Raw genomic sequence first — 45,227 nt, 5'->3', positions numbered from 1 at the left:
CGATGGACACCCTTGCATTCAGCTAACACTTCCCACTGTAAAGGTGTGTTCGGGACTTACACCCTAGAGTTATCGCCCATGCTGGGCACACAAGCAGGGAAAGGATACTTGAATAAGTATCCTTTCCCTTTTTTTGTCTATTTCTTTGATAATCAACAATGAGATTTTTAAATACCTTTTTTTTAAAAAGCGAAATAAAAACAAAAAACCGGTTATTAATTTACTTCATATCCCCCAAATTAAATTTAGAATTTTGGGATCCTTTCTCTCCTAAAATGACTTACCCTTTACCCTTCTTTTTTAATCTTAATTTTTATGATTATTTAATTTTCAAAATTCTGAATATCATCTAAAAAACCATCCTTTTTCTGGTCAATTTTTAGGAGGTTTCGTATTAATGAAAATTAAGCTTAACAATCCCTTTAATAAAATCTGATAAAGGTCATTTTACTGCCAAATAAACCTATAAGAAAAACCTTTTAATTATGAATCATTCAATTCTATAGTTGCGAAATTCATAATGTTTTACATAAAATTCAATTACAATAAAACCAAATAACAATTTAGCATAAAAAAACCTCAAATCCAGAAGGTCTTTTATTTCTAAAATATTCTAAACGAATCGTACGATTTTAAGTCAAAAAAAACGTTTTACATAATTTTATGTGCTCGAGAACATTAATTTTGTGTGTTCGAGCACATTTTTATTGTTTTTTCTTGTTTAATAAAAATATAATCGATAGTTTCGTCAGGTATTAATCTTAAAACTAAGTTAATTAAGAAATTTTTAAGGAGGATTTTGCACTTCGAAAACAAATAAAAACAGAAAAAATAACCAACAATTAGATTCAGAAAACGAAGTCGCAATTTTATAAGAAGGAACAATTTTATTAAAAACCAAATAACACACAAAATGAATTTTCCAGTAAAAAAAGAAATCTAAAACTTACAAACAAAAAGAACAAATTAATCATTAACCAAAACCATTTAAAGTATGAAATTATTAACCCAAAAAAAACCTAGAGATTTTCGGATTAACAATCTGGCTGGTAAAGAAATCAAACTCACACTTCTTTCCTTATTAGCTTTTACATTTCAAGCTTCAGCGGCTACATCAATAAATACATCATACAAAAACAGTACTTCGATATTTTTTGAAAAAACCGTAAAAGGAAAAGTAACGGATCAAAACGGATTACCTATTGCCGGTGCAAACGTTATTGTAAAAGGCAGCGCCAATGGTGTGCAAACAGATGTTGACGGAAGCTTTGCCATTACGGTTGCTGATAATGTGACTAAACTGATCGTAACATACATTGGTATGGAAGATCAGGAAGTAACCATTGGAAGCGCTCCTCTAAAAGTTGTACTAAAAGAAGTGGGACAAAAATTAGAAGAAGTTGTCGTAGGTTACGGTAAAGCAAAGAAAAAAGATTTAACAGGTTCTGTAAGTTCTATTGGTAAAGACAATTTAAACTTAGGCGGAACAATTTCTAATGTTGGTCAGGCTTTGCAAGGTCGTGCCTCTGGAGTTCAGGTACAACAAAACAGTTATGCTCCGGGAAGCAGCCCGTCGATTGTGATTAGAGGAGGAAACTCACTGAATACTTCTAATGCGCCATTGTATGTTGTTGACGGATTTATTACAAGTACAGGTGCACAAATTAGTCCAAATGATATTGAAAACATCCAGATCTTAAAAGATGCTTCGTCTACCGCTATTTATGGTGCACGAGGTGGAAATGGGGTAATTTTAATTACAACTAAAAAAGGAAAATCAGGTAAAATGCAGGTTGAAGCGGAAATTTCAGATGGTTTTCAGAGTATAATCAAGGAACCCTCTTTATTAAACGGACAACAATATGCCGATATCCAGAATGCAATTGCAGTTGAAAACGGCAGACCTCCGGTTTTTCCATCAAGTTTTCCTGTTGCAAATACCAACTGGTTTAAGGCGGCAACCCGTCCGGGAGAAGTAATCAACAGAACGATTACTTTTAGCGGAAGCGATAAAACTTCTAAATTTTTTCTTTCCGGAAATTATTTAAAACAAACAGGTGCTTTAGAGAATACAGATTTTACCCGATATACTGTGAGAATGGGTAGCGAGAAAAGATTTAACGAAAAATTAAATATGGGGGTCAATGTATATGGCGCTTCAAGTGAAGGTCATAATAGTGACTTTGGGGACAATATTTTATCTCCAATGTATTCTATCCAAACTGCTGCTCCTAATCTTCCTATTTATAATGCCGACGGATCGTACTATAAATATCAGGGAAAAGACAATGCATTAGCACTTTTATTGGAACCAACAGATCATACTATCAACAGATTGGTGAACGGAAATATGTTTTTGGATTACGAAATCATTAAAGGTCTAACGTATCATTTTGGAGCAGGTGCTGAATGGCAGGAAAACATTCAGGGAAAATATACTCCCAGAACACTGGTTGCCGGAGCTGCTCTAAACGGAACCGGATCTGAGGAGAACAAAACCTATTTTAGATGGAGTACTGAACAATATTTAACCTATAAATTCAATATAAAAGAGCAACATTCTTTCTCTGCAATGATAGGAACATCAAACCAAAAAGATACTTATGAGCGAATGAAAGCTTCGGGTTCCGGTTTTTCTAACGATTTGTTGACGTACTATAACCTTCAGGGTGCAGCGGTTTATTTGAAACCTGAAACTGAAAAAACAGAGACTAAACTTACTTCATACTTTAGTAGATTAAATTATGCTTTTGATGATAAGTATTTACTTTCGTTTACGATTAGAAAAGATGGATCTTCCCGTTTTGGTCCAAACAATAAATTCGGAATTTTCCCTTCAGGAGCCATTGCCTGGAAAATGACAAATGAATCGTTTATTCAAAAATTAAATACTTTCTCTGAGCTTAAGTTAAGAGCCAGTTATGGTATTACAGGAAATGACGGTATTGGAGATTATGCTTATATGAACAGACTAACCTCTTGGGGAGTAACAATTGGTCCGGGCAATTTTGTTGGTGGTACAGAACCAAATAACCTGGCAAACCCGGATTTGAAATGGGAACAAACTGCTCAAACCAACTTTGGTCTGGATATGGGATTCTTCAACGACAAACTTACCGCAACAATAGATGTTTACGAAAAAAGAACGACTGATGCCCTTTTAAATGTTCCTGTTGGAGGATGGTGGGGATTTGATGTTCAAAGAGTCAACTCAGGAACAATACAAAACCGAGGAATCGAATTGGGTATTAGCAGTACAAATTTCAGAAATGATAAATTTACCTGGACAACATCCTTAAATGTTGCCTATAATAAGCAGGAAATTATATCGCTTGCTGACAATGTTAAAATTATTAGTGCCAATACTTCTAACCCAAGCGGTACTGTTTCCGGTCAGGAATTTACAAGATTGGTACCCGGAAAAGAAATGGGTGAACTATACGGCTATAAATATGCGGGAGTAATCAAAACCGGAGAAACTTATGCCGCTCAGCCTCTTTCTGTAGCTGGAGATCCAAAATATGTAGATGTTAATGGCGACGGAGTTATAAATGCGGATGACAGAACATATTTGGGAAATTCTACGCCACATTACACTGCCGGATTAAACAATGATTTTAGATTTGGAAACTTTGATTTGAATATTTTCTTTCAGGGAGCTTTCGATTATTCTGTTTATAATATGACTAAAATGGTAGGTGAATCCTCTACAAGTACAGATGCTTTGAATCGTTGGGTTGCCGGTACAAATGAAAACACAGACATTCCGAGAGATGGTTACTACAAAAGTAAATACGGAAGTTATGTGAATTCAAAATTTGTTGAAGATGCTTCTTATATCCGTCTGAAAAATGTTTCTATTGGATATTCTATTCCGGAAAGTGTACTAAAACAAGCGAAGTTTATAGATAGTATAAGATTGTATGCTATAGGTCAGAATTTACTAACGATTACTAAGTATTCTGGAAATGATCCTGAGGTAAATGGGCATTTTTCTGCTACTGATATTACAAAACAAAACTTAGGCGGAGGAATCGATTTTAACTCATTCCCGGCTTCAAGAACGTTTATTTTAGGAATAAAAGTCGCAATTCACTAGTCTAAAAAGCTTTTTTAGTAACATTAAATTTATTAAAATGAAAAAATATACAATACTATTGCTTTTACTTACCGCCGGTGCACAATTTTCGTGCAATCAGGATCTTGAGCCTACGGTGTATAGTAATTTGACCAATACCAATGGTTTTCAAACTAAATCAGATGCCATTGCGTCGATCAATTCTATTTATGGCAGATTAAAAGGACCATCTGTGGGAGATAACTTTTCGTATTGGGCTACAAGACACTTCGCTTTGACAGATATTGCAACAGATTTAGGACATTGTCAATTTGGTGGAGATCCGGGACAATTGTCTTTAGGTACATGGAGTTCGACAAACGGCTTACTTCTGGAAGATTGGAAATCAATGTATAAGTTGATTGCCAATGCCAACTTTGCGATCTTCAACATTACAAAAATGAGTGGAATTACAGCCGCCGAAAAAGCTCAATTTATAGCCGAAGCAAAGTTCTTAAGAGCATCAGCTTATATGGATTTAACGGATGCATGGGGTCCGGTAATTCTAATCACCGAAGCTAATTTGGGAAATCCTAATTATTTAGATCAAACACCTCCAACATCTGTAGAAGAAATTGATACTTTTATTATAAAAGAATTGACTGAAGCTGCCGATGTATTACCTGTTAACTACAAAGAAAATGCTATTTATGGAACTAATGATGTAGGACGCGCTACAAAAGGTGCATCTCTTACCTTATTGGCAAAACTATATCTGCGCAGTCATGATTGGCCTAAAGTAGCTACTTTGACACAACAAGTAATGAATCTAAACGAGTACAGCCTTTTCCCTACTTATTTAGGTTTGTTTAAAGAAAGTAATAAATGGTGCAGCGAAAACATATTTTCTTCATTGAGTGATGCCAATACAAACGGAACGGAATTGTTGAATCACTTTGGGCCAACGGATCATCCGGTTGTTCAAAACAGATGGCAATATTATACTGTAAACTGGGATTTCTTCAACACGTTTGGTAATGAAGACGAAAGAAAAGAATGCTTTTTTCCTGAGTTTATGGGCAGCGATGGTTTACTGCACAAACAAGCACCTACGTTAGGCGCTCAACCACCAAAAGGCGAACTTTATATGCCGGATGTATCAACCAGAAAATACGCAGATGATGAAACTACTACTTATTATGATGGTCATAGTGTAAACATATTGCGTTATGCTGATGTATTATTAAGCAGAGCCGAAGCTTTGAACGAAATTAGCGGACCAACAACAGAAGCGATAGATCTTATCAATAAAGTAAAAGCAAGATCACATGCTAAACTTTTAGTTCTATCAGATTACACGCAATCATCATTAAGAGATGCTATTTTACAAGAAAGAGGATGGGAATTTTTCTTTGAAGGAAAACGCCGTCAGGATTTAATCAGAATGAACAAATATGATGTTCTTGTCAATGCGTATCACCTAAGAGTGGGTGAAGCAGCACAAGTCAAAATGCCGCAAAATAAGTATTATACTTATCCGCAAAGTCAGGTCGATCTTAATCCTAAATTAAGTAACGCCGACAGACAATAAAAAAAGTCCAATCAGGAATAGGCAGACTTTTAAAGCTGTCTATTCTTGATTATTTATAAAAAAAAGTACTTTTCTTTTTCATAAAGATGCCTTTCAGATGATCAAAAAATTTATAATAAAGTGGAGTTTTATTTTGGTACTGCTTGCATTTGTAAGCTGTTCTAAGAATCAGGGCAATCTTATCAAAAATATTACGATTGGAACTCATAGCAACAACGAATTGAAGATTCAGATTGATGTTACTACGAATGACAATGTTCAGGTATTTGCAGAATATTGGTCTGATCAAGAAGGAATAAAAAATAAGATAACAAGTCCGGTTTCAAAAACAGGTCTCTTCCACTCTTTGGTACTTTGTAATATTAGACCGGAAACAAATTATAGTTATCAATTGATTACTATCGAGAACCAAGAGAAAAATACAAGTAAAGTATACACTTTTAAGTCTCGAAAATTACCAGAATGGTTGCAAAAACAATTCAAGGCAAATTGCCCTAAACCCAAATTATTACCTGAGAATTTCAAAAAAGGCTTTATGCTTTTGGCGAAAAGAGAAACTCCGGGAGTTGCTTACATTGTAGATTATAAAGGAAATTTAAGATGGTACCATACTGTCGAAGGAACAGGATTTAAAGTTACTCATTTTACAAAAGAGCAAAGCATTATTGCCATTTTAGGAAAAAATGATGAACCAACAAGTTACGGAAGCGAGATTCTTGAAATCAATTTGCAAGGTGATACGTTAACCCATATTAAAAAAGGACAAGGTGATTTTAAACAAGTGATTCATCATGAAATCATAAAAAAATCAGCTAACGAAATTGTTACGATAACCGTAGATCAAAAGATAATGGATTTAAGTTCTATTGGAGGAAAAAAGAACGATACGATCAACGGCGACGGAATTTTAATTTTGGATAAAAAAGGAAAACAACTCTGGAAATGGAGCGTTTTTGATGATTTAGATCCAATGAAAGATAAAAATTTACTAAAAACAAAAAAGGACTGGACGCATGCGAACAGCCTGAATTATGATAAAGACGGAAATTTTCTGATCTCTTTTTATAACAACGGTCAAATTTGGAAAGTCGATTCTAAAACCGGAAAAGTTCTTTGGAAATTAGGTAAAGGAGGAAATATGAAAATGTCTGACGATAGTAATTTTTCTCAGGCACATGCCGCACACATAGATCCCGAAGGAAGTTTGCTGTTTTTTGATAATGGCGTCGATAAAAAACAATCCTCTGTCTTTGCCTTAAAAGTAGATGAAAAAGAAAAATCAGTAAAGCTCGATTTCCAGATAAAACTACCAAAAGATATTTACAATGACAGAATGGGAAGTGCTTATATGATTGACAAAGAAACCATTTTAGTTTGTTGTTCAAAACGACATATTACTGTTTTGACTAATAAACAAGGTGTTTTAATCTGGGCCTTAGAATCTGAAATTCCGCCATATCGCGTAGAGTTTATTCCGGAAGAAAAGATGAAACCATTTCTTTTCAATTAGATAAATATGTGCCGTTAGGCACTAAGTGTTGGTAGAAAATATGAATTGAATAATTTTAAGCGTGCCGCAGGTACACAACAAAATGATAGGTATTGCGTACCTAAAGGCACATTTTACTTTTGATTTGCATAAATACCTTTTACGTTTCAAAAAATTGTGGGTATAACAATATAAAAAAATACCTAACAGGTTTTGAAAACCTCTTAGGATACAACATAGATTAAAAATAGTAAACATGAAAAAAATAATTCTTATTGGTCTATTTTCAGCATTGCCAATTGTTGTTTTCAATTCCTGCCATACTTCAAATTCACAAACATTGGCGGCAAAAACTGCCGATGATGATTCGTATATCACTATTGATACATCGAAAATTTCGAATGACGAATTTGGAGAATCAGTACGTTACGGAAAAGAATTGATGCTAAAAACAGCTTATTATATTGGTCCAAATGGCATAAAAGGAAAATATTTAGGCAATAAAATGAATTGTACCAATTGTCATCAGGATGCGGGTACAAAACCCTATGCTTTCAATTTAATGTCGTCTCACGATAATTATCCGCAATATCGCGGACGTGAAAATAAGGTTCTCACACTTGCAGAACGCGTTAACAATTGCATTATGCGTCCGCACTCCGGAAAACCACTTCCGCTTGACGGAAAAGAAATGGTCGCTTTTTTATCTTATTTTAAATGGATCAGCAAATTTGTTCCAAAAGATGGTGATTTTAAAGGGGCTAAAAACTTAGAAATAGAATTTCCTGATGTAGCCGCAAGTCCCGAAAGAGGAAAAGCTTTGTTTGTTGAAAATTGTGCCCGCTGCCACGGAAATAATGGCGAAGGACAATATAATGCTGACAAATCAGGCTATACTTATCCTCCGCTTTGGGGCGAATATGGATACCAGCCGGGTTCGAGCATGCACAGAGTAATCAAACAGGCACAGTGGCTGAAAAGCAATATGCCTTATGATAAAGTAACACCAGGAAAACCATACCTTACAGATATTGAAGCACTTGATATTGCTGCTTATGTAAATGATGATGCGATACACTCAAGGCCAAATCCCAAAACATTTGACTATCCTAATAAAATGGGTAAACCAATTGATTATGCACACAGCCCTTTTAATGATAATTTTTCTGAAGAGCAACATAAATACGGTCCATACAAACCTATTATCGCCTATTGGAAAAAAAATGGATGGAAAGCCGTTTACTAAATTTTTTAAAAATAAGCATACACTTAACTTGAACATTATATAAAATGAAAGCAAATCTAAAAAACACGCCAATTTTAAGTAGACTTTTGATTATGTGCCTTTGCATTGTCAGTATTCCATTGGCTGCACAAATCAAATACACGGATGGCAATGACAGCTGGAATCCTAATATGTTAGGAAATCATCGTGTTGTAGTCGCATTTTCCGGTACAGGAAATGTTGCCAAAACTACAATCGAATGGCGCAGAAGGGATGAAAATCCGGAACTCAAAAAAATTATTGTTCAGGATGCTACAGGTAAAGAAATCCTTAATACAAAAACAGAGAATATCAATCGAGAAAACGGAACGATTTTCTTTGAACCTGTTTCAGGAAAAGGAACTTATTACGTGTATTATATGCCCTATATTGACGAAGGTGATGCTAATTATCCTAAAGGAGTTTATGCCAAACCAGAAAATAAAGCAGATGCACAATGGTTGTCTAAAATAAAATCAAATGCAGCTGATAATTGTACCGTTACAGAAATTCAGAGTATAAATGCTTTCAATAGTTTTTATCCTATGGAAGTAATTGCAACTGCGGCTGAAACTAAAGATCTTATTGCTAAAAACAGCAGCAACACATTTCTTGTTTTTCCGGAAGACAGATTGTTTTCTATCCGAATGAAAAATGATTTACCACAAAGATGGATTCAAAAAGGAGTTCAAAGCACTTTTTCAGATACGGCATTAAAAGGCGAATATCTGGCATTTCAATTAGGTGTTTATGCTTTGCAGGATTTAAAAGATGTAAAAGTTACTTTTTCGGATTTAAAAAGTAGTAACGGAGAAACCATTTCATCAAAAAATATCAATTGTATTAATACAGATGGAGTAAAATATGATGGAAATCTTTTTGCTGCAAACGTTGCCGTTTCAAAAGGAAAAGTACAGGCATTGTGGTGCGGAATCGATGTTCCCCAAACTGCTGCTGCAGGAAATTATACAGGAAAAGCGACCGTTACCGCTGATGGAAAATCTACCGCAATTACACTTAAGATAACTGTAAAAAATGAGGTTACTAAAAACGGAGGAATCGATTCTCCGGAAAAAATGACACGCCTTAAATGGTTAAACTCAACTTTAGCCCAGGAAAATACAGTAATTGCACCTTATACCCCATTAATCGTAAAAGATAGCGAAATATCTTTATTAGGCAGAAAATTGATTTTAGGAACGAATGGTTTTCCAACCCAGATTCAAACTTTCTTTACTCCTGAAATGACTACTACAAGTACAAAAGCAAATGATATTTTGAGTGCGCCAATAGTATTTCATTTTATAGATGCTGCAGGAAAAGAAACTTTAAAATGGAAAAATACAGGAATCAAATTCACTAAAAAAGAAGCAGGAACTGTTTCGTGGGAAAGTACTTCTACCTCTCAATCACTTCAAATGGATGTAAATGCTTCAATTGAATTTGATGGTTTTTTACATTATACAGTAAAAATTACAGCTCTTGAAGATGCAGCTTTTAATGATATTAATTTTCAAATGCCATTTCAGCCTTCCTCTGCAAAATACATGATGGGACTAGGTCAAAAAGGAGGCGATCGTCCTGCAGCTTTTGACTGGAAATGGGATGTAGCACACAAGAATCAAGATGGTGCATGGATTGGAAATGTAAACTCAGGATTGCAATTTTCTTTAAGAGACGAAAAATACAGCCGTCCGTTAAACACCAATTTCTATTTGCAAAAACCTTTATTATTACCAACTTCCTGGGGTAACGATAACAAAGGCGGAATCACGATTACACCCAACCAAAAATCAGTTTTGGTAAATGCGTATAGTGGAGCCCGAAGCATGAAAAAAGGAGATATTTTGTATTACAACTTTACATTGCTAATTACACCATTCCATACTATAAACACAGATTTTCAATGGGATACTAAATTCTATCACAAATACAGCCCAATCGATTCTATTGCTCAAACTGGTGCAACCGTAATCAATATACACCATGCAAACGCGATTAATCCTTATATTAATTATCCTTTTATTGAATTTAAAAAGATGAAAAGTTATATCGATGAAGCACATGAAAAAGGATTAAAAGTTAAGATTTACAATACCGTTAGAGAAGTTTCTAATAAAGCTTATGAAACTTTTGCTTTAAGAAGTTTAGGTCATGAAATTTATTCTCCTGGAAAAGGCGGCGGATTCTCATGGTTACAGGAACATGTTGGCGATGATTATATCGCAGCCTGGTTTGTTCCCGAAATAAAAGATGCAGCAATCGTAAATAGCGGTATGAACCGTTGGCACAATTATTATGTTGAAGGAATGAACTGGCTGACTCAAAACGTTGGTATTGACGGTATTTATCTTGATGATGTTGCTTTTGACAGGATCACAATGAAACGTGTAAAAAGAGTATTAACAAAAGACGGACATCCGGGAATTATCGATTTACACAGTGCAAATCAGTACAACAAAAGTGACGGATTTAATAATAGTGCCAATTTATATATGGAACACTTTCCTTATGTAAATAAACTATGGTTTGGAGAATATTTTGATTATGAAAAAGGCCAACCTGACTTTTTCTTAACGGAAGTAAGCGGAATCCCGTTTGGGTTAATGGGCGAAATGCTGCAAGACGGAGGAAATCCCTGGAGAGGAATGGTTTACGGAATGACAAACAGATTACCATGGAGCGGTAACGCAGATCCAAGAGCCATCTGGAAATTATGGGACACTTTTGGAATCAAAGGTTCTGAAATGATTGGTTATTGGAGTGAAAATTGTCCTGTAAAAACTTCTAATGATAAAGTATTAGCAACAGTTTACAGAAAGAACGGAACGGCTTTAATTTCTATTGCAAGCTGGGCAGATACTGATGTAAAAGTAAAACTGAATATCGATTGGAAAAAACTAGGTATCAATCCTGCAAAAGCAACAATCATAGCTCCTGAAATTACAAAGTTCCAACCTGCTCAAACATTTACTGCAACGGACGAAATACCGGTAACAAAAGGAAAAGGGTGGTTATTGATTGTTAAGTAATGAAGAATTGAATGTATATTTTTTGTGCCGTTAGGCACTAAATGTTGGTAGAAAAAATTCGATTCGAATACGTAGGCGTGTCGTAGGTACGCGACAAAACGATAATCATTTCGTACCTACGGCACGCTAAATTTATCTCAATTCATTTTTTCTACCAAAATTTAGTACCTAAAGGCACATTTCAAATCTTGATTCATATTAATAATAAATCATTAGTGGAATTTAATAACACAAATTCCGCTAATTAGCACAAATTATTTTTTTTATTAGCTCCGGCGGAGCGTAATATTTATAGCCAAATTTATACGGTTGAGTCAAAAGCTCCAGCGCAGCGATATATAGGCTTTTATTATAATTGCCAAAAATATGTCACCCCCGATGGGGGTTTAACTGAAATAAATTTTTATTTCTATAAATATAACGTCCCGCTGGGACTTCATACTATCTAAAAAACCAAAAATAGCTCCATATGAAACTAAAACCATTTATATCCATTTTGCTCTTTGGAAGCCTGTTTGTCAACGCACAAAATAAACCAACCATAAAGGAATACAAAAAAGTATTCACCACCTATCCATTTTCAGATCCGGATCCAATTCCTAAACCAGATACCAAAACCTATCCGTATTTCCGTTTTGATGGTTTTACAGATAAACCGGTTCAGAAGGAATGGAAAGTAATCGAATTAGAAAACGATTATATCAAATTAACGATTCTTCCTGAAATTGGTGGAAAAGTCTGGTCGGCGATAGAAAAGTCTACCGGAAAAGATTTTGTCTACAACAATCATGTCATCAAATTTAGGGATATCGCAATGCGAGGTCCGTGGACAAGCGGTGGTGTTGAAGGCAATTATGGTATTATTGGACACACGCCTAATTGCGCTACTCCGGTAGATTATACCACCATCACCAGAGAAGACGGAAGTGTAAGTTGCGTGATTGGAGTGTTAGATTTATTGACCCGAACTTCGTGGAAACTAGACATCAATTTACCAAAAGACAAAGCTTATTTTACTACAAATTCATTTTGGTTCAACTCAACAGAAGCAGAACAGCCTTATTATACCTGGATGAACACAGGAATTAAAGCTTCAAACGATTTACAATTTATTTATCCAGGTCAAAGTTATATTGGTCATAACGGCGAGCATAAGCCTTGGCCAATTGATAAAGAAAATGGCAAAGATTTGTCATTTTATAAAAACAATGATTTTGGCGGTTACAAATCCTATCACGTATTTGCTAAGTATGATGATTTCTTTGGCGGATATTATCACGACGAAGATTTTGGGATGGGACGATATGGCAATCACGATGACAAACCCGGTAAAAAAATATGGATCTGGGGATTGTCACAACAAGGCATGATTTGGGAAAAATTATTAACTGATACTGATGGTCAATATGTAGAAGTACAAAGCGGAAGATTGTTCAATCAGGCGAGCGAAAACAGCATTTACACCCCATTCAAACAACGCTCTTTCGCCCCTTATCAAACGGATTCCTGGACTGAATATTGGTTTCCGGTAAAACAAACTAAGGGTTTTGTAAAAGCCAATAATTATGGTGCCGTAAACGTAAAAAATGAAAATGGCTGGTTGAAAATTTATTTTTCTCCACTTCAGAAACTAAATGAAAAACTGGAAATTTTTGATGACGGAAAGAAAATTTATTCTAAAGATATTTCGGTTAATACCCTGCAATTATTCAAAGATTCGATTCAGGTTACGGTTGACGAGAATAAATTAAGATTAACACTTGGCGAAAATAAACTGGTTTGGAATTCAGCTCCCGAAGATGGAAACCTGAATCGTCCGGTAGAAATCCCTAAAGATTTTGACAACAATTCGGTTTATGGATTATACCTTCAGGGAAAAAATTATATTGCCTTTAAAGACTATATAAAAGCAGAAGAAAAGTTAAACGAATGTCTTAAAAAAGATTCAAACTATGCTCCTGCTCTGTCAGATCTTGCCTCTTTACAAATTCGCAAATTGCAATATAAAGAAGCAGTTGTTTCGGCAAGCAAAGCTTTGGCAATAAATACTTACGATCCTGCCGCCAATTATTATTATGGTCTTGCAAATTTACATTTAGGAAACAGCATCGATGCAAAAGATGGTTTTGATATTGCTGCCTCAAGTGTTGAATTTCGCAGTCCGGCTTTTACGGCTTTAAGTAAAATTTATTTTAGTGAAAATGATCAGACAAAAGCTCTTGAATATGCGGAGAAAAGTCTGTTGAGCAATCAATATAATTTAGAAAGTTTGCAATTATTAGCCGTAATCTATCGCCTGCAAAATAACACATCAAAAGCAACCGAAACTCTAAATAAGATTAATACTGTTGATCCTCTAAATCATTTTGTTGGTTTTGAAAAGTTTCTTTGGGACAAATCAGATGCATCAAAAGAACATTTCGCTTCTTTAATAAAAAATGAAATGCCGGAACAAACCTATCTTGAATTAGGAATTTGGTACGAGCAATTAGGACGTAAAGAGGAAGCTTTAAAAGTTTTTTCTCTTGCAGCTCCAAATCCTGAAATCATATATTGGAAAGCATTTCTGGAAAATAAAGCAGTTGATTTGAGCAAAATTCAACCCGGAATTAGTTTTCCTTTCCGAGGAGAAACGGCTGTTATTCTTGAAGACTTAATTACAAAAAATAAGCAATGGCAATTAAAATACCATCTGGGATTGATCGAATGGAATCGTAATAATATTGTAAAGGCGAAAGATTTGTTTTTACAATGCGCTAATCAGCCAAACGATCCTGCATTTTATGCTGCGAAAGCTTCCTTGTTCAAAGATGATTCTCAATTGGTAATTTCCAGTCTTCAGCAAGCCATTAAACTAGACAATCAAGGTTGGAGGTATTATAAATTATTGGCAGAACATTATATTATCCAAAAACAATATGATAAAGCATTGGCTGTTACGGAACCATTTTACAAAAAACATAAAGAGAATTATTTACTGGGAATGTTGTATGCTAAAACATTGTTATTGAATAAAAAATATGCTGCTGCAGATGCTTTCCTTACCAAACTGGAAATTCTCCCATTTGAAGGAGCCACAGCAGGAAGACAATTATATCATGAAGCGAAATTAATGCAGGCTTTGGCAGAAATGAAAAACAAGCAATACAAAAAAGCTTTGCAATTTATTGCTGATGCGAAGTTGTGGCCTCAAAACTTAGGGGTAGGAAAACCATATGAGCAGGATATCGACGAAAGAATGGAAAACTGGATGGATTATCTCTGTTATACAAGTCTTGGTAATAATAACAAGGCAACGGAATCATTACAAAAAATTGTTTCTTTTGAGCCAAAACTAGACAACACTGTATTGAATTTTTTACCGGCAAATCAATTGGTTTCTGCCTGGGCGATCGAGAAAACTTCGTCAGCACAAAAAGCAAAAGAATGGCTCCAAAATCAGGCTAAATTATATCCGGACAATAAAATTGTTCAATGGAGTTTATTGGTTTACACGAAACAACCATCAGATATTTTAACTGCGGATGAAAAAGATGGTGAAGTACGAATTATCGAAAAACTTTAAGCGCTGTTGAGCATACTATTTAAACGCATAGAAACATAGTTTATAGCATTTTAAAAAGATGTTTCACTCAAAATAAATCACATATAGCTATGTGTTTAAAAAATACACTTACCGAAAAAATAAACTTTACAAAAAAATAAAATGAACAAGCTATTTATAAAATATTCCTTTTTTAGCCTTATCTGCCTGATAGGTCAAAAAACAATGGCTCAAAGTGCAGACCAAATCAAAGATCCATTATCTATTTATAGAGTTACGGCATTAAAAGTGAATGATTTAGTTCACACCAAACTAGAAGTCTCTTTTGATTATGGCAAACGCTATTTGTACGGAAAAGAGTGGCTGACGCTAAAACCTCACTTTTACGAAACCGATTCTCTTACTTTAGACGCCAAAGGAATGGACTTTAAAGAAATTGCTATTATCGATGGAAAAAAAACTATTCCGTTAAAATATACGTATGATAACGAACAGCTTTTTATCACTTTAAACAGAAAATACAAAAGCACAGAAAAGTATACACTTTTCATTAATTATACCGCAAAACCAGAGGAACTAAAAACAAAAGGCGGTGAATCTATCACGGATTCAAAAGGATTGTATTTTGTAAATCCTGACGGAAAAGGCGATAAACCGGTACAAATCTGGACGCAAGGCGAAACTGAAGCTTCTTCGTGCTGGTTTCCTACGATTGACAAACCGAACCAGAAAACAACATCTGAGATTGCAATGACAGTCCAATCTAAATACACGACTTTATCTAACGGTAAATTGGCTTCGCAAAAAGACAATAAAAACGGAACCAGAACGGATATCTGGAAAATGGAACAACCCAACGCTCCGTACTTATTTATGATGGCTGTTGGAGATTTCAAAATCTACAAAGACTCTTATAATGGTAAAGAAGTAAATTATTATCTGGAGCCAAAATATGCGCCTTACGCCAAACAGATCTTCGGAAAAACTCCAGATATGATGAACTTCTATAGCAAAATGTTAGACGTAGAATATCCTTGGGCAAAATACGCACAAATTGTTTGCAGAGATTATTTCTCGGGTGCAATGGAAAATACTTCTGCCACTTTACACGGGGAATATGTACAGAAAACTGAAAGGGAATTATTGGATGATAATCAGGAAAGTACTGTTGCACATGAACTTTTTCACCAATGGTTTGGAGATTATGTAACCGCTGAATCCTGGTCGAACTTGACCATGAACGAATCGTTTGCCACTTTTGGAGAAGTACTTTGGCATGGTCATGATGCAGGACAAGATGCAGAAGACCGATCTCGTTATGAAAAACTACAAAACTGTTTGCGTTCATCCAAAGATGGAATAAGTCCGCCTTTAGCTCGTTTTCATTATAAAAACAGAGATGATATGTTTGATAATATCAGCTACTCAAAAGGTTCTATCATATTATATGCAGCAAAAAACCAAATGGGCGATGCAGCGTTTTTCAAATCACTTAATCATTATTTGACCACTAACGCTTATAAATCAGGAGAAACACATCAATTGCGTTTATCAATGGAAGAAATAACCGGAAAAGACTGGAGTCCTTATTTTAACCAATGGTATTATCAGGGAGGAAATCCAATCCTGAATATTGAATACGGATATGCCAACGGAAAAGCTACAATTGCGGTAAAACAAGTTCAGGATAATTCGGTTCAGACCTTTACACTTCCTCTTAAAGTTGATTTTTATGTAAACGGAACTAAAATCAGAAAAGATATTTTGATTGAAAAACGCGAACAAAATTTCAGTTATGACATTCCGTCACAACCGGATTTTATAGATCTTGATCCTGACAAAATTTTGGTTGGTCAGGTTATCGATAACAAAAAAGTAGCCGATTATTGGTATCAATACAAAAAGGTCCCATCGTATTATAATCGAATTGAAGCTATAAAATTTGCTTCAAAAGATAAAAGCCATGAAGCACAATTGATAGTATTGGCAGGTTTAGAAGATCAACAAGATGATTTGAGAGTACTTAGTATTAAAGCAATTGACTTAGGGGATAATCAAATAAAAGATGCTGCAATAAAAACCTTGCTGAACATTGCTAAAAACGATAAAAAGACAATTGCACGAGCAGCTGCAATTATAAAATTAGCTTCGACAAATGATAATTCATATAAAACATTAATAATTGAAAGTACCAAAAATCAATCGTATAATGTAATTGCTGCCGGAATCTGCGGATTATCAAAATTCTCAACTGACGAAGCTGACAAAGCTTTAGCGGCATTAGATGAGGATACAAAAAATCATGTAAATCCAATCATTAAAAAATTTAACAACCAAAAATATTAGGCAACTTTAGAGTCAAGTAAGGTTGTCTTGCAATTAGTATTTTTTAAATATTGTTTGTTTTTTGAAGCCCTCTCTTATCTGGTTCATTAGAGAGGTACTTTCAAAAAAAGAATAATTCCTTACAACTTTCAACCTAAACACAAAAAACTAAACGCAAAAATTAGAGTTTTCAGAGTAAATATTTATTGGTTAGTTAGTAGCACTAAGAGAGCGCAATTCTGAGCGCTCTCTTCTTTAGTTATACAAATTGCCCAAGTAATACTTAAAATAATAAAAAATGAAAAAAGTTTACCTTGCCTTCCTTTTTACTTTCTTTCTTTTATTCGCTGTATCGGCACAGCAAAAGCAAACTTTTGCTATAAAAGATGGAAATTTTTTACTGGATGGAAAACCGGTTCAAATTCATTCCGGTGAAATGCATTATTCAAGAATTCCTCAGCCTTACTGGCGTCATCGCTTAAAAATGATGAAAGCAATGGGGTTAAATGCCGTTGCAACCTATGTTTTCTGGAATTATCACGAAATAGCTCCGGGAGTTTGGGATTTTAAAACCGGAAATAAAAACTTAGCTGAATATATCAAAACAGCGCAGGAAGAAGGTTTATTTGTCATTCTTCGTCCGGGTCCGTATGTATGTGCCGAATGGGAATTTGGCGGTTATCCGTGGTTTTTACAAAATGTGCCCAACATGGTTATTCGCGGCAACAATGCAGCATATTTAGCCGCTACAAAAGCCTATTTTACCGAACTATATAATCAGGTCGCAGCTTTACAAATTACCAAAGGCGGACCTATTATTATGGTGCAGGGCGAAAATGAATTTGGTTCTTATGTTGCGCAACGTAAAGATATTGCGTTGGCTGACCACAAAAAATACAGCGCAGCCGTTTTTCAGCAGTTAAAAGATATTGGTTTTGAAGTTCCTTTCTTTACTTCAGACGGAAGTTGGTTGTTTGAAGGCGGGGCTCTTCCCGGTGCTTTACCAACTGCCAATGGCGAAAGTGATATCACCAAACTAAAAGAAGTTGTCAATAAATTCAATAATGGTCAGGGACCCTATATGGTTGCTGAATTTTATCCGGGCTGGCTGGATCATTGGGCAGAACCTTTCCCAACACAAACTCCAGAAGAAACAGTGCGCCAGACAAAGAAATATTTAGACAATCAGGTTTCTTTTAATTATTATATGGTGCACGGAGGAACAAACTTTGGCTTTACATCAGGTGCAAACTATGATAAAGAACACGACATTCAGCCTGACATGACTTCTTACGATTATGATGCTCCAATTAGTGAGGCCGGATGGGCAACTCCTAAATACAATGCTTTAAGAGAAATCTTAAAAACAGATAAAACGCCAAATGTTCCCGCAAAAATACCCGTAATTACAATTCCGAATATTACATTAACAAGTGCCGTTGATTTAGCTGATTTAAAATCAAAAATAACTCCGGTAATTGAGGCCAACCTACTAACATTTGAACAATTAAATCAAGGTGACGGTTATGTTTGGTATAGTAAAAAATTCACACAGCCTATTAGCGGAAAATTAGAATTAAAAGGATTACGTGATTATGCCATCGTTTATGTTAACGGAAAAAAAGTGGCTGAATTGAATCGTTACTATAAAAAGTACGATTGTGAAATTGAGGTTCCCTTTAATGCTACTCTGGATATTGTAGTTGAAAATATGGGCCGTATTAATTATGGTTCACAAATTAATGACAACAATAAAGGAATTATCAGCCCTGTAATTATTAACGGAGAAACAATTACCGGAGACTGGAAGATGTATAAATTACCTATGACTGACGCGCCTGATCTAACGTCTTATAAAAACTCTGCGAAACCCAACCGTCCCACTTTATACCAAGGCTCATTTAATCTTGCTAAAACCGGAGATACATTTCTGGACATGCGGGATTGGGGCAAAGGAATTGTTTTTATAAACGGAATAAACATTGGCAGATATTGGAGTGTTGGTCCTCAGCAAACATTATACTTACCGGGATGCTGGCTTAAAAAAGGCAAAAACACTATTGTGATTTTTGAACAAAAAAATGAAACCATTCAGAAAATTGTAAAGTCGATCCTTACTCCTATCCTGGAAGATCTAAAACCTGAAAAAGGTTTATAAATTAAATCAAAAAGCCATTCGATGTCGAATGGCTTTTTGATATATTTAATTCTTAAAACTACTTCCAGTTAAAAGTAATTTTCTTTTCAATTTCTGAGCTTAAACTTAAAAACACCGGACAAGTCATTGCTGCTCTTTCTAAGATAGTTTTGTTTTTTTCATCGTCAACACCCTGCATGTCAAAAACAATTTCGATTGCCCCAATTCTTCTTGGTTCAGCATTCATTATTTTCGTTACTTCGGCAGTCGAACCAATAAAATCTACATTTAAATCACGAGCTTTAATTCCCATGATCGTCATCATGCAACTTGCTAAAGCATTTGCAACTGTATCTGTTGGCGAAAAAGCTTCTCCTTTTCCGTTATTATCTAATGGTGCATCAGAGATGATTTCGCTTCCTGATTGCACATGAATTGATTTTGTTCTTAAATCTCCTAAATAGGTTACTTTTGATGTCATTAATTTGCTACTTTTAAAGTTAAGTCGGTATCGTAATATAAAATGTATACTCCTTTATTGGCGTGTCCGCCATCTTCTTTTTTATAAAATTGAAATTTATTGTCAACCTGTTCCGTTGTCATTAAATCTGCTGTTTCCTGATATGTTTTTCCTTGTACCAAACGCATCATCGTATCAAAAGTCACATCAAATCCGCGTGTTGCATATGTATTAGGGTTCACTTTATTTTTTAATCTGTATTCTTTATCAAAAATTAAAACTCCTGGCTCATCACTTTCGCGGGTTACAGAAGGATACATTAATTTTAGTTGTACTAAATTATCAAAACTAATTTCATCCGTATCAAGCGTACTGTTTGGCTCTAAAATAACCAGTTGTACCTGACATGTTTTTTTAGCATCAATCAGCGCTTTTATAGTCGCTTTTACCATAGCAGTATTTCCTGTTTCCATTACTACATAGTTCATTCTGTTTGGTAACAGCAAACTTTTTAGATTGGCTACATCCAAACCGCCTGTTTCTGTCAAAGCAGCAAAAACAACTCCTTTTTGGTTTTGTTTGATATAACTAATTACTGATTCTTTCTTTTTATCTACAACAGCCACTATGTTTCCGTTTTTAGAACGCATATAATCAAAAATGGCATTTCTTACAACATCATTCGAAGGGATTGTCTGGTACAAATTATCGATTGGATTTGCCTTATCTTTAGACAATGGAGAAATTACAGGAACATTATACATACGTAATGAATTGGCTGTAGCCTCTGCATTGTTTTGATAAAATGGTCCGATAATCGCATTGGCATCCTGCAATTTGTTTTGAGAGATTAAATTCGAAACATTCGATGTCGTTTTAGTTTCCTGAGAATCATAAATCGCAACATCAATTGGTAATTTTAAAGTTTTTGCAGAATCAATTGCCATCATTGCTCCTGAATAAAAGTCAAGAGTCATATTCAAAAACTTATCATTTTTAATACGTGTAGCTGTACTTGTTGTATCATTTTGCATTTTAGCTAAATTGAATGGCAATAATAAAACTAATTTTTTACGTTCGTTTTCACCTCTCTTTTTAGTCAGCTCCACCACTTCTGGATTAGCAGAAACTGTTTCAGATTTTACACGATCTACTATTTGTATACCACCTCCGGTATTTTCTGCTTGTTTTTCAATTGCTGGTGCTACAGGTTGCTGTTGTGCAATAATTGGAGATGGTGCTAAATATCCTGCAGGAACTTTTAAAACCATTCCTTCTTTTACACCTTCAGCAAGCGCCGGGTTTAATGCCGTCAGTTCTTCCTGAGTAATATGAAATGTTCTTCCTAAACTATAAAAAGTTTCTTTTGGTTTTACCTGATACTCCATATAGCTAGTCGCTTTTTTAGAAGTTTCAGCCGGTTTTACAGCATTGGTAACTGCCGGAACTGATGTTTCAGCTTTAGGAGCTTTTCCTTTTATCGTTAATCGGTAACCAATTGGCAAATTAGAAACAATTTCAGGATTGCGTTTTTCTAATTCTTCAATTGTTATTCCGTATTGTTTTGCGATCGAAAACTTAGTTTCTTTTGCTACAACATCATGATATACATATTTTTCCTGAACTTTCTCTTTAACCGTTTTTTCAGTTGCTGATACAGGTTTCGCAGTTGATCCTTTTGCAGGAATCACCAGTTTCTGTCCAATCTGAACACCAGTTTTTTCTAAAAAAGGATTTGCAGCTTTCAGAGCTCCGTCCGAGATACCATATTTTTTTTCGATACTGTAAAAAGTCTCCTTTGGTTGTACCTCATGAATTATTTCTTTTGTATTATTAACCGATTTTGACACAGCTGTTTCAGGCTTAACCGCAGCAGATTTTGTACTACTGGCTGGAATCAGCAAAACTGTATTGGCTGAAATCCCTCTTCTCGCATCTGGATTTAGTGCATAAATATCATAAGGTGTAACCTTAAATTTTACAGCAATTTGGTTAATAGTTTCTCCATTCGCAACGGTATATTTAATGACCTTCTCTTGTGAGAAAGCAGAAAATGTTACAAAAAAAACAAGAAATAATAATGTTGAATAATATTTCATAAATAAGACTTAAAACAATTTAATTTTTAATTCAAAAACAAGTTACTAATTTTTCTTAAAAGCAAGATTCCTGCCACTTGTTAATTCTGCGCAAATTATTATCTAAGATCAATTTCTACCTTAGCAATAATTATCTCTTTATATAACTCATCTTCTTCTTTTTTCTTGCATTTATAGAGCACTTCTTCCATATTTTGGTACTTATCTGAGTAAACATAGTACGAAAGGCTGTTTATATTAAAGAAGAAACTAGCGTTAAAATCACCAGAATCAATGAGTTTCATAATGAACTTATCTCTTAAAGAAGAGTCTGTAAATATACCTAAAACTAAGTAATAGCCGTTTGAAACTTCTCTAAGATTATCATAAACTTCAACCTTAACCGTTTTATCGGCTCTAAGCGGATTTTCTTTTAGCTCGCGCTGCATTTCTTCCAGTGAAACTTGTTTTGAATTTTCTGCTGACTTGGTTTTATCCTGATTTTTAATCGCCTCATCCTGATACTTTTTCAATTTTAGCAAGGCTAATTTATCATCAAACTTTCGTGCTTCCATACTATAATAGGTGGCTTTACTAATATGACGTTTTATTTCAATTGTTTTTTGAGTATCCAGCGAATCGATTTTGGCAATCAAAATTTGATTTTGTGCATCGCCTTGCTCCTGCTGTATTTTATACCGCTTTACATCTTCCAGCGAAAGACGTTGCTGTAAAGATGCTACATTATTATTCTTTTCGTTTTCCCTAATTTTCTTCTTGTATTCCTGATTCTCTTCAAGCGCAATTTTTTCTACTTTATTCATTAAGCCAGCGTATACCTTTCGGTTTTCAGCCAGTTCTTTCTTTAATTGAGAAGATAATTCACTTGTTTTTCCAATGCTTTGATAAGATTGTTTCTCTAATCTCTTTGATTCATCCACATTCAAAATATCCATTCTTTTTAAATCAACTAAATCATTATTCATTGTGTTGACTAACGAATCTAATTTTGCCATTAAAATATCCTGCACATTTTTATTCGCTTCGAGAACCAATCGCAATTTTTCGACTGAATTTTCTCTCGAACCGTTCATATCATTCAGATTCAATTTTAAATCATTAATCTTTATAATTTTCTGGTTCATTTCTTTCTGAACCACCAATCGGTCCTTTAGATCTTCAAGTTCAACTGTCTTGGCTTTACCTTTTTCAACTACAACTTGTTTTTCTGCAAGAGCCAGCATCAGTTCTTCACCTTCATTTGCCGGTTTTACTTCCTTAGTATTGATCGCTAATTTATTGCCAACAATGAGTCCGTTTACAATTTCAGGATTCTGAGATTCTAACTGATCGATTGAGATACCGTATTTTTTAGCAATCGAAAATTTGGTCTCCTTAGGTACAACCACATGAAAAATAGTTTCCTGATTAATCACGCGAACTCTTCCGTCTAAAGTTTTTCTTTTGTTTGGAATTGAAATTGCCTGACCAATCTGCAATCCGTTAATAAGAAGGTCTTTGTTTAAATTTTCTAAATCCTGAACAGAAACGTTATATTGTCTCGCAATACTAAATAAGGATTCCTTGGCAACAACCTGATGAATTGCCTTTGAAGAAGTTATAATTTCAGTTTTTGGAAGATTTACTGCACTAGGAATAATTAATTCCTGACCAATCTGAAGTCCGTTGGCAAGAACCGGATTTGTATTCTGAAGGGTTTCAACCGAAACATTGTATTGTTTTGATAAGCCAAAAAGAGTTTCTTTTGCACCAACAATATGGGTAATTTGCTGGTTTGAATTTTCTTTTTCTACGAAGTGAACGGGAATCTTAATAATTTGATTGTCTTTGATTCCGTTTTGCGACTCAGGGTTGAGTTTGTAAATTTCATCAATAGAAACCTTATATTTTTGGGCAATAAAATAAGCAGTTTCTCCCTTTTGAATTTTGTGTTCAATTATCGAATCTTGCGCAATTATCTTATTAAAAGACAAAATAAGCACAAGAGAAATCTTTAAAAGTTCTCTCATAAATAGTAGGTTATAAAAAATTAAGGCGTTACAAATGTAACGCCTTAATTTGAAATATAGTTTATTCCCACTCAATTGTTGCTGGCGGTTTTGAACTGATATCGTAAACCACACGATTTACCCCTTTTACTTTATTGATGATGTCATTAGACACCTTCATTAAGAAATCATAAGGCAAATGAACCCAGTCAGCAGTCATACCGTCAGTAGATTCTACAGCTCTAAGCGCTACTACTTTTTCGTAAGTACGCTCATCGCCCATCACACCAACACTATTTACCGGAAGTAAAATTGCTCCGGCCTGCCAAACTTTGTCATAAAGTCCCCAAGATTTTAATCCGTCGATAAAAACGGCATCAACATCTTGAAGGATTTGAACTTTCTCAGGAGTAATATCTCCTAAAATTCTAATTGATAATCCTGGTCCCGGGAAAGGGTGTCGTCCTAATAATTCAGGATCTATTCCTAAAGTAGCCCCAACTCTTCGAACTTCGTCTTTAAACAACATTCTAAGTGGTTCTACAATTTTTAATTTCATATAATCCGGCAATCCACCCACGTTATGGTGCGATTTAATTGTTGCCGATGGTCCTTTTACAGATACAGATTCGATTACGTCTGGATAAATAGTTCCTTGTGCCAACCATTTTACGTCTTCGATTAAGTGTGATTCATCATCAAAAACTTCGATAAATACACGACCAATTGTTTTACGTTTGGTTTCAGGATCACTAATTCCGGCTAATTCACCTAAGAAACGATCTCCGGCATCTACTCCTTTTACGTTCAATCCCATTCCTTTGTATTGATCTAATACATTTTGGAATTCATTTTTACGTAATAAACCGTTATTTACAAAAATACAATACAAGTTTTTACCGATAGCCTGGTGCAATAAAACTGCCGCAACAGTAGAATCTACTCCGCCAGAAAGTCCTAAAACCACTTTATCGTTTCCTAATTTCTCTTTTAATTCTCCCACCATTTCTTCTACGAAAGCACCTGGTGTAAAGTTTTGAGGAACTTCGGCAATATCTACAAGAAAGTTTTTCAGCATTTTTGATCCATCTGTAGAATGGAAAACTTCCGGATGATACTGAATAGCATATGTCGTTTCTCCTTCAATTTTGTAAGCTGCAAATTCTACATCGTGAGTACTTGCCAATTTTACTGCATTTGTTGGTAAAGCCTTGATACTATCGCTATGACTCATCCAAACCTGGCTGTTTTCTGAAACTCCGTTAAAGAAAGTTTCTCCTTCCTTAATATAAGACAAATTAGCTCTGCCATATTCTCTGGTATTCGAAGCCGCTACTTCTCCACCGCTAAAGTGGGCCAGGTATTGTGCTCCGTAACAAACTGCCAATAAGGGAAGCTTGCCTCGAATTTGAGATAAATCAGGATGTGGAGCATCTTCTCCGCGAACAGAAAATGGGCTTCCTCCTAAAATTACGGCTTTATAAGGTGATAAATCACTAGGAAAGTGATTGTAAGGGAAAATTTCGCAGAATATATTTAATTCGCGAACTCTACGCGCAATAAGCTGAGTATATTGCGATCCGAAATCTAAAATAAGTACGTTGTGTTGCATGCGCAAAAATACTTTTTATATTCCAAAATGAAAAATCGGAACTGTGAAAAAATAATATTTTTTTTCATTGTTCCGATTTTTAGGTATAAATATTCAAAGGGACAAAGGTTCAGAGGTTTAGAATCTACAATTTTATTAAGTCTTTTCTTTATTCTTTTATCCCGAAGCTTCGGGATTGCCGCTTTGAACCTAAAAAAAGAAAAACTTAATCCCTTAGAACCTTCAAATCTTAGTACCTTCAAAAAAAACCATAACTCGCCAAAAATCGTATTTAAGAAAAAACCATACCTATGAAATCAAAATTAATTGTCATTACCCTTTTATTGTCTTTATTTTTAAATTCTTGCAGTACCGTTGATGACCTATTGAGTTTTAATATTTCTAACTCAACCTCGATTAAAATTCAAAGCACTTTTCCTGTCAATCTGCCATCAGAGATTATTACACCAGATGTTACGACAAATTCTTCAGCCGAATTTCAAAACAATAAAACCAAGGCAGGTTTAGTAAAAGATGTCAAAATAAAATCGCTTAAATTATCAATCACTGATCCTTCAGATAAAACATTTACATTTTTAAAGTCCATACATTTATACATCTCAACAACAGATTCTGATGAAATAGAACTGGCTTATCAGGACAATATCAATTCCAGCACGAATACAATTGACTTAATTTGTACCGATGCCCGATTAGATCAATACATTAAAGCTGATAAATATAAAATAAGAACAAAAGTTACCCTAAAAGAAACCCTTACGAAAGATGTAACCGTAAAAGCAGATATGAAGTTCAGAGTAACGGCAGATCCTTTCTAAAAGCTGCTATCCCGAGGCTTCGGGAATGAGTTGCTAAGGTTAAGCTTTTAATAAAATTATTGCAGCTCAAATCCGTTTTTATCCGCGTTTTTACGAAGTAAATCTCTCTTATCCGCGTCAAAATTAGACGCTGATTTTACTGATTCGCTAAAGCGAAAACGCTGGTAAAAACGGATTTTTCTAATTATTTTCTTGATTAAACTGTTAAATAATTTTATAGATTCCCCCTTAACTTAATGACATTGCCCGTAGGGACTGAGTTGCAAAGCAACAATCCCGAAGTTTAGGGACAGAGGTAAACAAAGTGCAAAAACTTTGTCCCTTTGAACCTCTGTTGCTTTGAACCTAAAAAAAAAACTTTGTCCCTTTGAACCTTTGTCGCTTTGTGCCTTCAAAAAAAAACTTAGTAACTTAGAACCTCAGTCTCTCAGAATCTTCAAAAAAAATCCTTAAATTTATAAGACCATACCAAATCATTTTTACATCATAACCCAGTTTATCTTAAAAAGTAATCATTAAGAAAGTAAACCATAACCAATGTTTATACGATCTAATATTAATTTTAAAAATATAATCCATGAGTAAAATAGTTGCAGAACAATTAGTTGACATGTTGGTAGAAGCTGGTGTAAAACGCGTTTATGCGGTTACCGGCGATAGTTTAAATCATTTTAATGATGCAATACGAAGAAACGGAAAGATAAAATGGATTCATGTTCGGCATGAAGAAGTTGGCGCTTATGCCGCAGCTGCCGAAGCTGAATTGGATGGTTTTGCGGTTTGCGCCGGAAGTTGCGGTCCCGGACATGTTCATTTAATAAATGGTTTATATGATGCACATCGCTCACATGTGCCTTTGTTAGCCATCGCATCCACCATAAATACCCACGAAATGGGTATGGATTATTTTCAGGAAACAAACACAATCAAACTTTTTGACGATTGCAGTTACTATAATCAAATGATTATGACTGCTGAGCAAGCCCCGCGAATTATACAAACCGCCATACAACATGCATTAGGCAAAAAAGGTGTCGCTGTTATTGGTTTACCCGGAGATGTTTCTGAGTTAAAAGCGGTTGAAAGCAATATTTCGACTCAGTATTTTCATTGTAATCCCGTTATCCGACCTTCTGATCAGGAATTACAACATTTAGCAAAAGCTATAAACGAAAGTACAAAAATCACTTTATTCTGCGGAATTGGTTCTGACAAAGCACACGATCAGGTCGTACAATTATCACAACATATCAAAGCGCCTGTAGGATATTCTTTTAGAGGAAAAATGAGCATCCAACCCAATAATCCTAACGAAATAGGAATGACAGGTTTACTCGGGCAGCCTTCTGCTTATCACAGCATGCATGAGTCTCATTTGGTTTTATTATTAGGAACTGATTTTCCCTATGATAAATTCATGCCTACAGATAATAAAATCATTCAAATCGACACCAGCACGGAACGTTTAGGACGAAGAGCCAATCTCTATATGGGATTATGCGGTGATGTGGGCGATACCATTGAAGCTTTATTACCATTATTAGAAAACAAAACAGATGATAGTTTTTTACAGGCACAACTTAAATTTTATGCCAGTGTAAAAGAAAACATGAACATCTATATTAAAGATAACGGCGGAGAAGACACCATTCAACCGGAATATGTGGCACATATTATCGATAAATTAGCAACTAAAGATGCCATTTTTACGGTTGATACCGGAATGACCTGCGTTTGGGGAGCCCGTTTTATAAAAGGCACAGGAGAACGAACAATGCTGGGCTCGTTTAATCACGGATCGATGGCCAATGCAATGCCAATGGCGATTGGTGCAGCACTCGCACACCCTGAAAGACAAGTTATTGCTATGTGTGGTGATGGCGGCTTGTCGATGCTTTTAGGAGATTTAGCAACCATTAAACAATATAATATTCCCATTAAAATTATTGTCTTTAATAATCGTGCTTTGGGGATGGTAAAACTGGAGATGGAAGTTGGCGGACTGCCAGATAACGAAACTGATATGGTCAATCCTGATTTTGGACTGATTGCTCAGGCAATGGGTTTTCAGGGTGTAAATGTTCACAAACCCGAAGAGGTTCAGGGAGCAATTGAAAATGCATTCCTGCATAACGGTCCTGTTTTACTGAATATCTTTACTAATCCAAATGCCCTTGCAATGCCTCCAAAAGTAGAATGGGAACAAGTGGTAGGTATGGCAAAATCAATGACGAGATTAATGCTTGGCGGCAAAATGGATGAAGTTTTCGACACTGTTAAATCCAATTACAAACACCTGAAAGAAGGCATTTAAAAACAGATTTAAACACGAATTTCACTAATTTTCACTTATTCAATTTGTGAAATTCAATTTGTAGAATTAATTTCACAAACAAAATTTCTCCATTTAGTTTTGTGCAAATTCATGAAATTCGTGTTCATTTTAATACCTACACCTCAAATAAAAAGAAATATATTTTATGGATATCAATACTAATAAATCATACACCAAATATTACGTGATCGCATGGGTATTTGGTTTGGTTTTCTATTTTTTAGATTATGTAATACGCTCTGCTCCTGCAGTAATGCTCCCGGAGCTTTCTCATAGTTTTTCTGTCAGTGAGATAAGACTGGTAACCATAATTGGAACTTATTATTACACCTATTCTACCTGTAGTTTAATTGCAGGAATTGCTTTGGATCGTTTTGGAGCAAAATACTCGCTTTTTGCCGGAGCGCTTATTTTAGGAAGTGGATGTTTACTATTCATGATTTCAAGTCAATTTAGTGGTGTAACAGGACGATTATTTCAGGGCGCCGGATGTGCCTTTGCGTTTCCCGGTTGTGTATATCTTGCCAGTAAAGGTTTTTCGGCAAAATCTTTGGCGACTGCAATTGGATTTACACAATGTTTTGGAATGCTTGGAGGCTCAGCAGGACAATTTGTTGTAGGGCCTTTGATTGAAAAAGGAATGGATATTAATACCTTTTGGTTATCCGTTGGAATCTTTACTATCATTGTTGCTTTTGGACTTTGGTTTATAACTCCTGCAAACAGAATTGAAGAAAAGACAGTACCCGATCAAAAGAAACAAGGCATATTAAGTCCTTACAAAATTGTTTTTAGTAATCCGCAATCATGGTTATGCGGTATAGTTTCAGGATTATTATTTGCGCCTACAACTATCTTTGCCATGACGTGGGCCGTTGACTTTTTTCAGAAAGACAGAGCTTTAGATTTTCATACGGCAACAATTTCTAGTGCAATGGTAGCTTTTGGCTGGGTATTCGGATGTCCGCTATTGGGATATATTACAGATAAGATAAAAAAACGAAAACCCGTCTTAATATTTGGTGCAGTAATGATGATTTTAAGTTTCGTCCAGCTATTGTATTTCCCGGACGTGCTTCCTGTAAAAATCAGTATGTTTTTATTAGGCGTCGCTTCCGGAGCCGCAATGATTCCCTATTCTATAATCAAAGAAGCGAATCCCGATCATGTAAAAGGAAGTGCTACAGGAGCTATTAACTTTATAACTTTTGGAGTTACAACACTTTTAAGTCCATTATTCAGTCACCTATTTGGCAAAACCCTTGCAAGTAATCTTGATAAAACGCTTCATTTTCAGCAAGCAGGTTTATTCTGGATTATAGGAATCTCAATTGCTGTTATAGTAAGTTTTATGCTGAAAGAAACCGGTGAAGAGAAAAATGAACTTGTCATTGCAAAAGAATAAGCAAGAGACAGAAAATACAATTGAAACACATAGAAACATAGCTATTTGAAACCCAAAACCAGACGATTCGCTTATTTATAATACATCCCATCCCGACGTTCGATTTCATTAAGTTAAGTTTTTTTTGAATTGGCTCCAGCTTTAGCTGGAGTTAATATAATATCAATCTGAATGGCTTTAACCAAAAATACTTGATTTGGCTAAAGCCATCTTATTACGCGTATTCAATACTAGTAAATAAACTAAACGATTAAAAATCAAGCGACTATTTGTTTGAAAATTGGTTGGTGATAATTGCCTTAAAAAAGCTTAAATTAATGACATTGACCAAAGCCCAGGGACTATGTTTTTTTTATGTAAAAGCAATTAGCTGTTTTATTCTTCTTTAGTAACTACTATCGAAGCTTTAAAACCTGCTGCAAGATTGTCCCAATAATCATTGGTAACCAATTGTCCTTTGTCATCATAAACCCTGATTTCGGCAGTATTTCCACCAAGGGAACCAATATTTAACGCTTCAAAATCTAATTTATTAAAGCCGTTGTCCAGCATAATCTTGACTTCTTTAAAATTGGATTCTAAAAATATCTGGTCTTTAATCACTTTATCATTAGAAGATACTTTTACCAGGTCACCATCGATTGCACCAAAATCCCTTAGTTTCACAATAAAAAATTTCGATTTTGTTCTAAAATCTCCTAACGAAATATTTCGCCTCACCAATTGTCCACGACCTTCTTTTAGTCCGGCATCTTTTAATGCTTTGTCCAGATCTTTCTCCATTTTAGGTACAAAACGATCTCCCGGATTGGCAAATTCAGTTTCTGTAGACATGGTAAATTTACTTTTCTCTGCTCCTACCTGCAATTGAGATTTGGGAGTAATACTGGTATGTTCAAAAACATTTGGCGTCTTAATACTTGGCATATCCATATTATCAGCCTGAGGATCTTTGACTTCCGGCAAAGGCACTTTTTTGGGTTTTGCACTAAACTTAGGTGCCGGAATACTCTTGAATTTAGTACTAAATTCAGTTTGAGCTGATACGGTGACAGCTGTAAAAAATAATATGAAAAATAAAATGTGCTTCATTGAAAAAGTATTATCGAATCGGCTTTTATAATTTTTATAAAATCAAAGTATAGCATCACAAAAATAGCATAATTTAGTTTGGCTCTACAACTTTAAGACTATTATAACAATATATTAGGCAATTTTTTGGAATCAAAAAACCTGCCAAAAAACAAGAAGCCCAAATTAAAATCAAATATTACCAAAAACAGCATCCGATTTTTTTATCCGATTTTTTATATTAAAAAGAGCTTCATGATTTTGATAATTAGCAACTTATTCCTTAACTTCAAGGCTTTAATTTATCTTTATTAAAACACAAGCAAATGGATTACATTGACTATTATAAAGCATTAGGAATCACGAAATCAGCTACAGAAGCTGAGATCAAAAAAGCATATCGAAAATTAGCCCGCAAATATCATCCTGATTTGAATCCGAATGATAAGGAAGCCGAGAAAAAATTCAAGGAAATAAATGAAGCAAATGAAGTTTTGAGTAATCCTGAAAATCGCAAAAAATACGATAAATACGGAAAAGACTGGAAACATGCTGATGAGTTCGAAAAAGCTGGTTACGATCCTAACCAGCAACAATATTCAACACAACAACAAGACGGAGGTCAGAGTTATTCAGATTTTGGAGGCGATTTTGCCGGTGGCGATTTTTCTGATTTCTTCAATTCTATGTATGGTTCTGCAGGAAGGAGCTCAAGAGGACAGGCAAAATACAGAGGACAGGATTTTAATGCCGAATTACAATTAGATCTTACAGCTGCTTATACAACTCACAAACAAAACCTGACTGTAAACGGTAAAAATATCCGAATTACAATTCCGGCAGGAGTTGAAAACGGGCAAATTATAAAAATTCCAAATCATGGTGCACCGGGAGCAAACGGCGGACCTAATGGCGATTTATACATTACTTTTTCAATTGAAAATAACTCCGATTTTAAACGAGAAGGCAATAATTTATACGCCGATGTTGATCTTGATCTATACACCGCAATATTAGGTGGAGAAATCTATGTAAATACTTTTGATGGAAAAGTAAAAATAAAAGTAGTTCCGGAAACTCAGCCGGGAACGAAGGTTAAATTGAAGGGAAAAGGTTTTCCTATTTATAAAAAAGAAAATCAATTTGGAGATTTATACATCACGTATACCATAAAAATCCCAACAAACTTATCCGCAAAAGAAAAAGAATTATTCCAGGAATTAGCTAAATTAAGAAATCATGAATAGTAAAAACTTAATTCAAATAAAACAGTTTTGTCTGTATCACGAAATTGACAATACGTTTATAACAGATTTACACAATTATGGGTTGGTGCAAATTATTATTCTCGAAGAAGACGAATATCTACAACCTGAACAATTGCCAGCTGTCGAGAAAATGATCCGCCTTCATTATGATCTTAAAATTAACTTAGAAGGTATTGACGCGATCGCCAACTTATTAAATAAAATCGAAGTCCTGCAACAAAATCTTACAGCTACTCAAAATAAACTTCGCCTTTATGAACACTATCAAATAGAATAAGGAAGATATTTTGTTCAAATTAATTTTAACACATAGAAACATAGCTATTGTTGGTGTAAAAGAGGCGTTATATCTATATTTCTATGTGTTAAAACATTTTTTTAGCATTACGCTCAACAGGCGAAGAAAAATAATTCTGTCCCCAAAAAATATCACAAAAAAGAATGATTTACGAAGGGATTTCAAATGAATCGTACTCCTTTTCATCCTCATATTTTATAAATTGCAGCGAAATTAACTAACCTGAATTTGATTTTAAAGAAATAAAACAAATTCTATAAAATAGAAGAAATGAAAAGAGAAAATATCTTAACAGGATCACCTTGGGAAGACAAAATGGGATATTGCCGTGCGGTAAGAATTGGCAATATCATCGAAGTTTCTGGAACTGTAGCAATTGTTGATGGCGAAAAAGTAAAAGCTGACGATGCTTATGCTCAAACCTATAACATCCTGGAACGTGTTGAAAAAGTTTTGGAAGATCTGAATGTTGGAATGAAAGATGTCATCAGAACCAGAATCTTTACAACGGATATCACTTCTTTTGAAGAAGTGGCAAGAGCTCACGCTTCATTTTTTAAAGATATAAAACCTACAACGGGTTTTTATGAAATCAGTAAACTGGTGGCACCTGAATATTTAGTTGAAATTGAATTTACAGCTGTAGTGCAGGGATAATTTTTTTTTTGCTGCGAATATTTTTTTGCCACAGATTAAAAGATTTAAAAATATTTTTTGGTTTTTTTTTAATTAAGAGGCTTTAATTCGTGAAAATTCGTGAAATTCGTGGCAAAAAACTTTTTACAATTAATGGTATTTTCAAAACTAAAAGATATATTCCTGACCACTTTCAAATGGATTTTGATATGCATTTTTATAGGTGTTTTTTCAGGATCTGCGTCTGCGTTTTTCTTAGTTGCCCTGGAATGGGTTACACAATTTAGAATTCACCACGACTGGATTATCTGGCTTTTACCTTTTGGAGGATTATTAGTGGGGCTGAGTTACTATTATTGGGGCGAATCTGTTGTAAAGGGAAATAATTTATTATTGGAAGAATATGAAACGCCCAAAAAAGTTATTCCGTTTAAGATGGCTCCTCTGGTACTTTTAGGAACCTTACTCACACATTTATTTGGAGGTTCTGCAGGTCGTGAAGGAACTGCCGTACAAATGGGCGGCGCAATTGCTGACCAGTTTACCAGACTTTTTAATTTAGACAATGCTGAACGCAAAATTTTAATTATCCTTGGAATCAGTGCTGGTTTCGCATCCGTTTTTGGAACTCCTATCGCTGGAGCTATTTTTGCCTTAGAAGTTTTATATTTCAGCAAAATCAATCTAAAAAGTATTATCTTATCTTTTCTGGTGGCGTACACAGCTTATTTTACTGTCGAATTCTGGCAGATAAAACATACGCATTACAGCATTCCTGTCGTTCCAGAAATTAGCCCGACCACTTTATTTTATGTGATTATAATTGGCTTTTTATCTGGTTTGGCCGCTTTGCTCTTTTCGAGAAGTACTCACTTTTGGAGTTCTATTTTTTCAAAAAACATTAAATATCCCCCATTACGCCCATTTATTGGCGGAATTATTTTAGCGATTGCGATTGCAGGTTTTGGGTTTACAAAATTCGCCGGATTAGGCGTTCCGGTAATTGTAGATTCCTTTTCAAATGCCAACCCATGGTATGATTTCCTGCTTAAGATTTTGTTTACCGGATTTACTTTAGGAGCAGGTTTTAAGGGCGGAGAAGTAACTCCTTTATTTTTTGTAGGTGCTACTTTAGGAAGTGCTTTGTCATTAATTATTCCGCTGCCAATTGCATTCCTGGCTGGTTTAGGCTTTGTAGCTGTCTTTTCAGGAGCTACCCACACTCCTATCGCCTGCACGATTATGGGTATGGAACTTTTTGGCATTCAACCCGGGATTTTCATTGCTATCGCTTGTACAATCGCTTATTTTTCTTCAGGTTCTGTGGGAATTTATAAATCACAAATTGTTAAGGGAGCAAAATATAAGTTGTACCAGAAATGGTTTTAATATAGTTTTTTAGCCGCAGTTTTCAGTTTTCAGTCTCAGTCTCTTTCTTAGTCATAGTTACAGTCTCAGTTTTCAGTGCAAACTCAACGAATCATTTTATATTTTCAACACATTAAACACCAAACAATCAATTGAATATTTTGGATTTATAATTTTCTAACAAAATAAATCCAGCATTAAAAAATCCGTTTAAATCTGCGTTTTTGCTTTAGCGAATCTGTTTCATCCGCGTACCAATTTAAATTCCAAAAATTAAATTCCAAATTCCAAAAGAAACCAAATTAATCTTCTTTCCATTTCTTTTTTGAATCTCTGCGATTTCTTTGAGAATCTCTGCAAAATAAAATTTCAAAACCTACAATTTACATCTTACAATTCACAACCGACATAAAAGTGTGTTAATCTGTAAAATGATTTCAACATTACATTAAAAAAATGTAAATTCGCACACTATGAAAATACAAGATATTCAAGCGATACAATTGTTACTCGCAACCCCAAAGAAAATCGCCATAATTCCGCATAGAGGTCCTGACGGTGATGCTATGGGTTCAACCTTAGGTTTATACCATTTTTTATTAAAAAACAATCATCATCCAACTGTGATTGCGCCAAACGATTTCCCTGATTTTTTAGCCTGGCTACCAGGTTCTGAAACGGTAAAAATCTTTGAAAAAGACACTGAAAACTGTACCAAAATATTAGAAGAAGCTGAGTTAATCTTTACACTCGACTTTAATGCTTTTCATCGTACGGGTGAAATGGAACATACTTTAACGAAGCTTACGGCTCCGTTTATTATGATCGATCATCATCAAAAACCGGATGATTATGCTGCCTATACGTATTCTGATACTTCATTTGGATCGACTTGCGAGATGGTTTATAACTTCATTTCTTTTTTAGGAAAAAAAGAAGATATCGACAAAACTATTGCAACATGCATTTATACTGGAATATTAACTGATTCTGGTTCATTTCGTTTTCCGGGAACAACGGGAAACACGCATAGGATCATTGCTGAATTAATTGATCTGGGAGTTGAAAATACACAGATTCCAATTTTATTATTCGATAACAGTTCATACAGCCGTTTGCAATTATTGGGTCGCGCATTACAGAATATGAAAGTGCTGGAAGCACATAAAACTTCATATATGTCGCTTACTCAGGCAGAACTGGATTCATTTAATTATGTAAAAGGTGATACTGAAGGCATCGTAAATTATGGCCTTAGTATAAAAGGTATTGTTTTTACTGCTATTTTTATCGAAAATAAAGACGAAAAGATCATCAAGATTTCTTTCCGTTCGCAAGGAGGTTTTGATGTAAACCAATTTGCAAGAGATCACTTTAATGGTGGCGGACATAGCAATGCTGCTGGTGGAAGATCAGAAGTTTCGATGGAAGAAACCCTGAAGAAGTTTGAAGATTTAGTAAATAAACTAAAAATATAACCTCATATGAACTACTTAAAACGAAGCATCTATACCCTGTTTTTTGCTGTTTTATTGGTAAGCTGTAAACAACACGAAGAAGCGAGACGCCCTATTTCTCAAGCTTCCGGTACTTTTATGAAAAAATCGGCTGACCGTAATAAAAAACTGGTAGCCAATGAAGAGGATGTGATTAAAAAAATAATCAAAAGTAATCCCAAGATAAAATATTACGCCACAAGAAAGGGATATTGGCTGTATTATGACGAACAAAATACGACAGATACTGCAACACCAAGAAAAGGAGATATCGCTTATTTTAATCTGGAAGTAAAAGACATAAACGGTAAAATTATTTACTCTGAAGCTGATCTTGGTCCGCAGACTTATTATGTAGACAAGCAAGATATCATGATGGGATTACGTGATGGTATTAAAATGATGCATAAAAATGAAACTGTAACATTCCTGTTTCCTTCGCATATTGCTTACGGATATCATGGAGATAACAAAAAAATAGGTCCAAATCAGTCTTTGATCTGTACTGTTACGCTTCGTAATTTTGTACCGGACCCAACAGCAAAAACTGCACCTGCAACAGGACAAGTTCAAAATTCAGCACCAAAAACCGTAGCTCCAAAAGCTGCAGCCCCAACGAAAAAAGATACAATAAACCCATAAAAACAACATTTTAAAAATGAAAAAGAGTATTTTATTATTACTAGCTGTTACTGTTAGCTCATTATATTCTTGTAAGGACGAGCACAGCAACTTACCTGATGGTTTATATGCTGATATTGAAACTAATAAAGGACATATTATTGTAGAATTAGATTATAAAAAAGCACCTGTAACAGTGGCCAATTTTGTAACCTTGGCCGAAGGTAAAAATGAGTTTGTTGCAAAGGATTACTTAAAAAATAAACCTTTTTATAACGGACTAAAATTTCATAGAGTTATCGAGGATTTCATGATTCAGACCGGAGATCCAGAAGGAACTGGTTCAGGAGATACAGGATATAAGTTTAAAGATGAGATTACAGATTTAAAATTTGACAAAGCGGGTGTTTTAGCAATGGCTAATAATGGTCCGGGAACCAACAGCAGTCAATTCTTTATCACACATGTTGAGACTCCGTGGTTAGACGGAAAACATACGATTTTTGGCCATGTTGTAGAAAAAGGTCAGGAAGTTGTAAATCAGGTAAAACAAGGTGATACTATTGTTGCCGTAACTATTATAAGAAATGGAGAAGCTGCTAAAAAGTTTGATTCAGTAAAAGTATTTAGCGATTATTTTTCAGAAATTGCTAAAGAAAAAGGTAAATATAGCGGAGCTCAAAAAGAAAAAGTAGCCTATTTTGCTTCTGTGAAACCAAAAACAACTAAAACAAGTTCAGGTTTAGAATATTTAATTACCGAAAAAGGAACAGGTAAAAAACCTGCTGCAGGAGCTCAATTATACATTAACTATTCAGGTTTTCTTGAAGATGGTACTTTGTTTGACTCTAGCGTTGAAGACGTTAATAAAGCTTTTGGAAAATTTGATGCAGCAAGAGCAGAACAACACGGTTACCAGCCAATACCGTTTCAGGCAGGCCGTAAAGACGGTATGATTCCCGGATTTATTGAAGGAATCGAACAACTTTCATTTGGAGATAAAGCGATTCTTTTTATTCCTTCTCATTTAGCTTACGGAACAACCGGAGCCGGAGGAGTTATCCCGCCAAATGCGAACATTATTTTCGAAATACAATTATTAGAAAAGCCACAATAATTATATATAAAAGATTAACATAAACGTAAATCCTTAACATAATGAAGTTTAAATTTTTATTTTTATTTTGCCTGGCAGTAGTAAATATTCAGGCTCAGACAAAAAAGCCTGTGGCAAAACCAAAGGCTCCGGCAGCTAAAACTGCAGCAAAAGCAGCACCTGCTACAAATCCTAACGATGGTATTTTTGCCACGATATCAACTACAAAAGGCGACATCGTTTTATCTTTAGAGTATGTAAAAACTCCTGTAACCGTTGCTAACTTTATCTCTTTGGCAGAAGGAAATAATCCTAATGTAAAAGTAGAAAAACTTAAAGGCAAGCCTTTTTATGACGGTTTAAAATTTCATAGGGTAATCAATGATTTTATGATTCAGGGTGGAGATCCGGACGGAAATGGTTCAGGAGGCCCGGGATTTGCTTTTAAAGATGAATTCGTAGAAGAACTTAAATTTGAAAAAGGAGGCGTTCTTGCTATGGCAAATTCAGGGCCTGCTACAAACGGCAGCCAGTTTTTCATCACGCACAAAGAAACCCCATGGTTAAACGGAAAACATACTATTTTTGGTCATGTAGTTTCAGGAATGGACAATGTAAACAAAATTGTGCAGGATGATATTATGACAAAAATTACCATTACCAGAAAAGGTGATGCCGCTAAAAAATTCAATGCCGTAAAAGTTTTAGCAGATGATGCAAAAAAACAAGAAGCTAAAAAAGCTGATTCTCAAAAAGTAGTGACTGAAAAACTTGCTTATTTTGCTGCTAATAAAGCTAAAGCTACAACAACTGCATCTGGTTTAAAATATGTAATTACTAAAAAAGGAACTGGTATAAAAGGAGCTGAAGGATCAAACATTTATTTTCACTATGCAGGATATTTTGAAGATGGAAATCTTTTTGACAGCAGTATAGCAAGCGTAGCAAAAGCTTATGGTAAATACGATGCAAACCGTGATGCCCAAAAAGGATATCAGGCTTTTCCGTTTTCTGTAGGTAAAAAAGACGGAATGATTCCTGGTTTTATCGAAGCATTAGATATGATGACTGACGGAGAAAAAGCAATTTTCTTTCTTCCTTCAAACTTAGCTTACGGAGAAAAAGGTGCCGGAGGTGTAATTCCGCCAAATTCGACTTTGATTTTCGAAATCGAAACATATCAGACTCAACCTGCCGCAAAATAGTTTTTTTACCTTATCATAGAAAGTCAAACCCATCAAAATATAATTTTTTGATGGGTTTCTTATTTTCATGTAATCCTGTCAAATTCATAATTATACAATAGAAATCAAGTATAAAACTAAATGCATAATAATGTTTGTACTCATATTTTATTAAATCCTAAACAAAATAACTTACCTTTGCCGGCTTTAATTTTTTAATCAAACAAGTTAAGATGTCACAAAACAACGTATTAAAGGGAGTATTTTTAGTAGCAATAGGCGCTACAACTTACGGAATGTTAGCCACTTTTGTAAAAATGGCCTATACAGAAGGATACACCACTGCCGAAGTAACTACATCTCAATTCATATTAGGAATCATTGGTATTTTAATAATCAATGCATTCCAGAAAATTAAACACAAAGACAAAGTTAAAAAAGCAACCAAAAAAAATATTTTAAGCTTAATGATTGCAGGAACTTCGTTAGGAATGACAAGTTTGTTTTATTACTTAGCCGTAAAATATATTCCGGTTTCGATTGGTATCGTTTTATTAATGCAAACCGTTTGGATGGGTGTATTACTTGAAATGATTTTAGAAAAGAAACTGCCTTCTAAACAAAAAGTAATTGCTGTACTTATAGTGCTTGTTGGTACCGTTTTAGCCACCAATATCATTCATAATGATGTAGTTCTGGACTGGCGCGGCCTTGCATGGGGAGTTTTGGCAGCTGCATCTTTTACTACAACTATGTTTACAGCAAATAGCGTTGCTACAGAGATTTCGTCTGCACAAAGAAGTTTATACATGCTTTTAGGAGGTTCCATAATTGTATTTTCGTTTGCAATTGCTACTCAGGTTACTCCTTTTAACTTTGAGATTTTTATGAAATGGGGAATTATCCTTGCCTTATTCGGAACTATTATTCCTCCAATGTTAATGACTGCAGGTTTTCCCTTAACCGGAATTGGATTGGGAAGTATCGTTTCTGCACTTGAACTTCCTGTTTCTGTAATGATGGCTTATGTATTATTAGATGAACAAGTAATTCTTTCTCAATGGATTGGGATCGTTTTAATTATTCTTGCCATCATTATTATGAATGTAAATTTCAAGCGTAAAAATTAACTTATTTTATGTGTTGTTAAAAAAAAACTACTTGTAATGTAATAATTGTTAATTTTTTTATAAATTCGTGATAAACAATTACATATCATGAATTTACCCTGGCATTTATATTTAATGGCACTGCTCTATATTATTGCCGGACTAAATCATTTTCGAAACCCCGGAATGTACATAAAAATCATTCCGCCTTTTTTTTCAAACCCCAAATTAATAAATATTTTAAGCGGAGGTGCCGAATTTATATTAGGCATCCTTTTAATTGTTCCCTTTACTATGCATTTTGCTGCATGGGGAATTATAGCATTGTTAATTGCTGTATTTCCTGCCAATCTTTTCATGTATCAAAATAAAAAAGCAAGTTTTAGTTTACCAAAGTGGATTTTATTTGTACGCTTGCCCCTACAGATCGTTTTGATTTTTTGGGCATACCAATATACCCTTTAACAATCAACTATTAATTAAAATTATTTTATTATGAAAAAATTATTTGCAGAGTTTTTTGGAACTTATTGGCTAGTTTTTGGAGGTTGTGGAAGCGCTCTTTTTGCCGCTGGAGTTCCTACGTTAGGAATTGGATATGCTGGTGTTGCGCTGGCTTTTGGTTTAACTGTTTTAACAATGGCATATGCCGTTGGACACATTTCGGGCGGACATTTTAATCCTGCCGTATCATTTGGTTTATGGGCCGGAGGAAGATTTCCTGCAAAAGATTTGTTACCTTATATTATTTCGCAGTGTATTGGCGCTCTTGCTGCTGCCGGAACGTTATTTATTATCTGGACAGGTAAAGCTGGCCATGCAATCGACAATACAAAAGCCGGAGTCTTTGCCTCGAACGGATACGGAGATTTTTCTCCTGATGGCTATTCATTGCAATCTGCTTTTATAGCTGAATTTGTGCTTACTTTATTTTTCTTATTGGTCATTCTTGGTGCTACAGATAAGTTTGCTAATGGCAAATTTGCCGGTATTGCAATTGGTTTAGCACTAACTTTAATTCACTTAATCAGTATTCCAATCACGAATACTTCTGTAAACCCTGCAAGATCTTTATCGCAAGCGATATTTGCTGGTGGACAACCATTGTCTCAAGTCTGGTTATTTTGGGTTGCACCAATTTTAGGAGCAATTGTAGCCGGTTTTCTGTATAAAACATTATTACAGAATCACGATCCGGCTTAATCAAATCTACTTGTAACTTAAAAAAAAATCATATGGCATTCTTGTATTTTTTACTTATAGGAGCAATTTCCGGATGGCTGGCTGGTCAGATCTGGAAAGGAGCAGGATTTGGACTGCTGGGTAATATTATTGTTGGAATTGTTGGCGGAGTTATTGGTGGCTGGATCGCCGGTAATCTTGGTATTGGAGGCGGAGGTCTTCTTTGGCAAATTTTAATTGCTGTTGGAGGCGCCTGGGTATTATTGTTTATAATAAGCCTCATTAAAAAATCATAAAATATTTCACACTATAATTTACATTTTAAAGAGAAAATCGAATATATTTATATTTGGTTTTCTCTTTTTTATATGCCAATAATTCAGAACAATCTACTCATAACAAACAGATTAAAACTTTATTAATCTAATTTTTTTAATTTATGAATGATATTACAGCATATTTTAGTACGATCCCGTCTTTGCACCGAAGCTTAATTTTGGTTGGCGGAATCACTGTGTTTTGGTTAATAGAAAACACTTTCCCATTGTTTCAAATGAAATATCAAAAGTGGCAGCACGCAGGAATTAACTTCTTTCTGACATTTACCACTATAATTGTCAATTTTGTTCTTGCTTTCATCCTGATTCAAACTGCAAATTGGGCAACTAAAAATCATTTTGGAATCCTGAATTGGCTGCCTCAAATACCAATATGGCTTTACATCATTATCGGATTACTTTTATTAGACCTGATTGGAGCTTATTTAGCACATCTTGTTCAGCACAAGATAAAATTTTTATGGAGGTTTCATATTGTACATCATACTGATACCTGGATTGATACAACAACTGCCAACAGACATCATCCCGGAGAAAGTGTCATTCGTTTCGTTTTTACAACTCTGGGTGTATTAATAGTAGGAAGCCCAATGTGGATGGTATTCTTATATCAAAGTTTATCTGTTATTTTTTCGCAGTTCAATCATGCGAATATTTCTTTACCCAATAAATTAGATATTTTTTTAAGTTATTTTATCATTTCTCCCAATATGCATAAAGTTCATCATCATTATGTGCTGCCCTACACAGATAGCAATTACGGAAATATTTTTTCGGTTTGGGATCGTCTTTTTGGCACTTTTACCACCTTGCCAAAAGAAGAATTAATTTATGGATTAGACACTCACATGACAGCCGAAGAGAACAATAAATTGAAAAATTTATTGCAAATTCCGTTTCAAAAATCAAGATCCATAAAAAACAGTTAAAATCATTAAAAAAAAACTCCCACATCGCACCAACTAATTATTTTTTTTATTAATATTGATACTTAAATTGAAAATCAATCTATTAATCATTAACACCTATTTTGAATTAATTTTCACGTGATGAAAAAGAGTAACCGTAAAGAATTGAATTGGGAACAAACCGAAAAACTTGTTTCGTTAGCCTTAGAAGAAAAAAATCCATTTGAGATCATTAAAAAGGAATTTGGATTGGCAGAAAAAGAAGTTCTGGAAATCATGAAAAAGAAGATGCCACTTGAAAAATTTGAGATGTGGAAAAAGAAGGCAGTTGCAAATAAACCAAAACCAAAACCCGTTAAAATAGATGATTTTGATGAAGATTTGGATGGTAAATATTATATAAAAAACAAACTAGACTAAGACAGAACTCCTGAAATTCAGGAGTTTTTTTTATATTTTTAATGTCAATGTAACTTTTTCAGACATTACGAGTCAAATACAAATAACTAAACGCAAACAAATGAAAAAAATACTTTATACCTTGGTTCTTGCAGTAACACTTTGGAGCTGTAAAACAGGAAGTTCATCCGGCGCTGCAAAAAGCAATGTTGTAGATGTTACCATTAATCTTATCGATGTAAAAGACGATAAAGTTTTGGTAACTGTTACGCCTCCACAAATCAAAACCGACGAAATAATTTATAGTATCCCTAAAACAGTTCCGGGCACCTATTCTACAGATAACTACGGTAAAAATTCAGAAGATTTTAAAGCTTTTGATGCTAAAGGAAATCCTTTGACAGTAAAAAGAATCGATGATAATTCATGGTCGATTTCTGATGCAAAAAAATTAAAAAAAATCACTTACTTAGTAAATGATACTTTTGATACTGAAAAAGGAACGGGATTTGGTAATGACGATATTTTTTCGCCAGCCGGAACCAACATTAATGCAGGAATTAACTTCATGATCAATACACACGGTTTTGTAGGTTACTTTCAGGATAAATTAGATATTCCGTACAAAGTTACCATTACCCACCCTGAAACACTTTGGGGAGCAACTTCAATGACAGATGAAGATGCCAGCAATACAAGCGACGTTTTTACGACACCTCGTTATGCAGTTCTGGTCGAAAACCCAATCATGTATTCTAAACCGGATTACACCACTTTTAACGTAAACGGGATGGATATCCTGATCGCTGTTTACTCTCCTACCGGAAAATTTACTGCTGAAAGTATTACCCCGGAAATGAAAACCATAATGACGGCGCAAAAAAACTTTTTAGGCAAAGTAAATGCAACTAAAAAATATACCGTTTTATTGTATTTGTCAAGTATGGCAAAAGATGATGCACACGGTTTTGGAGCTCTTGAACATCCTACAGCAACTACAGTTGTTCTGCCGGAATCTATGCCAAAAGAAAAACTGATAGAATCGATGAAAGATGTCGTTTCTCATGAGTTTTTTCATATTGTGACTCCACTTACTGTGCACTCAAAAGAGATTCAGTATTTTGATTATAACGCACCAAAAATGTCTGAGCATTTATGGATGTATGAAGGTGTAACAGAATATTTTGCGAATCTTTTTCAAATCAATCAGGGTTTAATTGATGAAAACGAATTCTATACCCGTATTGCAGGCAAAATCGAAGAAGCAAAAACGTTAAACGATACCATGTCATTTACCAAAATGAGTGCAAACGTATTGGTACAGCCTTACAAAGACCAATACTTAAATGTGTATCAAAAAGGAGCTTTAATTGGGATGTGTATTGACATTATCATCAGAGAAAAAAGTAATGGCGAACGAGGTATTCTGGACCTGATGCATAAATTAGCAAACGAATATGGTGTTGAAAAACCATTTAATGACAATGAACTTTTTGCTAAAATTACAGAATTGACTTATCCTGAAGTTGGCGAATTCTTAAATAAATATGTAGCAGGAACAACGCCAATTCCATACGATTTTTATTTGGCAAAAGTGGGCGTTACAAAAGCGTCTGAAAAAGTTCCGGCATCAATTTTCATCAAAGGACAAACTCCTTATATTGGTGTTGATCCGGCGACTAAAATAATAAGCGTACGTCCTGATGTTGACCTGAATGTATTCTTTACGAACTTAAAGCTTAAAGCCGGCGATGTAATCGTTGCTGTAAACGGAAAAACATACAACTTAGATAACATTTACGACTTGATTTCTGAAAGTGAAAACTGGAAAGAAAACGATCCGATTACGCTTAAAATAAAACGTAATGGTAAAGAAGAAACTGTAAAAGGAACCGTGAAAGTACCATTTGAAGAAAAAGAAACTTTTAAAGCAACTGATGCTTCAAAAGAGAAACTTAAAAATGCATGGTTAAAAGGATAATTTCTTTTCATCTGAACATAAAAGAGGCTGTCCGAAAAGTAATTTCGGGCAGTTTTTTTTTGTTTTACACATTGATTTTTCTTATATTTAAGTACTAAAATCAATGATTATGCAGC

At 34.7% G+C, this 45,227-nt stretch carries 31 protein-coding genes; 26 read left to right on the top strand and 5 right to left on the bottom strand.

The annotated features are described in order from the left end of the window. Window positions 1-994 precede the first annotated feature (994 nt). The 8 genes from ACQKCJ_RS21215 (at window position 995) to ACQKCJ_RS21180 (ending at window position 19,460) form a co-directional block, all read left to right on the top strand. Entirely contained in the window at window positions 995-4,099 is a 3,105-nt protein-coding gene (locus tag ACQKCJ_RS21215; RefSeq protein ID WP_271337106.1) for a SusC/RagA family TonB-linked outer membrane protein, read from the top strand. Between the two features lie 37 nt (window positions 4,100-4,136). Continuing rightward, window positions 4,137-5,648: a RagB/SusD family nutrient uptake outer membrane protein gene (locus ACQKCJ_RS21210; protein WP_271337105.1), complete on the top strand. Its 1,512-nt coding sequence runs from the start codon at window positions 4,137-4,139 to the stop codon at window positions 5,646-5,648. A gap of 97 nt (window positions 5,649-5,745) precedes the next feature. Then, window positions 5,746-7,158 (top strand): aryl-sulfate sulfotransferase, encoded by a 1,413-nt coding sequence (locus ACQKCJ_RS21205; protein WP_271337104.1) that lies wholly within the window; start codon window positions 5,746-5,748, stop codon window positions 7,156-7,158. Between the two features lie 235 nt (window positions 7,159-7,393). Beyond that, window positions 7,394-8,383 carry a c-type cytochrome gene (locus ACQKCJ_RS21200; protein ID WP_427402872.1) on the top strand — a complete coding sequence of 330 codons (990 nt, stop codon included), beginning with the start codon at window positions 7,394-7,396 and terminating at the stop codon, window positions 8,381-8,383. Window positions 8,384-8,427: 44 nt separating this feature from the next. Then, a complete protein-coding gene (locus ACQKCJ_RS21195; protein ID WP_427402871.1) occupies window positions 8,428-11,433 on the top strand; it encodes a glycoside hydrolase domain-containing protein in 3,006 nt (1,001 codons plus the stop codon). 469 nt (window positions 11,434-11,902) lie between these two features. Beyond that, window positions 11,903-14,998, top strand: coding sequence for a DUF5107 domain-containing protein (locus ACQKCJ_RS21190; RefSeq protein ID WP_427402870.1), 3,096 nt, complete (start codon window positions 11,903-11,905; stop codon window positions 14,996-14,998). A 141-nt stretch (window positions 14,999-15,139) separates the two neighbouring features. Then, window positions 15,140-17,323 (top strand): M1 family aminopeptidase, encoded by a 2,184-nt coding sequence (locus tag ACQKCJ_RS21185; protein ID WP_427402869.1) that lies wholly within the window; start codon window positions 15,140-15,142, stop codon window positions 17,321-17,323. A 277-nt stretch (window positions 17,324-17,600) separates the two neighbouring features. Beyond that, on the top strand, window positions 17,601-19,460 hold the full coding sequence (locus tag ACQKCJ_RS21180) for a glycoside hydrolase family 35 protein (RefSeq protein WP_271337099.1): 1,860 nt from the start codon (window positions 17,601-17,603) through the stop codon (window positions 19,458-19,460). Window positions 19,461-19,518: 58 nt separating this feature from the next. Here the strand turns inward: ACQKCJ_RS21180 and ACQKCJ_RS21175 are convergent, their stop codons facing one another. The 4 genes from ACQKCJ_RS21175 to guaA form a co-directional block, all read right to left on the bottom strand. Continuing rightward, window positions 19,519-19,920, bottom strand: coding sequence for an OsmC family protein (locus ACQKCJ_RS21175; RefSeq protein ID WP_427402868.1), 402 nt, complete (start codon window positions 19,918-19,920; stop codon window positions 19,519-19,521). Continuing rightward, a complete protein-coding gene (locus ACQKCJ_RS21170) occupies window positions 19,920-21,998 on the bottom strand; it encodes a LysM peptidoglycan-binding domain-containing protein (RefSeq protein WP_427402867.1) in 2,079 nt (692 codons plus the stop codon). The genes ACQKCJ_RS21175 and ACQKCJ_RS21170 overlap by 1 nt, the downstream gene beginning before the upstream one ends. Before the next feature lie 98 nt (window positions 21,999-22,096). Beyond that, window positions 22,097-24,007: a lytic transglycosylase gene (locus ACQKCJ_RS21165; RefSeq protein ID WP_271337096.1), complete on the bottom strand. Its 1,911-nt coding sequence runs from the start codon at window positions 24,005-24,007 to the stop codon at window positions 22,097-22,099. A gap of 61 nt (window positions 24,008-24,068) precedes the next feature. Further along, the gene (gene guaA, locus ACQKCJ_RS21160; RefSeq protein ID WP_271337095.1) at window positions 24,069-25,598 is read right to left on the bottom strand and encodes a glutamine-hydrolyzing GMP synthase; all 1,530 of its coding nucleotides are present in this window, start codon (window positions 25,596-25,598) and stop codon (window positions 24,069-24,071) included. Window positions 25,599-25,888: 290 nt separating this feature from the next. Here guaA and ACQKCJ_RS21155 point away from each other — a divergent pair, with 290 nt between their 5' ends. The 3 genes from ACQKCJ_RS21155 (at window position 25,889) to ACQKCJ_RS21145 (ending at window position 30,156) form a co-directional block, all read left to right on the top strand. After that, window positions 25,889-26,416 carry a hypothetical protein gene (locus ACQKCJ_RS21155; protein ID WP_271337094.1) on the top strand — a complete coding sequence of 176 codons (528 nt, stop codon included), beginning with the start codon at window positions 25,889-25,891 and terminating at the stop codon, window positions 26,414-26,416. Between the two features lie 577 nt (window positions 26,417-26,993). Further along, a complete protein-coding gene (locus ACQKCJ_RS21150; protein WP_271337093.1) occupies window positions 26,994-28,730 on the top strand; it encodes a thiamine pyrophosphate-dependent enzyme in 1,737 nt (578 codons plus the stop codon). Window positions 28,731-28,896: 166 nt separating this feature from the next. Further along, window positions 28,897-30,156, top strand: coding sequence for an MFS transporter (locus tag ACQKCJ_RS21145; protein ID WP_271337092.1), 1,260 nt, complete (start codon window positions 28,897-28,899; stop codon window positions 30,154-30,156). Window positions 30,157-30,531: 375 nt separating this feature from the next. Here ACQKCJ_RS21145 and ACQKCJ_RS21140 read toward each other — a convergent pair whose 3' ends face one another. Next, complete coding sequence (locus tag ACQKCJ_RS21140; RefSeq protein ID WP_271337091.1) at window positions 30,532-31,248, bottom strand: hypothetical protein; 717 nt, start codon at window positions 31,246-31,248, stop codon at window positions 30,532-30,534. A gap of 305 nt (window positions 31,249-31,553) precedes the next feature. Between ACQKCJ_RS21140 and ACQKCJ_RS21135 the strand changes: the two genes are divergently transcribed. From ACQKCJ_RS21135 to ACQKCJ_RS21065, 15 genes are all read left to right on the top strand, one after another. Then, on the top strand, window positions 31,554-32,474 hold the full coding sequence (locus ACQKCJ_RS21135; RefSeq protein ID WP_427402866.1) for a DnaJ C-terminal domain-containing protein: 921 nt from the start codon (window positions 31,554-31,556) through the stop codon (window positions 32,472-32,474). Beyond that, complete coding sequence (locus ACQKCJ_RS21130; protein ID WP_271337089.1) at window positions 32,467-32,772, top strand: chaperone modulator CbpM; 306 nt, start codon at window positions 32,467-32,469, stop codon at window positions 32,770-32,772. Before ACQKCJ_RS21135 ends, ACQKCJ_RS21130 begins: the two co-directional genes overlap by 8 nt. 291 nt (window positions 32,773-33,063) lie before the next feature. Further along, window positions 33,064-33,450: a RidA family protein gene (locus tag ACQKCJ_RS21125; protein WP_271337088.1), complete on the top strand. Its 387-nt coding sequence runs from the start codon at window positions 33,064-33,066 to the stop codon at window positions 33,448-33,450. A gap of 132 nt (window positions 33,451-33,582) precedes the next feature. Beyond that, on the top strand, window positions 33,583-34,818 hold the full coding sequence (locus tag ACQKCJ_RS21120; protein ID WP_271337107.1) for a voltage-gated chloride channel family protein: 1,236 nt from the start codon (window positions 33,583-33,585) through the stop codon (window positions 34,816-34,818). Between the two features lie 452 nt (window positions 34,819-35,270). Further along, a complete protein-coding gene (locus tag ACQKCJ_RS21115) occupies window positions 35,271-36,275 on the top strand; it encodes a DHH family phosphoesterase (RefSeq protein ID WP_271337087.1) in 1,005 nt (334 codons plus the stop codon). A 6-nt stretch (window positions 36,276-36,281) separates the two neighbouring features. After that, window positions 36,282-36,935: a gliding motility-associated peptidyl-prolyl isomerase GldI gene (gldI, locus tag ACQKCJ_RS21110; RefSeq protein WP_427402865.1), complete on the top strand. Its 654-nt coding sequence runs from the start codon at window positions 36,282-36,284 to the stop codon at window positions 36,933-36,935. A gap of 16 nt (window positions 36,936-36,951) precedes the next feature. Next, window positions 36,952-38,031, top strand: coding sequence for a peptidylprolyl isomerase (locus ACQKCJ_RS21105; RefSeq protein WP_271337085.1), 1,080 nt, complete (start codon window positions 36,952-36,954; stop codon window positions 38,029-38,031). A 41-nt stretch (window positions 38,032-38,072) separates the two neighbouring features. Further along, on the top strand, window positions 38,073-39,215 hold the full coding sequence (locus ACQKCJ_RS21100) for a peptidylprolyl isomerase (RefSeq protein WP_271337084.1): 1,143 nt from the start codon (window positions 38,073-38,075) through the stop codon (window positions 39,213-39,215). Window positions 39,216-39,427: 212 nt separating this feature from the next. Next, window positions 39,428-40,324 (top strand): EamA family transporter, encoded by an 897-nt coding sequence (locus ACQKCJ_RS21095; RefSeq protein ID WP_271337083.1) that lies wholly within the window; start codon window positions 39,428-39,430, stop codon window positions 40,322-40,324. Between the two features lie 87 nt (window positions 40,325-40,411). Next, window positions 40,412-40,768 carry a DoxX family protein gene (locus tag ACQKCJ_RS21090; protein WP_271337082.1) on the top strand — a complete coding sequence of 119 codons (357 nt, stop codon included), beginning with the start codon at window positions 40,412-40,414 and terminating at the stop codon, window positions 40,766-40,768. Window positions 40,769-40,798: 30 nt separating this feature from the next. Continuing rightward, on the top strand, window positions 40,799-41,506 hold the full coding sequence (aqpZ, locus tag ACQKCJ_RS21085; RefSeq protein ID WP_271337081.1) for an aquaporin Z: 708 nt from the start codon (window positions 40,799-40,801) through the stop codon (window positions 41,504-41,506). 32 nt (window positions 41,507-41,538) lie between these two features. Further along, on the top strand, window positions 41,539-41,781 hold the full coding sequence (locus ACQKCJ_RS21080; RefSeq protein ID WP_271337080.1) for a GlsB/YeaQ/YmgE family stress response membrane protein: 243 nt from the start codon (window positions 41,539-41,541) through the stop codon (window positions 41,779-41,781). Window positions 41,782-41,924: 143 nt separating this feature from the next. Further along, entirely contained in the window at window positions 41,925-42,752 is an 828-nt protein-coding gene (locus tag ACQKCJ_RS21075; protein ID WP_271337079.1) for a sterol desaturase family protein, read from the top strand. Window positions 42,753-42,872: 120 nt separating this feature from the next. Then, entirely contained in the window at window positions 42,873-43,151 is a 279-nt protein-coding gene (locus tag ACQKCJ_RS21070) for a DUF2805 domain-containing protein (RefSeq protein WP_213297686.1), read from the top strand. A gap of 100 nt (window positions 43,152-43,251) precedes the next feature. After that, on the top strand, window positions 43,252-45,111 hold the full coding sequence (locus ACQKCJ_RS21065; RefSeq protein ID WP_271337078.1) for a PDZ domain-containing protein: 1,860 nt from the start codon (window positions 43,252-43,254) through the stop codon (window positions 45,109-45,111). Window positions 45,112-45,227 lie beyond the last annotated feature (116 nt).

This window comes from Flavobacterium sp. NPDC079362 (genome assembly GCF_050267765.1).
GTDB classification, from domain to species: domain Bacteria; phylum Bacteroidota; class Bacteroidia; order Flavobacteriales; family Flavobacteriaceae; genus Flavobacterium; species Flavobacterium azizsancarii.
This window is presented reverse-complemented; position numbering and strand designations above follow the sequence as displayed.

What these genes read in the sequence shown, in the direction of transcription:
- ACQKCJ_RS21155 (WP_271337094.1), top strand. Translation starts at nt 25,889, where the DNA reads ATGAAATCAAAATTAATTGTCATTACCCTTTTATTGTCTTTATTTTTA.
- ACQKCJ_RS21070 (WP_213297686.1), top strand. Translation starts at nt 42,873, where the DNA reads ATGAAAAAGAGTAACCGTAAAGAATTGAATTGGGAACAAACCGAAAAA.
- guaA (WP_271337095.1), bottom strand. Translation starts at nt 25,598, where the DNA reads ATGCAACACAACGTACTTATTTTAGATTTCGGATCGCAATATACTCAG.
- ACQKCJ_RS21170 (WP_427402867.1), bottom strand. Translation starts at nt 21,998, where the DNA reads ATGAAATATTATTCAACATTATTATTTCTTGTTTTTTTTGTAACATTT.
- ACQKCJ_RS21145 (WP_271337092.1), top strand. Translation starts at nt 28,897, where the DNA reads ATGGATATCAATACTAATAAATCATACACCAAATATTACGTGATCGCA.
- ACQKCJ_RS21115 (WP_271337087.1), top strand. Translation starts at nt 35,271, where the DNA reads ATGAAAATACAAGATATTCAAGCGATACAATTGTTACTCGCAACCCCA.
- ACQKCJ_RS21095 (WP_271337083.1), top strand. Translation starts at nt 39,428, where the DNA reads ATGTCACAAAACAACGTATTAAAGGGAGTATTTTTAGTAGCAATAGGC.
- ACQKCJ_RS21080 (WP_271337080.1), top strand. Translation starts at nt 41,539, where the DNA reads ATGGCATTCTTGTATTTTTTACTTATAGGAGCAATTTCCGGATGGCTG.
- ACQKCJ_RS21100 (WP_271337084.1), top strand. Translation starts at nt 38,073, where the DNA reads ATGAAGTTTAAATTTTTATTTTTATTTTGCCTGGCAGTAGTAAATATT.
- ACQKCJ_RS21075 (WP_271337079.1), top strand. Translation starts at nt 41,925, where the DNA reads ATGAATGATATTACAGCATATTTTAGTACGATCCCGTCTTTGCACCGA.
- ACQKCJ_RS21180 (WP_271337099.1), top strand. Translation starts at nt 17,601, where the DNA reads ATGAAAAAAGTTTACCTTGCCTTCCTTTTTACTTTCTTTCTTTTATTC.
- aqpZ (WP_271337081.1), top strand. Translation starts at nt 40,799, where the DNA reads ATGAAAAAATTATTTGCAGAGTTTTTTGGAACTTATTGGCTAGTTTTT.
- ACQKCJ_RS21185 (WP_427402869.1), top strand. Translation starts at nt 15,140, where the DNA reads ATGAACAAGCTATTTATAAAATATTCCTTTTTTAGCCTTATCTGCCTG.
- ACQKCJ_RS21175 (WP_427402868.1), bottom strand. Translation starts at nt 19,920, where the DNA reads ATGACATCAAAAGTAACCTATTTAGGAGATTTAAGAACAAAATCAATT.
- ACQKCJ_RS21200 (WP_427402872.1), top strand. Translation starts at nt 7,394, where the DNA reads ATGAAAAAAATAATTCTTATTGGTCTATTTTCAGCATTGCCAATTGTT.
- ACQKCJ_RS21150 (WP_271337093.1), top strand. Translation starts at nt 26,994, where the DNA reads ATGAGTAAAATAGTTGCAGAACAATTAGTTGACATGTTGGTAGAAGCT.
- gldI (WP_427402865.1), top strand. Translation starts at nt 36,282, where the DNA reads ATGAACTACTTAAAACGAAGCATCTATACCCTGTTTTTTGCTGTTTTA.
- ACQKCJ_RS21130 (WP_271337089.1), top strand. Translation starts at nt 32,467, where the DNA reads ATGAATAGTAAAAACTTAATTCAAATAAAACAGTTTTGTCTGTATCAC.
- ACQKCJ_RS21140 (WP_271337091.1), bottom strand. Translation starts at nt 31,248, where the DNA reads ATGAAGCACATTTTATTTTTCATATTATTTTTTACAGCTGTCACCGTA.
- ACQKCJ_RS21165 (WP_271337096.1), bottom strand. Translation starts at nt 24,007, where the DNA reads ATGAGAGAACTTTTAAAGATTTCTCTTGTGCTTATTTTGTCTTTTAAT.
- ACQKCJ_RS21135 (WP_427402866.1), top strand. Translation starts at nt 31,554, where the DNA reads ATGGATTACATTGACTATTATAAAGCATTAGGAATCACGAAATCAGCT.
- ACQKCJ_RS21090 (WP_271337082.1), top strand. Translation starts at nt 40,412, where the DNA reads ATGAATTTACCCTGGCATTTATATTTAATGGCACTGCTCTATATTATT.
- ACQKCJ_RS21125 (WP_271337088.1), top strand. Translation starts at nt 33,064, where the DNA reads ATGAAAAGAGAAAATATCTTAACAGGATCACCTTGGGAAGACAAAATG.
- ACQKCJ_RS21190 (WP_427402870.1), top strand. Translation starts at nt 11,903, where the DNA reads ATGAAACTAAAACCATTTATATCCATTTTGCTCTTTGGAAGCCTGTTT.
- ACQKCJ_RS21205 (WP_271337104.1), top strand. Translation starts at nt 5,746, where the DNA reads ATGATCAAAAAATTTATAATAAAGTGGAGTTTTATTTTGGTACTGCTT.
- ACQKCJ_RS21210 (WP_271337105.1), top strand. Translation starts at nt 4,137, where the DNA reads ATGAAAAAATATACAATACTATTGCTTTTACTTACCGCCGGTGCACAA.
- ACQKCJ_RS21065 (WP_271337078.1), top strand. Translation starts at nt 43,252, where the DNA reads ATGAAAAAAATACTTTATACCTTGGTTCTTGCAGTAACACTTTGGAGC.
- ACQKCJ_RS21105 (WP_271337085.1), top strand. Translation starts at nt 36,952, where the DNA reads ATGAAAAAGAGTATTTTATTATTACTAGCTGTTACTGTTAGCTCATTA.
- ACQKCJ_RS21195 (WP_427402871.1), top strand. Translation starts at nt 8,428, where the DNA reads ATGAAAGCAAATCTAAAAAACACGCCAATTTTAAGTAGACTTTTGATT.
- ACQKCJ_RS21215 (WP_271337106.1), top strand. Translation starts at nt 995, where the DNA reads ATGAAATTATTAACCCAAAAAAAACCTAGAGATTTTCGGATTAACAAT.
- ACQKCJ_RS21120 (WP_271337107.1), top strand. Translation starts at nt 33,583, where the DNA reads ATGGTATTTTCAAAACTAAAAGATATATTCCTGACCACTTTCAAATGG.